General features: G+C 65.6%; 42 protein-coding genes and 2 pseudogenes (1 of these 44 running past the window's edge). 12 read left to right on the forward strand and 32 right to left on the reverse strand.

Translation table 11 applies throughout. The features are described 5' to 3' along the window. The 16 genes from LPW39_RS20095 to LPW39_RS20170 form a co-directional block, all read right to left on the reverse strand. A protein-coding gene (locus LPW39_RS20095) for a nitrate reductase (RefSeq protein ID WP_230779209.1) crosses the window boundary here: on the reverse strand, window positions 1-2,659 show its 5' portion. 203 nt of this gene lie to the left of the window's left edge; 2,659 of the gene's 2,862 nt are visible here — the first part of the coding sequence; its start codon is at window positions 2,657-2,659; its stop codon lies off the left edge, out of view. Between the two features lie 25 nt (window positions 2,660-2,684). Next, on the reverse strand, window positions 2,685-3,113 hold the full coding sequence (gene nirD / locus LPW39_RS20100; RefSeq protein WP_230779212.1) for a nitrite reductase small subunit NirD: 429 nt from the start codon (window positions 3,111-3,113) through the stop codon (window positions 2,685-2,687). A gap of 23 nt (window positions 3,114-3,136) precedes the next feature. Continuing rightward, window positions 3,137-5,662, reverse strand: coding sequence for a nitrite reductase large subunit NirB (gene nirB / locus LPW39_RS20105; RefSeq protein WP_230779216.1), 2,526 nt, complete (start codon window positions 5,660-5,662; stop codon window positions 3,137-3,139). A 294-nt stretch (window positions 5,663-5,956) separates the two neighbouring features. Continuing rightward, window positions 5,957-6,790: an ABC transporter ATP-binding protein gene (locus LPW39_RS20110; protein WP_230779219.1), complete on the reverse strand. Its 834-nt coding sequence runs from the start codon at window positions 6,788-6,790 to the stop codon at window positions 5,957-5,959. After that, entirely contained in the window at window positions 6,787-7,683 is an 897-nt protein-coding gene (gene ntrB, locus LPW39_RS20115) for a nitrate ABC transporter permease (RefSeq protein WP_230779340.1), read from the reverse strand. Before ntrB ends, LPW39_RS20110 begins: the two co-directional genes overlap by 4 nt. A gap of 103 nt (window positions 7,684-7,786) precedes the next feature. Beyond that, on the reverse strand, window positions 7,787-9,082 hold the full coding sequence (locus LPW39_RS20120) for a CmpA/NrtA family ABC transporter substrate-binding protein (RefSeq protein ID WP_230779222.1): 1,296 nt from the start codon (window positions 9,080-9,082) through the stop codon (window positions 7,787-7,789). 319 nt (window positions 9,083-9,401) lie between these two features. Then, a complete protein-coding gene (locus LPW39_RS20125) occupies window positions 9,402-10,703 on the reverse strand; it encodes a nitrate regulatory protein (RefSeq protein WP_230779225.1) in 1,302 nt (433 codons plus the stop codon). 77 nt (window positions 10,704-10,780) lie between these two features. Next, the gene (locus LPW39_RS20130; protein WP_230779228.1) at window positions 10,781-11,599 is read right to left on the reverse strand and encodes a M55 family metallopeptidase; all 819 of its coding nucleotides are present in this window, start codon (window positions 11,597-11,599) and stop codon (window positions 10,781-10,783) included. A 4-nt stretch (window positions 11,600-11,603) separates the two neighbouring features. After that, complete coding sequence (locus tag LPW39_RS20135; protein ID WP_230779231.1) at window positions 11,604-12,707, reverse strand: DmpA family aminopeptidase; 1,104 nt, start codon at window positions 12,705-12,707, stop codon at window positions 11,604-11,606. Beyond that, complete coding sequence (locus tag LPW39_RS20140) at window positions 12,700-13,719, reverse strand: tripartite tricarboxylate transporter substrate binding protein (protein WP_230779234.1); 1,020 nt, start codon at window positions 13,717-13,719, stop codon at window positions 12,700-12,702. The genes LPW39_RS20135 and LPW39_RS20140 overlap by 8 nt, the downstream gene beginning before the upstream one ends. Window positions 13,720-13,863: 144 nt before the next feature. After that, window positions 13,864-16,737: an Hsp70 family protein gene (locus tag LPW39_RS20145; RefSeq protein WP_230779237.1), complete on the reverse strand. Its 2,874-nt coding sequence runs from the start codon at window positions 16,735-16,737 to the stop codon at window positions 13,864-13,866. A 140-nt stretch (window positions 16,738-16,877) separates the two neighbouring features. Further along, window positions 16,878-19,280: a glucose/quinate/shikimate family membrane-bound PQQ-dependent dehydrogenase gene (locus LPW39_RS20150; RefSeq protein WP_230779240.1), complete on the reverse strand. Its 2,403-nt coding sequence runs from the start codon at window positions 19,278-19,280 to the stop codon at window positions 16,878-16,880. 252 nt (window positions 19,281-19,532) lie between these two features. Continuing rightward, a complete protein-coding gene (locus LPW39_RS20155) occupies window positions 19,533-20,024 on the reverse strand; it encodes a hypothetical protein (RefSeq protein ID WP_230779242.1) in 492 nt (163 codons plus the stop codon). A gap of 91 nt (window positions 20,025-20,115) precedes the next feature. Beyond that, window positions 20,116-20,700: a TetR/AcrR family transcriptional regulator gene (locus LPW39_RS20160; RefSeq protein ID WP_230779245.1), complete on the reverse strand. Its 585-nt coding sequence runs from the start codon at window positions 20,698-20,700 to the stop codon at window positions 20,116-20,118. 107 nt (window positions 20,701-20,807) lie between these two features. Further along, a complete protein-coding gene (locus LPW39_RS20165; protein WP_230779248.1) occupies window positions 20,808-21,692 on the reverse strand; it encodes a DUF2071 domain-containing protein in 885 nt (294 codons plus the stop codon). A gap of 188 nt (window positions 21,693-21,880) precedes the next feature. Then, window positions 21,881-22,759: an alpha/beta hydrolase gene (locus tag LPW39_RS20170; RefSeq protein WP_230779251.1), complete on the reverse strand. Its 879-nt coding sequence runs from the start codon at window positions 22,757-22,759 to the stop codon at window positions 21,881-21,883. A 558-nt stretch (window positions 22,760-23,317) separates the two neighbouring features. Here LPW39_RS20170 and LPW39_RS20175 point away from each other — a divergent pair. Further along, window positions 23,318-24,154: an alpha/beta fold hydrolase gene (locus LPW39_RS20175; protein ID WP_230779254.1), complete on the forward strand. Its 837-nt coding sequence runs from the start codon at window positions 23,318-23,320 to the stop codon at window positions 24,152-24,154. A gap of 151 nt (window positions 24,155-24,305) precedes the next feature. Here LPW39_RS20175 and LPW39_RS20180 read toward each other — a convergent pair whose 3' ends face one another. The 7 genes from LPW39_RS20180 to LPW39_RS20210 form a co-directional block, all read right to left on the reverse strand. Further along, window positions 24,306-25,193 (reverse strand): NAD(P)H-binding protein, encoded by an 888-nt coding sequence (locus LPW39_RS20180; protein ID WP_230779257.1) that lies wholly within the window; start codon window positions 25,191-25,193, stop codon window positions 24,306-24,308. Continuing rightward, the gene (locus LPW39_RS20185) at window positions 25,190-26,290 is read right to left on the reverse strand and encodes an ABC transporter substrate-binding protein (protein ID WP_230779260.1); all 1,101 of its coding nucleotides are present in this window, start codon (window positions 26,288-26,290) and stop codon (window positions 25,190-25,192) included. Before LPW39_RS20185 ends, LPW39_RS20180 begins: the two co-directional genes overlap by 4 nt. A 23-nt stretch (window positions 26,291-26,313) precedes the next feature. Continuing rightward, entirely contained in the window at window positions 26,314-27,936 is a 1,623-nt protein-coding gene (locus tag LPW39_RS20190; RefSeq protein ID WP_230779263.1) for an ABC transporter substrate-binding protein, read from the reverse strand. 33 nt (window positions 27,937-27,969) lie between these two features. Further along, window positions 27,970-29,199, reverse strand: coding sequence for an acyl-CoA dehydrogenase family protein (locus tag LPW39_RS20195; RefSeq protein WP_230779265.1), 1,230 nt, complete (start codon window positions 29,197-29,199; stop codon window positions 27,970-27,972). Beyond that, window positions 29,196-30,749: an amidase gene (locus tag LPW39_RS20200; RefSeq protein WP_230779268.1), complete on the reverse strand. Its 1,554-nt coding sequence runs from the start codon at window positions 30,747-30,749 to the stop codon at window positions 29,196-29,198. Before LPW39_RS20200 ends, LPW39_RS20195 begins: the two co-directional genes overlap by 4 nt. Beyond that, on the reverse strand, window positions 30,746-32,335 hold the full coding sequence (locus tag LPW39_RS20205; RefSeq protein ID WP_230779271.1) for an ABC transporter substrate-binding protein: 1,590 nt from the start codon (window positions 32,333-32,335) through the stop codon (window positions 30,746-30,748). The genes LPW39_RS20200 and LPW39_RS20205 overlap by 4 nt, the downstream gene beginning before the upstream one ends. A 126-nt stretch (window positions 32,336-32,461) precedes the next feature. After that, window positions 32,462-33,646, reverse strand: a complete 1,185-nt coding sequence (locus LPW39_RS20210) for an LLM class flavin-dependent oxidoreductase (RefSeq protein ID WP_230779273.1) — start codon at window positions 33,644-33,646, stop codon at window positions 32,462-32,464. A 417-nt stretch (window positions 33,647-34,063) separates the two neighbouring features. On the opposite strand from LPW39_RS20210, the gene LPW39_RS20215 reads away from it, so the two are divergent. The 7 genes from LPW39_RS20215 (at window position 34,064) to LPW39_RS20245 (ending at window position 42,473) form a co-directional block, all read left to right on the forward strand. Further along, window positions 34,064-35,050 carry an ABC transporter permease gene (locus LPW39_RS20215; RefSeq protein WP_230779277.1) on the forward strand — a complete coding sequence of 329 codons (987 nt, stop codon included), beginning with the start codon at window positions 34,064-34,066 and terminating at the stop codon, window positions 35,048-35,050. Next, entirely contained in the window at window positions 35,050-36,075 is a 1,026-nt protein-coding gene (locus LPW39_RS20220; protein ID WP_230779282.1) for an ABC transporter permease, read from the forward strand. The genes LPW39_RS20215 and LPW39_RS20220 overlap by 1 nt, the downstream gene beginning before the upstream one ends. Then, complete coding sequence (locus LPW39_RS20225; protein WP_230779284.1) at window positions 36,076-37,071, forward strand: ABC transporter ATP-binding protein; 996 nt, start codon at window positions 36,076-36,078, stop codon at window positions 37,069-37,071. A 7-nt stretch (window positions 37,072-37,078) separates the two neighbouring features. Beyond that, window positions 37,079-38,062 carry an ABC transporter ATP-binding protein gene (locus LPW39_RS20230; protein WP_230779287.1) on the forward strand — a complete coding sequence of 328 codons (984 nt, stop codon included), beginning with the start codon at window positions 37,079-37,081 and terminating at the stop codon, window positions 38,060-38,062. Window positions 38,063-38,080: 18 nt separating this feature from the next. After that, on the forward strand, window positions 38,081-39,115 hold the full coding sequence (locus tag LPW39_RS20235) for an aldo/keto reductase (RefSeq protein ID WP_230779291.1): 1,035 nt from the start codon (window positions 38,081-38,083) through the stop codon (window positions 39,113-39,115). 21 nt (window positions 39,116-39,136) lie between these two features. Next, a complete protein-coding gene (locus LPW39_RS20240) occupies window positions 39,137-40,363 on the forward strand; it encodes an acyl-CoA dehydrogenase family protein (protein ID WP_230779294.1) in 1,227 nt (408 codons plus the stop codon). 121 nt (window positions 40,364-40,484) lie between these two features. Beyond that, complete coding sequence (locus LPW39_RS20245) at window positions 40,485-42,473, forward strand: IPTL-CTERM sorting domain-containing protein (RefSeq protein WP_230779297.1); 1,989 nt, start codon at window positions 40,485-40,487, stop codon at window positions 42,471-42,473. Between the two features lie 92 nt (window positions 42,474-42,565). Here the strand turns inward: LPW39_RS20245 and LPW39_RS20250 are convergent. From LPW39_RS20250 to LPW39_RS20285, 8 genes and pseudogenes are all read right to left on the reverse strand, one after another. Next, window positions 42,566-43,039 (reverse strand): annotated as a pseudogene (locus LPW39_RS20250) (Hsp70 family protein); the annotation flags it as partial. Window positions 43,040-43,083: 44 nt separating this feature from the next. Continuing rightward, window positions 43,084-44,448 carry a type II toxin-antitoxin system HipA family toxin gene (locus LPW39_RS20255; RefSeq protein ID WP_230779300.1) on the reverse strand — a complete coding sequence of 455 codons (1,365 nt, stop codon included), beginning with the start codon at window positions 44,446-44,448 and terminating at the stop codon, window positions 43,084-43,086. Between the two features lie 2 nt (window positions 44,449-44,450). Continuing rightward, the gene (locus LPW39_RS20260; protein WP_230779303.1) at window positions 44,451-44,774 is read right to left on the reverse strand and encodes a helix-turn-helix domain-containing protein; all 324 of its coding nucleotides are present in this window, start codon (window positions 44,772-44,774) and stop codon (window positions 44,451-44,453) included. A 273-nt stretch (window positions 44,775-45,047) separates the two neighbouring features. Beyond that, entirely contained in the window at window positions 45,048-46,904 is a 1,857-nt protein-coding gene (locus tag LPW39_RS20265) for an Hsp70 family protein (RefSeq protein WP_230779306.1), read from the reverse strand. 3 nt (window positions 46,905-46,907) lie between these two features. Next, window positions 46,908-47,582, reverse strand: a complete 675-nt coding sequence (locus LPW39_RS20270) for a DUF2760 domain-containing protein (RefSeq protein WP_133857494.1) — start codon at window positions 47,580-47,582, stop codon at window positions 46,908-46,910. Window positions 47,583-47,821: 239 nt separating this feature from the next. After that, a complete protein-coding gene (locus LPW39_RS20275; protein ID WP_230779309.1) occupies window positions 47,822-49,975 on the reverse strand; it encodes a TonB-dependent receptor family protein in 2,154 nt (717 codons plus the stop codon). Between the two features lie 84 nt (window positions 49,976-50,059). Continuing rightward, window positions 50,060-52,378 (reverse strand): annotated as a pseudogene (locus LPW39_RS20280) (ATP-dependent DNA helicase). Next, window positions 52,375-54,183 carry a VRR-NUC domain-containing protein gene (locus tag LPW39_RS20285; RefSeq protein WP_230779312.1) on the reverse strand — a complete coding sequence of 603 codons (1,809 nt, stop codon included), beginning with the start codon at window positions 54,181-54,183 and terminating at the stop codon, window positions 52,375-52,377. The pseudogene LPW39_RS20280 and the gene LPW39_RS20285 overlap by 4 nt, the downstream one beginning before the upstream one ends. Before the next feature lie 299 nt (window positions 54,184-54,482). Between LPW39_RS20285 and LPW39_RS20290 the strand changes: the two genes are divergently transcribed. From LPW39_RS20290 to LPW39_RS20305, 4 genes are read left to right on the forward strand one after another with little or no spacing between them, the layout of a single operon-like run. Next, a complete protein-coding gene (locus tag LPW39_RS20290) occupies window positions 54,483-54,968 on the forward strand; it encodes a hypothetical protein (RefSeq protein ID WP_407928886.1) in 486 nt (161 codons plus the stop codon). Further along, on the forward strand, window positions 54,965-55,459 hold the full coding sequence (locus LPW39_RS20295; RefSeq protein ID WP_230779315.1) for a hypothetical protein: 495 nt from the start codon (window positions 54,965-54,967) through the stop codon (window positions 55,457-55,459). The genes LPW39_RS20290 and LPW39_RS20295 overlap by 4 nt, the downstream gene beginning before the upstream one ends. 55 nt (window positions 55,460-55,514) lie before the next feature. Further along, entirely contained in the window at window positions 55,515-56,141 is a 627-nt protein-coding gene (locus tag LPW39_RS20300) for a superoxide dismutase (RefSeq protein ID WP_230779318.1), read from the forward strand. 32 nt (window positions 56,142-56,173) lie between these two features. After that, window positions 56,174-57,139, forward strand: a complete 966-nt coding sequence (locus LPW39_RS20305; RefSeq protein ID WP_407928884.1) for a ZIP family metal transporter — start codon at window positions 56,174-56,176, stop codon at window positions 57,137-57,139. Window positions 57,140-57,223: 84 nt separating this feature from the next. Here the strand turns inward: LPW39_RS20305 and LPW39_RS20310 are convergent, their stop codons facing one another. Beyond that, the gene (locus tag LPW39_RS20310) at window positions 57,224-57,460 is read right to left on the reverse strand and encodes a hypothetical protein (protein ID WP_230779321.1); all 237 of its coding nucleotides are present in this window, start codon (window positions 57,458-57,460) and stop codon (window positions 57,224-57,226) included. Window positions 57,461-57,561 lie beyond the last annotated feature (101 nt).

Consider the following 57,561-nt stretch of genomic DNA (forward strand, 5'->3'; position numbering starts at 1 on the left):
GGGTGGGCAACGCAGCAGGCGCCTGGCTGCCCGAGGACAGCAGCAGGCGGCCAAAGCTGCGTGTTGATTGCTCATCGCGCAGCACCGGCGCCAGCCACTGGCCAGCGCTGGCATCGCCGCAGAGCAAGAAGGCCTGCAGCACCGGCTCGCCCGCTTGCTCGCCCATGGCCATGGCGCGGCTGCACTGGCGCTGCGCATCGGCATAGCGCAGGGTCTGCGGGCCATCGAGCTGCAGCAGCTGCTGCAAACGCGCCAGCAAGGCCGCCGGCGGCGCCTGGCGTGCGGCAGCGCGGAACTGCACGCCATTGCGGCCCTGGCCGGCAGCGCCATCCAGCGGCACGGCCCGGCCAAACAGCACGCAGCTGCCAAAGTCGAACTCGCCCAGCAAGGTGGCCAGCGCCTGGCGCGTGGCCAGCACCTGGTGGTCGTCGAGCCAGGCCATGCCCAGGCATTGCCAGGGCAGGCTGGCTTTCTCCAGCTGCACCGCCACATGCTTCAGCTCCGGCTGCTTGGAGCGGGGGCAGCGCTCCGGTGTGGTCAGCGCGTTCACGCCTGCCAGTCGCTGGCCGTCCACGGTGCTGCCGCTCAGGTGCATGCTGCCCCAGTGCATCGGCAGGTTCAGCTGCGTGGGCTGCAGGCCGGCATCGGCCAGTACCGGCAGTACCACGCTGCCGTAGCGGCTGTGCAGCTGCACCAGGTCGCCATCCTGCAGCTGCAGGCGGCGCATGTCCTGCGGGTGGGCCTGCACGCTGGGCTCGCTGGCATGGGCAAACAGGCGGCCCAGCTGGCCAGTGCGGCTCATGCCATGCCACTGGTCGCGCAGCCGGCTGGTGTTCAGGCTGAAGGGGTAGTGCGCATCGCGCGGCACGGCCACCGGCTTCCAGGCCTGGGCATCAAAACGGGCACGGCCATCGTCGGTGGCAAACCGGCCATCGCTGTACAGGCGCTGGCGCCCTTGGGCCGCGCCGCTGGGCAGCGGCCACTGCTGCGGGCCTTGCGCCTCCAGCAGCGCCCAGCTCAGGCCCGTGATGTCCAGGTCGCGCCCGCGCGTGCTGTCGCGGTGCTCCATCCAGATGGCTTCGCAGCCGCGCTCGGCCAGCACGGTGTCATAGGCAAACAGGCTGGGGCGGCCGGGCCGCAGATGGCGCTCCAGCCGCTGGGCCAGTTGCACGCCAATCTGCCAGTCATGGCGGGCCTGGCCGGGCGCTGCCACGGCCGCGCGCACCCGCGATATGCGGCGTTCGCTGTTGGTCACCGTGCCCAGCTTCTCGCCCCAGGTGGTGGCGGGCAGCAGCCAATCGGCATAGGCGGTCGTCTCGGTCTGGGCAAAGGCCTCCTGCACCACCACCAGCTCGGCCCGCTCCAGCGCGCGGCGCACCATGGCCTGCTCAGGCATGCTCTGCGCCGGGTTGGTGCAGGCAATCCACAAGGCCTTGATCTGGCCATCGGCCGCCGCCTCGAACATCTCCAGCGCCGACTTGCCGGGCAGCGCTGGCACCGCGTCCACGCCCCAATGTTGGGCCACCTCGGCCCGGTGCTGCGGGTTGGCCATGTCGCGGTGGGCGCTGAGCAGGTTGGACAGGCCACCCACCTCGCGCCCGCCCATCGCATTGGGCTGGCCGGTCAAGGACAGGGGACCGGCGCCCGGCTTGCCGATCTGGCCGGTGGCCAGGTGCAGGTTGATCAGCGCCGCATTGTTGGCGGTGCCGCTGCTGCTTTGGTTGAGCCCCTGGCAGTACAGGCTGAGCGTGGGCAGGCGCTCGCTGTTCGTGCCCGCTGCATCGGCCCCGCCCCAGGCCAGCCATTGGGCCGCCAGGTAGAGGTCGGCCAGCGCCAGGCCGCAGACCTGGGCCACCCGCTCCGGCGTCGCCTCGCGCACGATCGCATGCAGCTGCGCAAAGCCGCTGGTGTGCGCATCGATAAAGGCCGCATCGGCCCAGCCCTGGGCCAGCATGATGTGCAACAGGCCATGGCAAAGCATCACATCGCTGCCCGGCTGCAGGGCCAGGTGCAGATCGGCCAGCTCGGCGGTCTCGGTGCGGCGCGGGTCCACAACGATGATCTTGCGCTCGGGGTGGCGTGCCTTGGCCTCTTCCACCCGGCGGAACAGGATGGGGTGCGCCCAGGCCATATTGCTGCCGCTGATGAACAGGCAGCCAGCCAGGTCGATGTCCTCATAGCAGGCCGGTGGTGCATCCGCCCCCAGGGTGGCCTTGTAGCCGGACACCGCGCTGCTCATGCACAGGCGCGAGTTGGTATCCAGGTTGTTGGTGCCCAGCAGGCCTTTGACCAGCTTGTTGAACACGTAGTAGTCCTCGGTCAGCAGCTGGCCGCTCAGGTAAAAGCCCAGCGCATCGGGCCCGTGGTCAGCATGGATCTGCAGCAGCTGGCGGGCCAGCTGGTCCAGCGCCGTGTCCCAGCTGCGGGCCTCGGGCGCGGCGCCGCGCCGCAGGCGCTGCATCGGCTGCAGCAAGCGGCTGTGCTGCGCCAGCGCGGGCGCTGCCGTCAGGTGCAGGCTGCTGCCCTTGGTGCAGAGCTTGCCCTGGTTGGCCGGGTGCGCTGGGTCGCCGCGCACGGCCGTTATCTGCTGGCCGTCCGACGTGATGATCACGCCGCAGCCCACGCCGCAATAGGGGCAGGTGGATCGGGTCTCGGGCATGGGCGGCTCCGTGCGGTGGGCGGTCTCAGGCAGCCACGGTAGTCTGCGACGTGCTGCAGCTGGCGGCCGCAGAGCCACAGCGCCCCAGGCCTAGCGGCCCGGCCAGTGGCCGGGTCTGCTCCAGCGCATGCTGGGCCAGCTCATCGGCGCGTAGCTGCACCGCGCTGCCCTCCAACCGCACCGCAAAGCGCGGGGTGCAGCCCTCATCGGGGGCAGCGGCCTGGCCGGTGGCCAGCGCAATCGTCCAGTTGTGCAAGGGGCAGGCCACGCTGCTGCCAAACACCAGGCCTTGGGACAAGGGCCCGCCCTTGTGCGGGCAGCGGTCGAGCAGCGCAAACACCTCGCCGCTGGCGGTGCGGAACACGGCCACATCCAGCCCCTGGGCGCGGGCCACGCGGCGGGCGCCCAGCACCGGAATCTCATCGATGGCGCAGATGGTGATCCATTCATTCATATCGGTCTCCTGGCGGCGCGGCATCATGCGCCGGCGGTGGTGGTGGCGGGTACGGGTACGGGAGCGGAAAGGGCTGTCAACACAGGCGCAGCCTGCAGCGCGGGCAGCACCGGCAGCGGCTGGAACTGGCGCAAGTCCACGGCCGCCTTGTCGGTTTCAAACCAGGGGTCGGGTTCGCCCTCCAGCGCCTGCTGCAGCTGCGCCCAGAGCGCCTGGCGGCCGGCGGCATCGTCCAGAATGCGGCGCTTGACATAGTCCAGCCCCACCCGGTTCACGTAGTGCACCGTGCGCTCCAGGTACCAGCCCTCCAGCCGGTAGAGCTGCATGAAGGCGCCGGTGTACTCCAGCACCTCCTCGGCGGTCTTGAGCTTGGTGAGAAAGTGCGCCACCTCGGTCTTGATGCCGCCGTTGCCGGCGATGTACATCTCCCAGCCCGAATCCACGCCAATGATGCCGACATCCTTGATGCCCGATTCAGCGCAGTTGCGTGGGCAGCCGCTGACGGCAAACTTCACCTTGTGCGGCGCATACATGCGCCACATCGCGCGCTCCAGGTCCTTGCCCATCTGCGTGCTGTCCTGCGTGCCCATGCGGCACCATTCGCTGCCCACACAGGTCTTGACGGTGCGCAGCGCCTTGGCATAGGCGTGGCCGCAGGGCATGCCTATGTCGTTCCACACGCCCTGCAGGTCTTCCTTTTTCACGCCCAGCAGGTCAATGCGCTGGCCGCCAGTCACCTTCACGGTGGGGATCTGGTACTTGTCCACCACATCGGCAATGCGGCGCAGTTCGGCGGCCGTGGTCTCTCCGCCCCACATACGCGGGATCACGCTGTAGGTGCCATCCTTTTGGATGTTGGCATGGCTGCGCTCGTTGATGAAGCGGCTTTGCGGGTCGTCGCGCGCCTCCTTGGGCCAGGTGCTGATCAGGTAGTAGTTGATGGCCGGGCGGCAGCTGGCGCAGCCATTGGGCGTCTTCCACTCCATGAAGCGGAAGACGCTGTCCGTCGTCAGCAGCCGGTGCTCGCGGATGGCATCGCGCACCGCCTGGTGGCCATGCTCGCTGCAGCCGCACATGGGCTTGGTCTTGGGCGATGCCGAATAGTCACCGCCGACGGTGAACATGATGATCTGCTCGACCAGGCCGGTGCAGGAGCCGCAGCTGGCACTGGCCTTGGTGTGCTTGCGCACCTCGTCCAAGGTGAACAGGCCCTTGTCCTTGATGGCCTTGCAGATGGCGCCCTTGCTCACGCCATTGCAGCCGCAGACCTCATCGGCATCGGCCAGCGCGGCGGCCTTGTTCTGGCCCTGGTGGCCAGCATCGCCGAGGTTGGATTCGCCAAACATCAGCTTGTCGCGGATATCGGCCACGCTGCGGCCTTCGCGCAGCAGCTTGAAGTACCAGCTGCCATCGACCGTATCGCCATACAGGCAGGCGCCCACCAGCCGGTCTTCCTTGATCACCAGCTTTTTGTAGACGCCCGAGTAGGGATCGCTCAGCACGATCTGCTCGGTGCCCTCCCCGCCCTGGAAATCCCCGGCCGAGAACAGATCGATGCCGGTCACCTTGAGCTTGGTCGAGGTGAGCGAGCCTTGGTAGCGGCCAATGCCCAGCTCGGCCAGGTGGTTGGCCAGCACCTTGCCCTGCTCAAACAGCGGCGCCACCAAGCCGTAGGCAATGCCCCGGTGCGCCGCGCACTCGCCCACCGCATAGATGCGCGGGTCGGTGATGGTCTGCATAGTGTCGCTGACGACGATGCCCTGGTTCACATGCAGGTGCATGGCCTCGGCCAGTGCCGTGTTGGGGCGGATGCCGACAGCCATCACCACCAGGTCGGCTGCGATCTCGCGGCCATCGGCAAAGCGCAGCGCACGCACCCGGCCTTCGGCATTGCCCAGCAGCTCCTGGGTCTGCGCCTGCATGAAGAACTGCATGCCCCGCTCGATCAGCGATTTCTTCAGCAGCTGGCCGGCCTGGTCGTCCAGCTGGCGCTCCATCAGCCATTCGCCGGCATGCACCACCGCTACCTGCATGCCGCGCTTCATCAGGCCATTGGCCGCCTCCAGCCCCAGCAGGCCGCCGCCAATCACCACCGCATGGCGCCAGCTGCTGGCCGCATCGATCATCGCCTGGGTATCGGCAATGTCGCGGTAGGCCAGCACACCTTGCAGCTCCTTGCCGGCAATCGGCAGCATGAAAGGGTTGGAGCCGGTCGCCAGAATGAGCCGGTCGTAGTCGGCCGTCACCGCCTCGCCCTGGGCATTGCGGGCATGTACCACGCGGCGGGCGCGGTCCACCGCATGCACCGTGCAGCCGGCATGCAGGCGCACGCCATGCGTCTCGTACCAGCTCCAGTCGTTGAGGACGATGTCCTCCAAGGTCTGCTCGCCCGCCAGCACCGGCGACAGCAGGATGCGGTTGTAGTTGGGGTGCGGCTCCGCGCCAAATACCGTTATCTCGTACAAATCCGGGGCCAGGGCCAGCAGCTCTTCGAGCGCACGCACACCCGCCATACCGTTGCCAACCATGACCAACTTGATTTTTTTCATAGCATTTCCCGTGGGCAGCACAAAAAAAAGACGTCTAGGCGCCGCATGCCAGGCATGCGCGCTTAGACGTCTTTGTCTTTGGACGGCAGCGCCACTTTGCACCACCATCCGGTGGCCGCCATGGCCACGCCAACAACTATGCAAGTTCCATACCAAGTTGGCTGTCGACGCGCGCCCGCAGCCGCGCATCGTCTGTGCACATTTTTTGTGCTGCTTGCGTGCCGCGCTGCCTCATTTGCGTGCATAAAAAAGGCGCTCCGTGGGGAGCGCCTGGGGCGGCATCAATGGCAGCGCTCAGGCCACCTTCTCCACATGCACCTGGCGGGTGTAGAGAAAGTCGATCACCGCCTTGCGGCAGGCCTGGTACTGCGCATCCTCGGCCAAGGCCACCCGGTTGCGCGGGCGGGCCAGGGGCACCGGCAGCACCTCGCCGATCGTCGCGGCCGGCCCATTGGTCATCATCACGATCTTGTCGGACAGCAGCACGGCTTCATCCACATCATGGGTCACCATCACCACGGTGCTGCGCGTACGCGCAACGATCTCCAGCAGCTCATCCTGCAGCTTGGCGCGGGTGAGAGCATCCAGCGCGCCAAAGGGCTCGTCCATCAGCAGCACCTGGGGCTCCATCGACAAGGCCCGGGCAATGCCCACGCGCTGCTTCATGCCACCCGATATCTCGCCGGGGCGCTTTTGCGCCGCGTGGGTCAAGCCCACCAGCGCCAGCGCGGCATCGGTGCGGGCGACGAGCTGGGCCTTGCGCTCGCGCCCGCCAAACACCCGCTCGACTGCCAGGTGCACATTGGCCCAGCAGGTCAGCCAGGGCAGCAGCGAATGGTTCTGGAACACCACAGCCCGCTGCGGCCCGGGGCCCTTGATCTCGCGGTTGGCGCAGAGCAAAGTGCCTTCGCTGGGGCTGGTCAGGCCGGCAATCAGGTTCAGCAAGGTGGATTTGCCGCAGCCCGAGTGGCCGATCAGGCTGACAAACTCGCCCTGGGCAATCTCCAGGTTGATGCCCTGCAGCGCCTGGAACAGGCCCTTGGCAGTCTTGAAGCTTTGCGCCACCTGCTGGATCTCGATGTACTTGTCCTGGGGCGTAGCGGGGATGTTGAGCGTATTGGGCGTCATGCCTTGACCTCCTCAAAAGTGAAAGCCGAGGCCAGGCGGATCAGCGCCCATTCCAGCAGCAGGCCGACCAGGCCGATGACAAAGATCGCAATGATGATGTTCTTGACATTGAGGTTGTTCCACTCGTCCCAGACCCAGAAGCCAATGCCCACGCCACCGGTCAGCATCTCGGCAGCGACGATCACCAGCCAGGCGGTGCCCACGGCCAGGCGCACACCGGTCAGCATGTAGGGCAGCACGGCGGGGAAGAGAATGGTGGTGGCGATCTTCCACTCGCTCAAGTTCAGCACCCGCGCCACATTCATATAGTCCTGCGGCACGCGCTGCACACCCACGGCCGTGTTGATCACCATCGGCCAGATCGAGCAGATGAAGATGGTCCAGATCGCCGCCGGGTTCGCGCCCTTGAACACCAGCAGGCCAATCGGCAGCCAGGCCAGCGGAGACACCGGGCGCAGCAGGCTGATCACCGGGTTGAACATGCGCGAGAGAAACTCGAAGCGGCCGATGACAAAGCCCAGCGGAATGCCGACCAGCGCCGCCAGGCCAAAGCCGATGCTCACCCGCTGCAGCGAGGCCAGCACATTCCAGCCCACGCCCTGGTCATTGGGGCCGTTGCGGTAGAAGGGATCGCGAAAGATCTCCTGCGCCTGCAGCCAGGTCTCCTGCGGTCCGGGAATGCCGGGGTTGCCCTGGGCGATGATGGACCACAGCACCAGCAACAGGCCAAAGCCCAGCACCGGTGGCAGCAGGTTTTGCACCAGGCTGCCAAAGCGCTGCTGCCAGGCGGCAGCCAGATCGCGTGGGGCCGCAGCAGCAGGCGCTGATGGCACTGTTGGCGCTGAGGGCTCGGCCGCCGCAGCCAGCCCGGCGGTAGGCAGGCTGCGCGCCATGTGCTCATGGATGGACAAGACCTTGCGCTCGGCCGGGGCCGGGCCCGATGTCGGCAAGGGCGACAGACTCTCTCGCAGTGCAGCTGGCATGGGGTGCTCCTTATCAGGCTTTGATCGCAAAGCTGTCGGCGTACTTGGCGGGGTCCGAACCATCCCAGACCTTGCCGTCGATCAGCTGGCTGCTGCGCATGTCCGACTTGGGCACGGCCATCTTCAGCTGCGTGGCCGCTTCCTTGTACAGCGCGGTCTGGTTGATCTTTTTCGCGACGGCCAAGTAGTCGGGGTGGTTCTTCAGCAAACCCCAGCGCTTGTGCTGGGTGAGGAACCACATGCCATCGGACAGGTAGGGGTAGCTGGCATCGCCGTCGGCAAAGAACTTCATGTGGTTGGGGTCGTCCCAGGTCTTGCCCATGCCATTCTGGTAGCGGCCCAGAATGCGCTGGTTGATCGCATCCACGCTGGTGTTCACATAGGCCTTGCCGGCAATGGTCTCGGCCATCTTCTGCTTGTTCTGCAGGCTGGCATCGATCCAGCGGCCCGCCTCCAGGATGGCCATGGTCACGGCGCGCGCGGTGTTGGGGTGGCGGCTGACAAAGTCCTGCGTGCAGCCCAGCACCTTTTCCGGGTGGTCGCGCCAGATGTCCTGGGTGGTGACGGCCGTGATGCCGATGCTATCCATGATCGCGCGGTGGCCCCAGGGCTCGCCCACGCAAAAGCCATCCATATTGCCCACGCGCATATTGGCCACCATCTGCGGCGGCGGCACGGTGATCACCTTGGCATCCTTGAGCGGGTGGATGCCCGCGCTGGCCAGCCAGTAGTAGAGCCACATCGCATGGGTGCCTGTGGGGAAGGTCTGTGCAAAGGTGTATTCGCGCTTCTCGGCAGCCATCAGCTTGGCGAGCGAGGCGGCATCCACCGCGCCTTTGTCCGCCAGCTTTTTGGACAGGGTGATCGCCTGGCCATTGCGGTTGAGCGTCATCAGCACCGCCATGTCCTTTTGCGGGCTGCCCACGCCCAGCTGCACGCCATAGACCAGGCCGTAGAGCACATGGGCCATGTCCAGGTCGCCATTGGTCAGCTTGTCGCGCACACCGGCCCAGCTGGCTTCCTTGGTCGGCGTGATCTTGACGCCGTACTTCTGGTCCAGGCCCAGCACCGAGGCCATCACGACGCTGGCGCAGTCGGTCAGCGGGATAAAGCCGATGTTGACCTCTTTTTTCTCGGGCGCATCCGAGCCAGCGGCCCAAACACCCTGGTGGCCCAGCGCGCTGTAGACAAAGGTGGCCGCTGCGGCCTGGGCGCCATGGCGCAGAAACTGGCGGCGGCCGGCCTGGGCCGACGGAGCGGGCGAGGCCTCGGCCGCCGGGGCGGTATCAGTGGTGGGGCGTGTCGTCATTCTGGTCGGACTCCATCGAAAGCGTTGCATGTTCCAAAAACAAAAAACGGCGTCCTTCCGCTGATGGCTTGCACCATCAGGAAAGGGACGCCGTTGTCCCGAAATAACTCGCGATTACCGGAAACAGGCCGCCTTTGGCCTGGTTGAGGAGATCAATGCATATTCCATGCCAATTTAGAAAATGCGGTGCTGCTCTCTGGCGTGCAGACCGCTGCCAGCACCGATTGCCCTCTACCGTCCCTGCAATGGTGCATTGCAGCAGCTGGCTGCAGGATGGCTGCCATGCTTTGGTGCGCAGGCGCGTTGGTAGCGGCCCGGATCAGCGGCGCTCGGGGGCGGCAGGCGTGGCAGGCGCTCCAGGCACGGTGGGCACCAAGGCCGCCATCGCCAGCACCGCCTCGGCCACCTCCTGCATGCGCTTGTTCTGGTTCATCGCCGTCTGGCGCAGCAGCTGGTAGGCATCGCTCTCGCTGAGCTGGTGCTGGGCCATCAGCAGGCCCTTGGCGCGCTCCAGGGTCTTGCGCTCATGCAGGGCAGTGCGGGCTTCGTGGATCTGGCTCTGCATGGTCTGCAGCCGCTGCGCTTGCTGCTGCACCAGCGACAAGATATCGCGCCCCAGCGCCGGCGCGCCCACGGCATCCGGCGACCAGGCATCGGGCGGCGCCGAGGCTTCAAAAAAAGCCATGCCGCCCTCTATGGCCCCAGCAACCCCTTCGGCGCCCGGCGGCAGCGCCTGCAAGGCCGCCAGCGCTTGCTCCTGGGCCTGCAGCTTGTGCAGGCACAGCACCTGCAGTTCCTGCGCCACCAGAGTCTCCACGCCATGCAAGGCATCGAGCCGGTGGCTGCAGGCGGCAAACCAATCGGCGCTCCAGCTGCGGTTCAGGCTGGCGCCGGTGGCGGTGTGGGCCACGCGGCGCATGCGCTCCACCGCCGCCATATCGGTATCTCCCGCCACATGGGCCTGCCACAGCAGCAGCACGCGGGCGCTGGCCAAGCTGGCAAACACCTCAAAACAGCGCTCCTGCGATTCGATCAGGTGCAGCCACTGCGCCCGGGCGCCAGGCTGCAGTTGGCCTGAGGCAAAGGCGCTGGTGCCGCAGGCGCGCTCCTGCCCGGCCAGCTCCTTGCCCTGCATCAGGTGGAACAGGGCCACCAGCATGCGCGATATCTCGGGCTCGTTGGCGCTGTCGGCCGCCTCAAACACCACCGCCAGGCAGCCGGCAATCAGGCGCGCAAAGGCATCGGTACAGACCGCCGGTGTCAGCCCGCCGGCCTGCACCTGGGCGCGCAGCGCAGGCAGGGCCGCCACGCCTTGCAAGGTATAGGCAATCGCATTGCACAGCCGTGCGCCGCTGCCGCCCGAGGGGTGCGGGCCCAGGCGATCGAGCTCATCGCGCACGTTGGCGATCTGTGCATCCGCCAGCAGCCGCTGGGGCGCCAGCAGCTCGGCGCCCTGCGCGCCGCCGCTGGCCAGCACCATATTAGACAGCCCGCGCTCCTTTTGCAGCGCATGCACCAGCGAGGACATGGCCACCACCAGCGAGCAGGCCTTGCCCAGCTGTTCCAGCGCAGCCATCTCATGCTGGCGGGCAGCGACCAGAAAATGCAGGGAAGACTTCATAAACGCGCACCAACGATGTTGAGCGCTCTACCCAGCAGGTTTCATGCCATGCCCGCCGGGGCATGGCCGCAGGCCGCTCAGCGCAGCATGCTGGACATGGCCGACAGGCAGTTGGTCATGCGCACGGCCGATTCGATGTCCGGCGCGCTGAAGCGCACTGTGCGGCCATCGACCCGCTCCAGCGTCGGCCACTGGCAGAACAGATCGGCCATGCCGGGCGAGGTGGCGGCAATCTGCACCTGCACCGGGCTCGCCGTTGGCAGCGGCTGGCAGCGCGCGCGGCCGGCCAGGCCCTGCGCCACCCCGGCGCGGATGGCCTGTTGCGCCTGCTCGGGCGAGAGGCTGATGCCACTGCCCTGGCCGGTGGCGCGCTTGGTCTGCACAAACACCGCATGCGGGAAAATCGCCTGGTTCTCCTCGCGCAGCACATCGTCGCCGGCCAGCATCACCACCGGCGCGCCATAGGCGCCTGCCAAGGCGCCATAAATGCTGGCCTCGCTGGCCTCCTGCCCGTTGATGTGGATGCTGGCAAAGGCAAAGCTGTTGATGGTGTGGGCCAGAATGCCCCGGCCCTGCGCGCGCGAGTGGTAGCCGACCATGCAGACCGCATCCACCCCCAGCTCCACACCGGCCACCATGCTCAGGTAGCGCGGCTTGCCCTGGATGACCTGGGCACGCGCATCGAGCAGATCGGGCGGCATATTGCGAAAGCCGCCATGCGAGTCGTTGACATAGACCTCCAGCGCGCCAGCGGCAAAAGCGCCTTCGACGGCGGCATTGGCCTCCTGGGCCATCAGGCGGCGCGCGCGCTCGTACTCGGGGTTGCCCGCGCGCACCTGCTCGGGGTGGTAGACACCGGCCACGCCTTCGATATCGACAGAAATCAGTACTTTCATCGCTTCAGTCCTTGCAGAGTTCTTGCAGCCCCCAGCGCTGGTGGCCGTCGCGCCCTTGCACGCTCTGGGCATGCCACAGCGCATTCAAAATGGATTGTTCCACCGCATCGGCCGCCGCGCGGAACAGCGGGTCCAGCTGCGCCTCATGCAGCATCGCCAGCGCCGGCATGGGTGCGGCCGCATCGGCCGGCAAGGTGTAAGCGGTCGAGAACGCCAGCGCAATATCGCCGCTGCCATGGCCGTAGCAGGAGCCGGTATTGGCCAGGCCGGCCGCCGCACGCCGCGCCACACGGCTGAGCTGGCGGCTGTCCAGCGGTGCATCGGTGGCCAGCAGCATGATGATGCTGCCCTTGTCCACACCGTCGCCTGCTGCGGCAGCCGTAGCTGCGGCAGCCGTAGCTGCGGCCAGCTTGGCCTGCAGCCGCCGCTCCAGCGCTGCGCCCGGTGCCTGGCCGCCCCAGCGCAGATCGGACAGCTTGCCCATATTGGCCAGCACCAGCGCGCCGACGGTGTAGCGCTGCTCGCCCACCACCACCTGGCGCGATGCGCTGCCGATGCCACCCTTGAGCTGGAAGGCCGACATGCCCCGGCCCGCGCCCACTGCGCCTTGCTGCACTTCGGTCGAGGCGCTGTCCAGCGCTGCCTGGTAGTGCGCCGGGCCAATGGCCATGCGCTGGATATCGCTCAGGTAGCCGTCATTGCATTCCAGCACCAGCGCATTCACGGTGGGCAGGCTGCGGCCGCATTCGGGGTTGGCGGCAATGCAGTGCGCAATCTGCGCCTGCACCACGGCAGAGACGCCAAAGGTATTGGTCAGCGCAATCGGGGTTTCAATCTGGCCCAGCTCGGCCAGCTGCACCAGGCCGGCGCTCTTGCCAAAGCCATTGATCACCGCCAGGCCCGCAGGCAGCTTGTGCATAAAGGGGTTGCCCTGCGGAGGGATCAGCACCGTGACCCCGGTCTGCAGATCGCCATCGGCCACCGTGCAATGCCCCAGGCGCAGGCCAGCCACATCGGTGATGGCATTGCGCGGGCCCGCCGGCAGCAGGCCGACGACCGGCAATTGCCTGCAGGCGGCCAGCAGTGCGGCGTCTTGGGGCTCAGTCAATGTGCGCTCCCGAGTCCTGCACCACCTGCTTCCAGTAGGCCAGCTCGGCCGGCAGGCTGGCCTTGAAGCTCTGCGGGGTCGACACCACCGATTCGGCGCCCAAGGTCTTCAGGCGCTCGGCCATCACCGGCGTGGCCAGCACCTTGGTGATGGCGGCATGCAGGCGCACGACGACGGTATCGGGCGTGCCGGCCGGTGCAAACAGGCCGTACCAGCTGGTAACAGCCAGGCCCTTGCCCAACGGCGGGATCTCGGGCGCCAGCTGGGTTGGCTTGTCCGAGGCCACGCCCAGCACCCGCAGCTTGCCGCTGGTCACAAAGGGCATCACGCCGGGAAAGCTGCCAAAGGTCATCGGCAGCTGGCCGGCCACCACATCGGTGGCAGCGGCCGAGGCGCCCTTGTACGGCACATGCAGCAGGTCCACGCCCTTTTGCTTTTTCAGCATCTCGCCCAGCAAATGGTTCAGGGTGCCATTGCCGGCCGAGGCGTACTCGACCTTGCCCGGGTGCTGCTTGGCATAGGCCACCAGCTCGTCCAGGTTCTTGGCCGGAAAGTTCGGGTTCACCACCAGCAGGTAAGGTGCCACGGCCAGCTGCATCACCGGCGTGAAGTCCTTGATCGGGTCAAACGGCACCGAGCTGTAGAGCGCCGGGTTGATCGTGTAGGCGCTCTGCGCCGTCACCAAAAAGGTGTAGCCATCGGCCGCGCTGCGCGCCACCTGGCTGGTGCCCACATTGCCATTGGCCCCTGCCCGGTTCTCCACAATCACCGGCTGCCCGAGCGACTGGCCCAGGCCCTGCGCCACGGCACGGGCAATCACGTCATTGGCACCGCCGGGTGCCTGGGGCACGACAAAGGTGATGGGTTTGCTCGGCCAATTGGCGCTACTGGCAGCACTGCCTTGGGCCCAGGCCTGGGGTAGCACGCCGCCCGCCAGCACGGTGGCCAGTGCCGCAGCCAGCGCGGCACGGCGCGGCAAGCAAGCTGAAGAGGGGGTCGTGTCAAACATCATTGCAATATCTCCTGGAAAAAGGCACAGCGCCGGCAGTCCCGCGCGGCGCAGCCGCCATTGTTGCACTGGCCGGGAGGCAGAATGCCGCGCCGGGCCCTGGCCACACATCGCGATTGCAGCAGAGGCCAGCGCCCAAATACGGGGCTATAAAAGTACCAAACCCGGCGGCAGGCTGTCGCCCAGGCTGCGTTGCTGGTCTTCGGCATCCATGGCCACCACCTGGCTCACCATCGCGATCCAGCGCTCGGGTGCGCCGCTGCTGCGCATCTTGTCCAGCACCTCCGTGCGCAGCGCATCGGGCAGGTCGCGGGCGCGGTCGCCGGTCATGCGGGCCATCTGCAGCGCGGCAAACATGGCGGTCTCGTTGCGGCGCCAGTCCTGGGCCAGCGTGGCCTGCACAAACTCCTGGGCGGCGTTGGGTGGCATGACCAGGTGGGCATTGGCGGCCATCGGCTGGCGGGCAGCCAGGCGGCCTATGGCCCACCAGGTCTGCACGGTTTCGCCCTCGCGCTTCAGGCGCTGCAGCATCCACTGGCCCATCTCCTGGCGGTACTGCCAAGGGACGGCCTCCATCGCGGCAAACAGGCGCAGCATGTCGTCATAGCTGCCATGGCTGCTTTTGCCGCCGCTGCCATCGGCGCGCTTGCGGGTGGTTTGCTGCACCGCCTTTTGCATGTGGCCGGCCACATCTTCGAGCAGCTCCATCTGCTGCGCTTCGTTCAAGCCGGCCGCTACGCGGCGCCAGAACACCCACCATTCGGTCCAGTTGCCCGGCTCCTTGCCATGGCCCAGGCCTTGCGGGTACAGCGCCCAGACCTGCTCCACCCGCCAGGCATCGAGCTGCGCGCCTAGGCCCGGGCGCAGGCACCAGCCGGCCAGGTTCAGCCAGGCGCGCTCATGCTCGGGCGTGCGGCGGCGGCGCTTGGCACGCGCCAGCAGCGCATCAAACATGGCGCGCAGCAGGGCCAGGTCCCAGCTGTTGCGCGGGCCCAGCAGCCGCTCCAGCACCTGGCGCAGCTGGCGCACTTCCTTGGCGTCCACCGCCTGCGCCTGGTTGCCAAAAATACGGTCGATCTGCGCAATCGCCTGCTCGCGGCGCGCGCTGGCCCGCGCCTCGTCGGCGCTGTCCTCGGTGGCCGCGCTGTCATCGGCTGCCTGCACGGCGCCGCGCAGGCTGAGCGGCAGCAGCCAGGATTGGCTGGGGTCGTCGACCGCCAGGCAGCGCACTTCCAGGGTGCCGACTTCGGTCATGCTGGCCTGCAGCTGCACCTCGATCTGGCTCTTGTGCTGGCCCTCGGGTGCCGGCAGCACGGTGGCCAGCGGCGGCAGCTCCACCCAACCTTCCCCCTGCAGCGGGGCCAGTTGCCCGGCCTGGGCCGGCTGGCTGGGCAAGCTGTTGGCCAGCAGGTCAAAGCGCACCGCCTGGCCCAGCTTGAGCGCAAAGCGCCGGCCCGATAAAACCATGCGCACGCCTTCCTGGGTGCCGCGTGGCACCAGGCACAGGCCCTGGGGTGCTGCGCCTTTGGCTCCGCGCAGCAGCAGCCAGTAGCTGCGGGCCGATCCGCCACCAATCTGCGGCAAACGGCTGCGCAAGCTGGCCACAGGTGGCGCTGCTGCATCGGCCGCTGCGGTTAGCGCTGCAGCGGGCTCAGCCTCAGGCGCAAAACGGGTCAGGCCATAGGCGGCCGCGCCCCGGGCCACCGCCCAATCGGGGTGCGGGTTGTGCAGCATGCGCACTGGCGCGCCACGCCAGGCGCTGAGCTGCTGCGTCAGCCGCTCCACCACCGCATGCGCATGGAACACGCCGCCATTGAGCAAGACGGTATCGGGCAGCGCCTGCGCCCCGCCACTGCCCGCATGCTGCGCCAAAAACTGCGCCAGGTGCCGGGTGATGGCCGCATCGGCCGGGTATGGCAAGCCAAAGCCGCGCAAGGCACCCTGGCGTTTGCTGGGCACCGCGCTGCGATCGGCCAGCGGCAAAAATCCTTCAACCACCCATTGCTGCACCTGGGCACGGCTCAGGCTGGCGGTCTTGCTTTGGGCCAGCAGCCGGCTGCCGCCGCCCAGCATGGTCACGGCGACCTGCTCAGGTGCATCGGCTGCCAGCAACTGCTCCTTGGCGATGCGGCAGCGCTGCACCAGTTGCGCAAAACGGGCTGCCGGCAGGCGCTGGCCTTCGGGTGCAAACTGGGGCTCCAGCTGGTGGGCCAGCGCCAGGTCCATGTTGTCACCGCCCAGCATCAAATGCTCGCCCACGGCAGTGCGCGTCAGGCTGGGCAGGCCGCCATCGGCAGCGGGTTCGACCTGGATCAAGGTCAGGTCGGTGGTGCCACCGCCCACATCCACCACCAGCACCAGGCGGCTATCGGCCAGCCGCGCAGCCAGCTGCTCGCCCTGCAGCACCAGCCAGTCATGGAAAGCGGCCTTGGGCTCTTCGAGCAAATGCACCTGGGGCAGGCTCGCCAGTTGGGCGGCCTCCAGGGTCAGCGCGCGTGCGCCCTCGTCAAACGAGGCCGGCACCGTCAGCACAACGATCTGCGCGCCGAGCGGCGCCTGCGGATGGGCCTGCTCCCAGGCGGCCTTGACATGGGCCAGGTACGAAGCCGATGCCGCGAGGGGCGATATCTTGGCGACCTCGTCACCGGCGCCCCAGGGCAGGATGGCCGCGCTGCGGTCCACCCCGGGGTGCGACAGCCAGCTTTTGGCGCTGGCCACCAGGCGGCTGGGCACGGCGGCGCCCAAGTCACGGGCCCAGCGGCCGATGACTGCAGGTGCTTCGTCGCTCGCGCCTTGCGGCGGCCAGGGCCGCTGCCAGGCATCGCCCAGCTCGCCCGCTGCGGCCTGGTAGCGCACGGAGGGCAGCAGGGTCTGCGCCTGAACTTCCGCCGCGCTGCTGCGTTGGGGAATGGTCAGCAGTGCAATCTCGTCCCCCGCCGCCGTCAGTGCTGCATAGGCCACCACCGTGTGGCTGGTGCCCAGATCGATACCAATGACATAGGAGGGAGACGAGGAATTCATAAACGGCCAAGCGAGACGGCAAAAACCCGGCCAAGGATGGCCGGGTAGGCGAATCGTAACAATTCTTGCAAAGACCCAGGGGGCCTCTGCGAAAGCGGTGCCCCTGGGGCGGCAGCGCCCGCTATGTCCGCGTCTTCAGCTCAATCCGGCAATGCATAGGCCATCAGCGAGTCGCCCATCTTGGTGCCGAACGAGCCATGCCCGCCGGCCATGATGACCACATACTGCTTGCCGCCGATGTCATAAGTCATGGGAGTAGCCTGGCCGCCCGCAGGCAGGCGCGCCTGCCAGAGCAGCTCGCCATTGCTGGCGTTGAAGGCGCGCAGGTAGTCGTCTTGCGTTGCGCCGATGAACATCAGATTGCCACCGGTGGAGATCAGGCCGCCCAGGCCCGGCACGCCGGCCTTGATAGGAGGCAGCTGCATCAGCTTGGGCAGGCTGTCGCGGATGGTGCCCACGCGCTTGCGCCACACGACTTCATGCGTCGCGAGATCCACTCCGGCGACGGTCATCCATGCAGGTTCCTTGCAAGGCAGGCCCAGCGGCGACAGGAAGGCATTGAGCTCTACGCCATACGGCGTACCATACATGGGCTGCACGCCCTGCTCGGTGCCAGCGCCTTTTTCGGTGCGCGGGCGGTTCGGGTCCGCCGGGATCAGGCGCGAGACAAAGGGCAGGCCCAGCGGATTCATGAACGCCACCTGGCGGTCGCTGTCCACCGACATGCCACCCCATTCAAAGATGCCGAGGTTGCCGGGGAACACCAAGGTGCCATTCTCCGACGGCGGCGTGTAGATGCCCTCGTAGTTCAGGCGGTGGAAGATCACCCGGCACATCAGCTGGTCGAACATGGTGGCGCCCCACATGTTCTTGTCCGTCAGGTTCTCATGCGGCCCCATGTTCAACGGCGAGAACGGCTGCGTTGGCGAATAGTGCTCGCCCTTGGTTTGCGGGCCGCGCTTGACGCTTTGCGGCACCGGCTTTTCGGTCACCGGCAGGATCGCTTCGCCATTCGTCCGGTTGAGCACAAACAGCTGACCGGTCTTGGTCAACACATAAATCGCAGGCACCGTGGTGCCATCGGGCCGTTTGAGGTCGACCAGCGAAGGCTGCGAGGGCACATCCATGTCCCAGAGGTCATGGTGGGTGGTCTGGAAGTTCCAGACCAGCTTGCCGGTGCTGGCATCCAGGGCCAGCATCGAGTTGGCATAGCGCTCCTTCAATTCGGTACGGTCACCGCCCCAGATATCGGGCGTTCCGACGCCCGTCGGCACGTAGACGATGTCGGTCTGGGCGTCATAGGCCAGTGGCGCCCAGGCGTTGGGGGAGTTGTGCACAAACTCGCCTTTTTCGCCGGGCATCTGGTTCGGGTCTTCGGCACCGGTATCGAACACCCAGCGCAGCGCGCCGGTGTTGACGTCATAACCGCGAATCACGCCAGAAGGTTCCGCGTTGGACAGGTTGTCGGTGATCGAGCCACCAATCACAATCGTCGAGCCCGTCACCACCGGGGGCGATGTGGGGTTGTAGCCGCCACGGTAAGGAAACGGCATATTCGCCTGCAGATCCACCTGGCCCTGGCTGCCAAAGTCGCTGCAAGGCTTGCCGGTGTCCGGGTTCACCGCGAACAGGCGCCCATCGTTCACCGGCAGAATCACCTTGCGGGGGCACTCGGCCGAGGCCTGGGTCAGGTTCTTATGCACGCTGGCGCTGTTGGCCTCGACGTTGGCGCTGTCGTAGTAAGACACGCCTCGGCAGGTCAGATGCTGGAAGGTCCGGTCGGCCTTCAGCTGCGGATCAAAGCGCCAGAGGCGCTTGCCGGTTGCGGGGTCGAGGGCATCGAGGAACTGGTGCGTCGTGCAGATGAACATGCGGTTGCCCACCTTGATGGGGGTCAGCTCCGCCGTGGTTTCGCCCGAGTCGTCATCGCCCTTGAAGTCGCCGGTCTGGTACTTCCAGGCCAGCTGGAGCTTGTTCACATTGCCATCGTTGATCTGCGCCAGCGGCGAGTAGCGCACACCCGCCTGGGTGCGGCCATAGGCCGGCCAGTCGGCATCTGCTACCCCTGCTACCGGCGTTTTCTGCGCCGATGGCGCGCGCGCCAGGCTGCCATTGACTTCTTGCGGATCGTTGAACCAGCTCAGGCCCAGCACCGCGAGCACCGCCACCAGGCCCAGCGACAGCAGCGATTTCGCGCCCGCGCTGGGCAGCAGCCGCCGGCTGGCCCAAGGCAACACCAGCCACAGCCCCAGCACAAACCAGATATCCAATCGCGGCGTCAGCGCCCAGAAATCGGTCCCCGACTCCCAGATGCCCCATGCGATCGTCGCGAACAGCAGCACGGCATACAGCCACAGGCTTGCGACGCGGTCACGCGCATACAACCAGGTGATGACGGCCAGCACCACGCCTGCCACCAGGTAGTAGGCCGAGCCACCGAGCGCTATCAGCCATCCCCCGCCCCCCACTAAAAACAAGGTCACCAGGACCAGGATCGCTACCGTTATGTTTCTAGCGATGGGTTTGCCATGCGATTGCGTCATTGCTTCCACTTTCAGGCCCTCGGGCCCCAGGTTGAACGGAAGACTTCTACCCATTGGAGCAGTCGCTGAACGTTCATAGGGCCGCTGAATTGGATGAGTCGGCAACTATTGCAGCACTAGGCGGGGGCGTTGTCTGTCAGCCAAAGGCGGTGTTTACCGGCTGGTTCCCGAGAAGCGCGGTAATTCCAAACGCACTGTTGCGGACCCTCTGCACCACCTCTTGTCAGCCGGAAGACAACCGGTTTTGCCTATTCAGCGCTTGCGCTGCGAGCGCATCCACCACATTTGCCAGCCGGCTCCCACCAGAAAGATGACCAACCACACGAGCACCGTGCCACGTACCAACGGTGATTCTGGCCCTGTAGCCAGGGGATGGCCGACCGGCAGACGCGTCAAGGTCTCGCCAATGGCAGGGACCAATAGCAGAAAGAAGCTGAAAGAAAAGCCAAACTGCGACAGGTAGGGAACCAGGCGTGGGAACAGCGGCAGCTGCCGGATGAGCAATGACCCGCCGATGACCAACAGCGCCAGAATGCCCAACGCATGGCCGGCGTTGAAGCCTCCGGTGCTGGACAGGCCGAAAGCGGTCAGCACCGACAGCAACAACCCCACCAGGTACAGCTGACCCGAGCGCTTGGCCGGCTCAATGGCGCGGTAGCGGACAAAGCTGTACAAGCCGGCAGCGAGCGGCAGCAAACTGATGGCGGTATGGAAGGCGCCAAGCGTGGAGATGGGATGTGGCATGGGAACGTCTTTCCAAAAACAACCGACTAGTTGGTCGAGTACCAGGGTAAAAAATAGAGGGCCCGACGACCTGGGATGATCGGGCCATTCTTCAAGCTGCCAGCCGATGTACCGCCGCGCGCACGATCGTCTGGAAAGCATCGGGATCGCCCAGCGCGCGGGCGGTCAGCATCGCGCCGTGCACGGTGGACATCAAGGCGAGTGCTTCTACCGGCGCATTCGCTTCTGGCTTGAACTGTGCCTTGGCCTGGCCTTGCGTGATCACCGCTGCCAGCCACTGTGTCAGGTCCTGGAAATAGCCGCGCACTTCGGCTGCTATCTCAACCGGGATCATCGGCGCTTCAGCGGCCAGCATCGCGCAGATGCACATCGTCGATGAACCGTCGCGTATGCAGCGCGCCCAGTAATCGACATAAGCGCTTAATTGGGCTTGTGGATCGTCGCCCAGATGCTGCTGCATCGCTGCCAAGCCTTCCACAGATTGCTGACGGTGCCGTTGCACCACCGTCAACACCAAGTCCGCCTTGCTGGGGAAATGGTGGTGGATGCTGGCCTTGCCGATCCCCACCTTTTCAGAGAGATCCGCATAGCTGAAGCCGTTGTAGCCGCCAGCGGCCAGCAATTGCCGGGCATGTTCTGCCAATTCAGTGGCGCGGGGGGAGAGGTCAACAGTCATCGGGTGGGCAGGTAGCGCTTTCAGAGATGAGCCATTCTACTAGTTGGTTGGTTTGCGTCAAGCCCCCATTTTTGCTGGGCTAACAACGCTGTTGCAGCCGGCCCGCCTCAGGCAGGAGCACGCAAAAGCCGTTCGGACAAGGCAGAGAAGCGCACGCTGGGCAGCAGAAAAGAGAGGGCCTCGGGGTCCGCATCCAGCCTCTGCAGCAACGGACATTCAAGGGTGTGCGTATCCAGCACCAAGGGTTCCACCGAGGCGACATCCACCGGCAATGCAATCGTCGCCAAGGCCGACCTGCCAGCGGCGCCCTCCACTGTCGGCACCTCCACCACCGCCGCGTCCTGGGAGGCCAGGCGCACGATCGCATCCGACCAGCCGTTGAACATCCCGGACCAGGGGGGCGGCAAGACGGCGTCCCCCGCCCCGGCCGCCCTGACAGCCCTGGCCGCCAATCTTGGCGCGCTGCCCTCGCCGGGCGCGATGTCGACGATGGCCTCATCGGGAGTCACGCGGAAATCGAAGCCTGCCGGCCAATGGGAGGGCAAGGCATCACTGAACAAGCGCGTCCCGGCCACGTAGGCGAGGCTGTCCATCATGTTGTAGACAAAGGCGACCGTGGGAATGGGCGGCGCATCGGCCAGCGGCTCTGCCAGGTACAAACGCCAGTTGCTCTGCAACGGCGAAGGCATCAAGCGCCTCAAGGGCCCCATCCACCGAGGGCCAAAATGCCCATGGCGATAGGTCAGCACCGTGAAAGGGGTGCGGCCCTGGTAAGACCAGAGCCGCGCGCCCGGTGGGGCAAACGGCGCTGCCAGGGCTTCGTCCACCAGCCAGTTCATATAGACCACATCCACGACATCGCTGTCCAAGGTCATGAAGGGCAGACGAGACATGAGGGCGCGCCGATACGTGGCAAAGCGAAGCGAGTTGAGCAACTTGGCCAGGCCATTGCCAAAGCTGCCCTGGTAGGGGTGGGTGTAGAGGTGATGCATGGAAGCGGTGGACAGCAGCGCTGGCCGGCACCGTGGCAAAGTGATAGCGGCAGGCCGTTTATGGCCCAAAACGCCATCTTAGCGCCAGCAGCCAGTCAATATGCGACTCCCGCCGCGATGGATAAACCTCGGGGCCATCAGCGAAGCAAGCCTGTTACGCCACACATCCGGCGACAGCTCGGACCACCTTATTTCACAGGTCTCTGATCCCCGCGTACAAAGTCCAGCACGGTCGGCAAAACCGGGGCTAGCCAGTCCAGCGGCCGGGCCAGCGCGGCAACCGTGGTCACATGGCTGAGGCGGTCAAAGATCCGCATATCCACGTCGGTACCGGCAGCCCGCAAACGGTTTGCCAGGCCGACGGTGTTGCGCTGCGTATCCACGATCTTGTCATTGCGTGCGGCCAGCAGCAGGGTGCGGGGGGCCTTGGCGTCGGCGTAGAAGATCGGCTGGGAATCGGCGGGGGTGTGCGGCCAGTTGAAAGCCACCTGCACCTGGGGGTCCACAATCGGCAAAAAGTCGTAGGGCCCGGCCAGCCCCATCCAGCCCGCAAGCCGATCGGGTGCCAAGCCCAAAGGCGCCAGCCAGCGCGGGTCCAGCGCCAGCATCGCTGCGTTGTAAGCCCCGGCCGAATGGCCCATTACCATCACCCGCGCAGGGTCACCACCCAGGCTGGCGGCATTTGCCAAAGTCCACTGCAGGGCCAAGGCGCAATCTGCCAGAAAGCCGTCGTACTGCACCTGGGGGCTCAGCCGGTAGTCGGCTACCACCGCGATGATGCCGTTGGCTGCCAGCGCTTCGCCGACGAAGCGGTACTCGGCCCGCTCGCCGCTGGTCCAGTTGCCGCCATAAAAAAACAGCACCACCGGTGCAGGGCCGGGCACCGTGCTGGTCTTTGGCTGGTACACATCCAGCAGATGCCGGGGATCGGGCCCATAGGGCACGCCCGTGGGGCCGTGGTAGGTGTCATGGGCCACCAGGTGGTCCAGTACCTGGGCACCAGAACAGCCGGACAGCAGCGCTGCGACGGCGGAACCGATGCCCATGAGGCTTAGGCGGCGGGTCATGGGGGTGGAGAGTGTAGAAGAAATGGGCATGTGCGCTATACGCTACTCAACGCCTTTTGGATTCATGAGCGTGTTCCATGCTGGGGCTACCGCCAAAACCGAAGCACACAATGGCCGGAAAGCGCCATATCGTCTTCGGGCAAATCCGGAAAGCGAATCTTGCTGGACCCAAAAAGCATTCATGTTCACCAGTGTCCATTCAAGGATGGTTTTGCGCCTCTCGGCTATCACCGGAAACTTGCGTAGGCCGAATGACCGCACTGGCATGCGAGGGGTAGCACTAACGCGCTATCGCCCTATATCGGACTTTCGCCATCCAGCTACGCCTAGGCGCATCAGCGTGATGGAGCTGCTCGGTTGTGCAGAACGCCCCGTGAACGTGTTTTCGACCTGAGATGAGGGGCTGGGCTACCGGCGAGAAATGCGGCAACCTAATGCAACTCAGCCATGCCCGCACGCTAGCCCCTGGAATCGTCTTACACCGTTGTGCCATGAAATTGCTCTACCTTTCGCAATGCCATGCACCACTCCACCTCTCCAACCCCTTAGGAGCTTTTTATGTCCTTTGCCACCACCAAAGACGGCGTCCAGATTTTCTATAAAGACTGGGGGCCTAAAGAGGCACAACCCATTGTCTTTCACCATGGTTGGCCACTGAGCGCTGACGACTGGGACAACCAAATGCTGTTCTTCGTTGCCAAGGGCTTCCGGGTCATCGCGCATGACCGCCGTGGCCATGGGCGATCTAGCCAGGTCAGCGAAGGCCATGACATGGACCATTACGCCGCCGACGCCTCGGCGGTAGCCGAGCATCTCAACCTGAAGAATGCGATCCACGTGGGTCACTCCACGGGCGGTGGTGAAGTCGCACGCTATGTAGCGCAGTTCGGCCAGACCCAGGGAAGAGTCGCAAAGGCAGCACTTATCAGTTCGGTGCCACCGTTAATGGTCAAGACCCCGACTAACCCCGGAGGCACACCCGTTGAAGTGTTTGATGGCTTCCGCACTGCACTGGCCGCCAATCGAGCGCAGTTTTATATCGACGTGCCCAGTGGACCCTTTTACGGCTACAACCGCCCCGGTGCAAAACCCGTGCAAGGCACTATTCAAAACTGGTGGCGCCAGGGCATGATGGGGAGCGCCAAAGCGCATTATGAAGGCATCAAGGCCTTTTCTGAGACCGACCAAACAGCCGATTTGAAAGCCATCACCGTCCCCACCTTGGTGCTGCAAGGTGATGATGATCAGGTTGTCCCCTATGAAAATGCTGCGGTCCTGCAAGACAAACTGCTGGCACACAGTGAGCTGAAAATCTACAAGGGCTATTCGCACGGCATGCATACCGAGAACGCCGATGCTATCAATGCTGACTTGTTGGCATTTATCCAAAAGTAGCCTCAGGCAGCAACAATGCCTGACTCCTCCCTGGCCATGGCTTAAGCACAAGGCTCGTGGTACGGGGGGTGCTATGCATCGTTGTTTTGCGCCTGAACCAACGTCCTGACGTAGGTTGTCCATCCGGCACTGCCAGCCCAATCTCTCCCCCTCAAACCACCAGCGCCAAAGCCCCCAGTTCCTCCGCCAAAAACCCCTCCACCGTCCGCGGCTCGCGCCCCAACACCCGCCGCACCGTGGCAGTCACCGCAGCCGCATGCCCCGCGCGCATCAGCGCAAAAAACTCGCCATGCACCTGCGCAATAAACGGGTCGGCGGCGGCGGCAGTCACTGGCGCGGCGGCGGTGATGGGCCGGCCCAGCAGGCGCGATGCGATCTCGGCCAGTTTTTGCGGGCGCAGTGCCTGGTTGCCGGTCAGTACCCAGGGGCCGGGTGCGCCCAGGCGTTGCTGGGCGGGCTCGGGGTTCAGCAGCGCCTCCACGGCGACATCGGCGATGTCGCGCGCATCAATGTAGGAGACACCAGCGCCCAGGTGCGGGGAGCGGAGCACATCGCCGCTGGGCAGATCAGCCGCAATGCGCGACAGGCCCACCTGCATCCAGGCGTTGGGCCGCAGCACAACATGGGAGATGCCACTGGCCTGCAGGCCCTCCTCGATGCGACCATGGGCATCGCCGGACAGCGAATGGCCAGGCGGGTCAATGGTCCAGTCCGAGCCGGAGAGCTTGACAATGTGCTGCACACCGGCAGCACGCGCGGCTTCGACCACACGCAGTTGCTGCTCGGCCAGCGTCGGGGTGATTGGAGAGAGCAGAAAGAGGCGCTCAATGCCAACGAGGGCCTGGCCCAAGGCGGCAGCGTCCTCAAAACTGCCCTGCGCTACCTCGACGGTTTCGCCCCATAGCGCATGGGCGGTAGCGGCCTGGCGCACGAACACCCTTGGCCGTGCCTGCCGGGCCAGCAGGCGCGGCACCAGCAACTGGCCCAGGCGACCGCTGGCGCCGCAGACCAGCACGCGGGGATGCTGGTTCGCACTCATGCCCGCAGCGCCTCAGGCTCGGCAGCGGTTTGCGGCGCTGCATTCTCGGCCAGCAGGCGGTTAAGCGGCCTGGCGTCCACCCAGTCAGCGACCGAGAAATCGGCCGGCAAAAAGCCCCACTCCAGCAAGAAGTCCTTGAAGTAGCCGATCGCATCGACCAGCTCCGGATCCAGGCTGATGCCCAGGTGCTCGTGCAAATCGGCGCCGTTGGAGGCCAGGATGGCCTCTTCGCTGGTGGCGATCTCGCGGGCGACAAAGCGCAGCGTCTCGTCGGGATGGGCCTGGGCCCAACGGCCGGCGCGCTGCACCACGCGCAGCAGCTCCAGCACCAGGTCCGGGCGCTGTTCGGCCAGTGCGGCATCTACCGTCAGGGTGCGCGGTGTGCCATTGTTGATGCGCACACGCGGGTCGGGGTGGCGGCCAAACTCGCTGACCAGCTGCGCGCCAATCAGGTTGGCCACCAGGAGGCCCTCGGCGCCTTTGACAAAGATCGCATCGACCTCGCCGCGCACGAGGGCATCGGCCTCGCGGAAATACGGGTGGCGGCGGCGCAGGCCAAACAGGCTGGGCGTGCCATGCTGCTGGATCACCGATTCCTCAATCACCAGATCGACCAGCTGCACATCGCTGTGCTGCAGACCCACCAGCGACAGCCCCGAGACCAGGCCCTTGAGGGCAGTCGCGCGGTGGAAGTCGATCAGGTCATTGACCCGGCTGGGCACGCCAAAACGCTTGCCGGCCAGGTCCTCGGGCTTGTCGATGCCCCGGCCCGGCAGGGTCACCAGCGCCTGGAACTCGTCCGTCCAGGTGATGGCGACCAGGCGCGTATCGCGGCCCTTGGCCCGCGCCCAGATCGGCGGAATATTGCCGCCCTGGCGGAAGGACCAGGGCAGGCTGTGGTCGAAATGGCTCTCGCGCACCTTGCGGTCCTTGGAGTCAAAGATGGACTCCACGCCAATGCCCAGCGCCGCAAAGGCCTCTTGCAGCCAGCCTTGCTGCGCGGCAATGCCCAGTGGCGACGGCACCGGGCAGCGGGTGTACCAGAGGGAGCTGGGTGGTTGACCTGGTACGTTCGATGTATCGGAAGGGCTTGTCATCGGTTTCTCCTAGGCAAAAAGGATCAGGACGCGGCCAGCCAGACGCCGGCCAGGTTGCCGGCCACGCCATCCGCACCCACGGTGTGGTTGCGCACGCGCTTGTCGGCAATGGTGTAGATGTCGGGGGCGACCAGGGTGATGTCGGGCAGGTCGGTGGCGATGTGCTTCTGGAACGCGGCCACCTCGCGGATGCGCTGGGTCTCGTTCATCTCGACGGCGGCGGATTCCAGCAGGCGGTCCACCTCGGGGCTGGCATAGTGCGAGCCGTTGGAGAACGGCAGCCCGCGCTGAAAACTCTTGGACCAGTAGAGCCGCTGGATGCCTACCGTCGGGTCAAAGGTGTTGCTCATCGCGCTCACATGCAGGTCAAAGGCGCGATCGGTGTAGATGCGCTTGATGTAGGTGGCAAAGTCCTGGCTGTTGATCTGCACATCGATGCCGATGCGGCCCAGCGCCTGCTTGAGGAAGTCGCCAGTGCGCTGACCGCCCTCGTTGGGGATGGGGGTCAGGTTCAGCCGCGCACGCCACTGGCCGCCGGCCTTGCCGCGCGTCAGGCCAGCCTCATCCAGCAGCTTCTCGGCGCGCTTCAGGTCATAGGGCAGCACCGGCAGATCAGGCACATAGAACTTCTTCAGCGCCGGGTGTACTGGCCCGGTGGTCAGCTTGCCCTGGCCGTACCAGGCGACCTTGAGCAGGTTCTCGCGCTGCAGCGCATGGGCAATGGCCTGCCGCACGCGCAAGTCCTTGAGCGGCTCGCTCTCCAGGTTGAACTCTAGCCGGTAGACGCTGTTGATGTACTCATAGCCCCGGGTCTCAAACTGCAGGCCCGGCTTGGCGCGCAGGCGCTCCACCTCGGCAAAGGGCACCGGCGAGCTGGGCGCAATCTGCACCTGGCCGCTTTCGATGGCTGCCGTACGCGCAGCGGCATCGGGGATAAAGCGCACCACCAGCCGGTCGATATAGGGCTTGTCGCCATCCCAATAATTTGGGTTGCGCTCGTAAATCACATGGCTGCCGCGCACCCATTCCTTGAACACAAAGGGGCCCGTGCCCACCGGCGCATTGTTGGCCGGGTTGGTATCTGCCCGGCCGCTGGAATACAGGTGCTTGGGCACAATGGGCGACTCCGAGGCCGCCAGCGCCGTGATCAGGTACGGGATGGGGCGGCTCAGTTGCAGCACCACGGTGTGCGCATCGGGGGCCTGCACCTCGGCCACGCCGGCAAAGGTGGCGCGGCCCCGGGGGTGGAACTCCTTGAGCAAGGCAATCGAGTGCACCACATCGGCCGAAGTGAAGGGCTTGCCGTCATGCCATTTGACGCCCTGGCGCAGCTGGAAGCGGTAGACCAGGCCATCGGGGCTGATGGACCAGGCCACAGCCAGCTGCGGCTGCGGGTTGAGGTTGAAGTCATAGGTCAGCAGCCCCTCGGTGACTTTGCCCGAGATCGTCACCGACGAGCCCGCCGTGTGCGCAATCGTCGTCAGGGTCGGCGGCTCGGGGAAGAGCAACAGGTTCAAGGTGCCGCCTTTTTGCGGCTTGTCCTGCGCCCAGGCCAGGCTGGGGACTGCCGTGCCCAGGCCGGAGGCCGCAGCGGCCAGCATGAAGTGGCGGCGCGTGGCGAGCGAGAAATCGGAATCAGTAGACATGCGAGGTACCAAGGGTAAAAACAGGGGCTGCGCTCAGGCAGCGGCCTGGCGCTTTTGCAGGGCCGCTCGGCCGGTGTTGCTGCGGATCAGGCTGTTGGACGGCGAATGGATCTGGCTGCACAACACATTGCGCAGATGGCGCTCCAGCGGATTGCGCCGCGCCAGGCCGTGGTTGCCGGCCAGCTCCAGCGCCAGCTGTGCCACGCGCAAAGCGTTGTCCACCGCCACATGCTTGGCCACAGCCACCAGGCCATCGGGCGCGGTGCCGCTGTCGTAGGCGCGGGCATGGCTGTCCAGCAGCCAGTCGCTGGTCTGCAGCAGCAGCTCGATCTCGCCAAACTTTTCCTGCACGGTAGAAAGCGACGCCAGGTTGGCACCACCCAACGCACTGGGGCGGCGCTGGTTCAAAAACGCGCCCAGCCAATCACGCGCCGAGCGCGCCGCGCCGTCATACACCGTCGCCACCAGGCTGAAGTACCAGGCAATGCCATGGGCCTCGCGCTGCAGGCCCAGGCTGGCCGGGCGCAGGCCCACCGCATGGTGGTCGGGCACCCAGGCGCCGTCGAGCACCAGGTCCTGGCTGACGGTGGCGCGCATGCCCATGGGGTCCCAGGTGTCCAGCAGGCGGGCACCGGGCGTATCCCGGGGCAGCACAAAGCTGCCCAGGCGCGGCTCGGGCTCGTCGGTCACCGCCAGCACGCTGATCCAGGCCAGCAGCGGCCCGCCGGTCACATAGACCTTGTGGCCGCTCAGCTGCCAGCCACAGGCCACGCGCCTGGCCCGCGCCGCTGGCAGGCCCCCGTGCGAGGGCGAGCCCAGCTCCGGCTCCACCTGGGCGGCGTTGAGCAAGGCGGGGCCTTGCAGGCTGGCCGCTATCAGCTCATCCGCCAGCGCTGCCGGCCACTCGCCCTGCGCTGCGCGCTGCGAGCGGGCAATGGCCGCATGGTTGCTGTAGTGCATCGCCAAAATCAGGGCCACCGCCGGGTCGCCCTGGGCAATGGCCCCGACCACCGCACGGGCGCTGGCCAGGCCCGCGCCATGGCCACCGGCCTCGCGGGCAATGGTCAGCCGCAGCAGATCGGCCTGGTGCAGCAGCGCAAACTGCGGCGCCGGCGCAGCGCCACTGGCGTCATGTACCTCGGCCAGTGCCGCCAGCTCGCCGATCAGCGCCTGGGCGCGGGCCAGCAAGCTGGCCTCGTCCAAGGCCGGGCCCGGGTTGGCTGCCTCCCGTGGCTGCTGCAGCACTTGCAGCACGGCACTCATGCATCCCCCTGCGCATAGCGGGGCGGCACCACATAGCCGCCCTGGGCCTGCTCCCAGGCATGGGCAAAGGCAATCGTGGTGCGGTCTTCCAGATAAGGACCCACCACCTGGGCGCTGACCGGCAGGCCGTCATCGTCCAGCCCGACCGGGAAACTGGTCGCAGGCAGGCCTGGCAGCACCGGCAAGCCGGCCCAGTAAAACAGCTCGCGAAAGCCGATATGGCGCACCCCATCGGCATAGGCCACGGGGAAGCGGCGCTCCTCCTTGTGGCCTTGCTGCTGGTGCGCAAAGGCGGGCGTGGGCGCCACGGGGGTCAGCACCACGTCATAGTCCTTGAACAGCTGCTCCCACTGGTGGCTCAGCGCATGGCGGTGCTCGTTGTCCTGCAGCCAGGTGGCATGGGGCAGGCTGGGCGCGCGCAGCAAGGCGGCCTCGGCGCTGCGGTCGTCCGGTTCCAGCTCGGCCAGGCGCTGCTGCTGCGCTTCGGTCAGCGGTGCCCCATTGGCGACGGACGAGCCCAGCAGGCTGCGGTAGGTGCGGTGCTGCTCGCTCAGGTCAGGGCGCTGCGCGGGCGGCAGATCGCGCCACTGCGTGGTCTTCACGCCCTGGGCCTGCAAGGCGCTGACGACCCGCGCGATCACCAGCTGCTCGGACAGGCTCGCCTCCTGGCCCGGCCAGGCATCGAGCACCAGCACCCGAAAATCCTGCAGCCGCTGCTGGCGCGGCGCTGGCAGGCTCGCCTGCCAGCCCTTGGCCTGCAGCGGATCGAGGTTGAGCAGTTGCGCCAGCGCCAGCTCCAGGTCCAGCGCGCTGCGCGCCAGCGGCCCGGCCACCGACAGATCCCGCGCGGCAAAGCGCCCTTGCGGCGCGCCGGTGCCGCGCATCGAGATCAGCCCATAGCTGGTCTTGTGGCCAAACACGCCGTTGAAGTGGGCGGGAATGCGCACCGAGCCACCAATGTCCGTGCCCAGCTCCAGCGCCACAAAGCCCGCCGCCACGGCTGCCGCGCTGCCGCCGGATGAGCCACCGGGCGTGCGCTGCAGATCCCAGGGGTTGTTGCTGCTGCCGTACACCGCGTTGTAGCTTTGCAGATCGCTCAGCGCCAGCGGCACATTGCTCTTGCCGATGAGCACCGCGCCGGCCGCCCGCAACGCCGCCACCGCAGGCGCATCCTGCCGGGCGATATTGCTGCGGTAGTCCGGGTTGCCCACAGTGGTGGGCAGGCCCGCAACATCAAAGTTCTCCTTCACGGTGATCGGCAGGCCCAGCAGCGGCTTGCGCTCGCCCCGCTGCAAGGCTGCATCGGCCGCCTGGGCATCGCGCCGGGCTTGTTCGATCGCCCGCACGGGGATCGCATTGAGCGCGCCATCATGGCGCTCGATGCGGGCCAGCGCCTGCTCCAGCAGCTCCACTGCGCTGACGCGGCCATCGGCCAGCGCTTGCAGCTGCGCACGGGCGCTGGCAAAGGCCAGGCTGGCGGCAATGCTGGGCGCCGCCACAGCGTCGCCGCTCAGGGCGGTTTCGTTGGGAAAGTCGATGGTGGTCGTCATTTGCTAGCCTCCAGCCACAGGTCAGAAAAGTCTCCAGACGTCAGGTCAATGCTGTTGTTGAGCCCATGCACCCGCGTGCTGTGTACCCGCAGTGCAGAGGGCACGGTGGCGATCGGGTAGACCGGCAGATCACGGCCCACGATCTGCTGGATCTCGCGGAACTGCGCGGCACGCTTGGCCTCCTCCACCTCGACAGCAGCCTGGCGGAACAGGTTGTCCACCTGCGGGTTGTTGTAGTGCGAGGCATTGATCCAGATCAGCGGGTTCCTGATGCCGTCGGACCAGTAGATGCGCTGCACACCCACCGATGGATCAAACAAGCGGCCCAGGCCGTTGAGGTTCAGGTCAAACTCGCGCGCGGTATAGGCACGCTTGAGGAAGGTGGGCAGGTCGCCGTCGAGAATGTCCACCTTGATGCCGACGCGGTTCAGCGCCGAGCGCAGGTACTCAGCCGTCTGCTTGAACTGCGCGCCGGGGATGTAGGTGAGCTTGAGCGCAAAGCGCTGGCCATTGGCCTGGCGCGGGTAGCCAGCGCTGTCGAGCAGCTGGTTGGCGCGGGCCACATCAAAGCCGTAGTTGAACTGGCTGTCGTCGTAGTAGGCGCCCAGCACCTTGGGGACGGGCGAGTTCACCAGCTCGGCCTGCTTGTAGTAGACGTTGTTGACGATGAAGTTGCGGTCGACCGCATGGGCAATCGCATGGCGCACCTCGGGCTTGGCCAGCACCGGGTTCTCGACGTTGAACTCCAGGAACGACGCATTGTTCAAGAACGCGTCATAGCTGGCGTCGAGCTTGAGGTTGGGCTTTTGCAGCAAGCGGCCCAGGTCGGCCAAGGCCAGGTTCTGCGCCACATCGGCCTCGCCCGTTTCGATGGCCGCCGAGATCGCGGCCGGGTCACGCACAAAGCGGATCACCACCCGGTCCACATGCGGCACACCCGGGCGCCAGTAATTGGGGTTGCGCTTGAGGATCACATGGCTGCCGCGCACCCACTGCTCAAAAATGAAGGGACCCGTGCCCACTGGCGCATTGGCGTTGGGGCTGCCCAGCGGGTCGCCATCGCCATAGCGGTGCGCCGGCACAATGGGCAGCTCCGCCGACGACAGCGACTTGAGCAAAAACGGCGCGGGCTTGGACAGCACCAGCACCGCCGTGTGCGCATCGGGCGTATCGACCCGCTCCAGGTTCTGCAAGGTGATGCGGCCACGCGGGCCCAGCTTTTTCTGGGTCAGGAAGGAGTAGCGCACATCGGCCGAGCTGAAGTCGCGCCCATCATGGAACTTGACGCCCTCGCGCAGCTTGAAGCGGTACTGCAGACCATCGGGGCTGACCGTCCAGGACGTGGCCAGCAGCGGCTGGGGCTGGAACTTGGCGTCATAGCGCAGCAGGCCTTCGGTGATCTTGGCGCTGACGTCGCGGTTGTCGGTCTTGGTATCGAGAAAGGACACCAGCGAGGTCGGCTCCTGCGCGACGACGGAGGTCACCGTGCCGCCCTTGACGGGCGTGGCGGGTGCCTGGGCATAGGCCGCGCCGAATGTGCTGGCGGTCAGCAGGCCCCAGGCCAGGTTTTTGTAGAGAGTTCGCATGGGCAATGGTCCAGGAGAGAAGGCGCAGACAAGGCGCCGATAGCACGCAAAAAGCGCAAAGAAAAACGGGAGAGACGGAGAAAGTCTGTGGATAAAGCTGTGCGCAGTGCAGCGCAGGTGCTGTCGCTAGAAACGCAAGCCGGCCTGCTTCATCAGCGGCAGAATGCGGTCGCCAAAAAATTCCAGATCGGGCTTGAAGTCGAAAAAGCTCAGTTGCAGCCCATCGATGCCGGCGCGCTTGAGCTGCACAAACTGCTCGACCACCTGCTCGGGCGTACCGATCACTTCGATATTTCCGCCGATGGCGCGGCGCTTGGGGGCATCAAGCGCCGTGCGGCCGCGCCAGGCATGGGCATCGCTCTTCAAGCTGCTGAAGCCGTCCGGGGTGCGCTGGTCCTGGTGGGCCACGATGGCATCGTGGTAGGCCCAGGTCTCGGCCTCGGTATCGCGACTGATGACCATCGGGTTGAGCAAGGTGCGCACGGTGCGGCCGGCATTGCGCGCCTCTTGTTTGACGCGGGCCGCATGGGCGGGCAGCACCTCGATGGCGCGGGCAAAGTCGGAGGCGCCGGGGCTGGTGATAAAGACCAGGTCCGAGTGCCGGGCCGCAAAGGCAATGCCAGCGTCCGAGCCGGTGGCATTGACCAGCGCGGGCCGGCCAAAGCGCGGCTTGGGGCTGACAAAGCCGCCCCCCAGCTTCCACGGCGAGATGCCTTCGAACGAGTAGTTCTCGTCATAGGACCACAGGCGCTGCACCACCTCGATGAACTCCGAGGCCAGGTCATAGCGCCGGTCATGCTCGATCTGGTCCCAGCCAAACATCTTGTGCTCCACCTCGCGGTGGCCGGTGACGATATTGATGCCCCAGCGCCCGCCCGAGATATGGTCCAAGGTGGCACCCCACTTGGCCAGGTGCAGCGGGTGCAGCGGGCCGTAGAGCACATGGATGGTCGAGATCAGCATGATGCGCCGGGTGACCGAGGTCAGCGCCGCCGTGGTGGCAAACGAATCCAGCGCATCCCCATTGAACACCCCGCCATAGCCGCCCTTGGGCAGCCACTGCGACAGCGCAAACACCAGATCAAACCCGAGGCTCTCGGCCTTCAGCACCAGGTCCTTGTTGTAGTCAAAGCGCCAGTCGGTGCTGCGCGGCAGGGTCGAGGCACTCCAGCCCCCTGCCTGGATCGGCAGAAACAGGCCCAGCAGAATTGGCTGCGCAAAAGCCTGCGACAGGGGGCTGTCCGGAAAAGCCAGCGGCGAGGCGAATGTCTCTCGATCAGCGAGCGTATCCAGGGGTATTGCAGAGTTCATGGAGCGGCCAAGGGTTTTCAATACAAAGGATGGGTAAGCGGTCTAGAGATAAACCGGTTATTTCAGCATCCGCATTGGCTTGAATAATCCCATGAATCACCGCCCTACTCTTGCGCCGATTTTGCATTTGCATATTTAAAAATCAGCCATCGGTGATGGCATGCCAATCCCAATGCCAGCACAGCACCAGAGCTTATAGCTTGCAGGCATGTGCAACCAAGCAAACAATATATGCGGTTTTGGCTGCACATCCGCTCAAAAAACTTTGGTGAGCGGCCACCAACCGATAAAAATCAGATACCGATATTTGTTATTTAATTTGCGCCTTTTGATATATGAAATGGCATGCTGCAAATAACAGAGATAAGGCAGTAACGCTCCTATCATGCACAGGGTCACCCGCTATCCATAATGCGCATGAATACCACCCCACGTTTATTACGCTCGCTCTGGTTCAATGCCAAATACGCAGTGCCCACGGTGCTGGGCGTAGCGATCTTGAACTTTCTGCTGCTGCAGCTCACGCCCGGTGATGCGGCCGATGTGATGGCCGGCGAATCCGGCGCGGCCACGGCCGAGACCCTGGCGGCGCTGCGCTCGCGCTTTGGGCTGGATCTGAGCGTGCTGGAGCAGCTGCAGGCCTACCTGGGCAACCTGGCGCATTTCAGCCTGGGCTTCTCCCCGCGCTACAACATGCCGGTGATGGAGCTGATCGGCCAGCGCCTGCCCAGCACCTTGCTGCTGATGGGCCTGGCGCTGGCGATTGCCCTGAGCCTGGGCATTGCGCTGGGCACGGCGATGGCCTACTTTGCCGGCCGCCTGCCGGACCGCCTGCTGTCCGTGCTGTCGCTGCTGTTCTATTCGGTGCCCGGCTTCTGGACCGGGCTGATGCTGATCGTGCTGTTCTCGGTCAAGCTCGGCTGGCTGCCCAGTGGTGGCTCGGCCAGCATTGGCTCCGAGCTGAGCGGCCTGGCCGCCGTGCTCGACCAGCTGCGCTACATGGTGCTGCCGGCCACGTCGCTCGCGCTCTTCTATGTGGCGATCTATGCCCGCCTCACCCGCGCGGCGATGCTGGAGGTGCAGTCGCAGGACTTTGTGCGCACCGCCGCCGCCAAAGGCCTCTCGCCCTGGCGCATCACCCTGCGCCATGTGCTGCGCAATGCGCTGCTGCCAGTCACCACGATGGCCGGCATGCACCTGGGCGGCATGCTCGGCGGCGCGGTCGTGGTCGAGACCGTCTACAGCTGGCCCGGCCTGGGGCGCCTGGCCTTTGAGGCCGTGCTGAGCCGCGATTTCAGCGTGCTGATGGGCGTGCTCTTTCTCTCTTCCCTGCTGGTGATCGCCGCCAATGTGCTGGTCGATCTGCTGCATGCCTGGCTGGATCCCCGAATCGAGGTGCGCTGATGTCTTTGTCTTCCTCTTCCCAAGCGCTGCCGATTCCCCCGGCCGCCGCCCATCCGCTGGCTGCCGCGCAAGCGGCCCACAGCAGCACCAGCAGCGCCGAGCCCGATGCTGCGCCCTGGCCCAATCTGCATGCGCCCGATGCGGTGCGCACCAGCACCAGTGCCGCCAACGCCGGCAGTGGCAGCCAGGGCTACCGCGCGCTGCGCGTCTTTCTGCGCAACCCCACGGCCATGCTGGGCTGCAGCTTTTTGCTGGCCGTGCTGCTGCTGGCGGTGACGGCGCCCTGGCTCTTTCCCGGTGACCCGCTGGACATGGTGGCCCAGCCCTTTCTCTGGCCCGGCCAGGATGCCGCCTACCTGCTGGGTACCGATTCGATGGGCCGCGATGTGGCCGCCGGCATTGCGCACGGCGCGCGCGTGTCGCTGCTGGTGGGCGTGTCCGCCACCTTGATCGGGCTGAGCCTGGGCATTGGCATTGGCGCCGTCAGCGGCTACTTTGGTGGCTGGGTTGATGACCTGCTGCAGCGCGTGGTGGTGCTGTTCCAGACGATACCCAGCTTTATCTTGCTGGTGGTGCTGGTGGCGATTGCCCAGCCGGCAATCAGCACCATCGTCGTGGCCATTGGCCTGGTGACCTGGCCCACGGTGGCGCGCCTGGTGCGGGCCGAGTTCCGCGCGCTGCGCCACAAGGAGTTTGTGCTGGCCGCCCGCGCGCTGGGCTACTCGCACAGCCGCATCATCCTGCGCGAGATGCTGCCCAATGCGCTGCCGCCCATCATCGTCACCTCGTCGGTCATGGTGGCCTCGGCCATCCTGCTGGAATCGGCGCTGTCCTTCATGGGCATGGGCGACCCGAACGTGGTCAGCTGGGGCAGCATGATCGGCATGGGCCGTGACCTGCTGCGCACCGCCTGGTACCTGACGGCCGCACCGGGCCTGGCCATCGTGTTTGCCGTGCTGGCCTTTAACCTGATTGGCGATGGCTTGAACGATGCCCTCAACCCCCGTCTGTCGCAGGAGCGCTGAATGTCCGAAACCTCTTTGTTGGATGTGCGCGGCCTGAGCATCCGTTTTCCGCAACTCGATCCGGTGCGTGGGCTGAGCTTCAGCGTGCAGGCGGGCGAGACCTTGGCCATCGTCGGCGAATCGGGCTCGGGCAAATCACTCACCGCGCTTGCGCTGATGCGCCTGCTGCCGCGCGCGGCCCGCATTGCGCAGGGCGAGATCCGCTTCAACGGCCAGGACCTGCTGGCGCTCGATGAGCGCGCGATGCGCCAGCTGCGCGGGCGCGAGATCGGCATGATCTTCCAGGAGCCGATGACCTCGCTGAACCCGGTCTACACCATCGGTTGGCAGATTGCCGAGGTGCTGCGCCAGCACGAGGGCTTGAGCGCCAAGGCCGCACGGCTGCGCGCCATCGAGCTGCTCGATACCGTGCGCATCCCCGATCCGCAGCGCCGGGTCGATGACTTTCCGCACCAGCTCTCGGGCGGAATGCGCCAGCGCGTGATGATTGCGATGGCGATTGCCTGCCGCCCGCGCCTGCTGATCGCCGACGAGCCCACCACCGCGCTGGATGTGACCATCCAGGCCCAGGTGCTGGACCTGCTCGACCGGCTGCGCAAGGAGCTGTCGATGGGCCTGATCCTGATCACCCACGACCTGGGCGTGGTGTCCCAATGGGCCGACCGCGTGGTGGTGATGTATGCCGGCCGCGAGGTGGAGCAGGCCCGCCCCGGCCCGCTGTTTGACGAGCCCCTGCACCCCTACACCCAGGGCCTGCTGGCGGCATCGCCCCGGCTGCAGCCCGGCGCGCACTACCTCGATGGCCCGCTGACCGAGATTCGCGGCAGCATCACCTCGGCCATCGGCCAGGCCGGTTGCGCCTTTGCGCCGCGCTGCCCGCGCGCCCAGGCCTATTGCCACAGCGTTGTGCCGCCACTGCAAGCAGCAGGCCCGCAACGCCTCAGTGCCTGCCCCATCACCCTGCCTGCGTCTGCACGCAGCGCCCACCTTGCCTAGGACTGCCATGAGCCTGCTGACTGTCAGCGATCTTCAGACCCATTTCAAACTGCCCAAGGGCGTGCTGCGCGCCGTCGATGGGGTGTCGTTCAGCATTGCCAAGGGCGAGACCGTCGGCCTGGTCGGCGAATCGGGCTGCGGCAAATCCACCCTGGGCCGCAGCCTGCTGCGGCTGGAGACACCGACGGCCGGCCAGGTGGCGCTGGACGGCGAGGACATTCTGCCCTTGCAAGGCGCGCGCTTGCGCAGCCTGCGCAAGCGCATGCAGATGATCTTTCAGGACCCGTTTGCCTCGCTCAACCCGCGCCACAGCATCGGCAGCATTTTGGAGACGCCGCTGCAGGTGCATGGCCTGGGCGACCGCACCCAGCGCCGCCGCCAGGTGGAGCGCCTGCTCGACCGCGTGGGCCTGCCGCGCAGTGCGCTGGGCCGTTACCCGCATGAGTTTTCGGGCGGCCAGCGCCAGCGCCTGGGCATTGCCCGCGCGCTGATGCTGCAGCCCGACTTGGTGGTCTGCGACGAGCCGGTCTCGGCGCTGGACCTGTCGATCCAGGCGCAGATCCTGAACCTGCTGGTCGAGATGAAGCGCGAGTTCGGCCTGTCCTATTTGTTCATCTCGCATGACCTGTCGGTCGTGCAGTACTTTGCCGACCGGGTGCTGGTGATGTACCTGGGCCGCATCGTCGAGAGTGCCGACCGCCGCAGCTTGTGGAGCGCTCCGCGCCACCCCTACACCCAGGCGCTGCTCGATGCGGTACCGGACCCGAGCCGGCACCGCCAGGCTGCCCCCTTGGGCGGCGACCTGCCCAGCCCGCAGAACCTGCCCAGTGGCTGCCGCTTTCATCCGCGCTGCCCGCGCGCCACCGCGCTGTGCACCACGCAGGAGCCGCTGCTCAGCGACAGCGGCAACGGCCACCTGGTGGCCTGCCACCATCCGCAGCTGCCACAGACCGCTGGCACGCAGACCTCCGTCATTTCTTTTGTCCACTAACCCTTTTGCTTTGTTCACATGACCTACCGTTATCTCGGCCGCAGCGGCCTCAAAGTCTCCCGCCTCGCCCTGGGCACCATGATGTTTGGCGGCCCCACCGATGAGCAGACCGCGCACGCCATCATCGCCAAGGCCAAGTCTCAGGGCATCAACTTCATCGACACGGCCGACGTCTACCAAAAGGGTGTGACCGAGCAGGTGGTGGGCCGCGCGCTGGCCAAAGACCGCCATGACTGGGTGCTGGCCACCAAGTTCGGCAACCCGCTGGGCGAGGGCCCGAACCGGCGCGGCACCTCGCGCAAATGGATCATCGAGTCGGTCGACAACAGCCTGCGCCGCCTGGGCACCGACTACATCGACCTGCTCTACTTTCACCGCGCCGATTTTGATGCGCCGCTGGGCGAGGCCGTGCGCGCCATTGGCGACCTGGTGCGCGCGGGCAAGCTGCGCTACTTTGGGCTGTCCAACTTTCGTGGTTGGCGCATTGCCGAAGTGGCCCACCTGGCTGATGCCGAAGGCATTGACCGCCCCATCGCCAGCCAGCCGCTCTACAACATCGTCAACCGCACGGCCGAGGCCGAGCAGCTGCCCGCTGCTGCCGCCTACGGCCTGGGCGTGGTCTCGTACAGCCCGCTGGCCCGGGGCGTGCTGACCGCCAAGTACCCGAATGTGGAGGCGGCCGAGCCCGGCTCGCGCGCCGCGCGGCTGGACAAGCGCATGCTGGAGACCGAATGGCGCCCCGAGTCCATCGACATCGCCGCCGAGATCAAGAAGCACACCGACGAGCGCGGCATCAGCCCGGTGGACTTTGCGCTGGCCTGGGTGCTGAACAACCGCCTGGTGACCTCCGCCATCGCCGGCCCGCGCACGCCTGAGCAGTGGGATGGCTATATCCGTGCGCTGGACTACCAATTCACCGCCGATGACGAGGCCCTGGTCAACCGCCTGGTGGCTGCCGGCCACCCCTCCACCCTGGGCTTTACCGACCCCGGCCACCCGGTCGAAGGCCGTGTGCCCTATGTCGCGGCTACCCCCACGCCGGCAGCCGCTTAAAAACCCCAAAAGGCCACCGCCATGAATGCCTCTGTTCCTCCCTTGCGCACCAGCCACCCCAGCCGCGATGACCTGCTGGCCCGCCTGCCCCAGCTGGCTGCCGATATCGGCCAAGGCGCTGCACAGCGCGAGCTGCTGCGCGAGCCGCCCTGGGCGGCGTTTGACCTGCTGCGCGCATCGGGCCTGGGGGGCCTGCGCATTGGGCGCGAACAGGGCGGGCCGGGCGGATCGGTGGCCGATGTGGTCGAGGTGGTCAGCACCCTGGCTGCGGCTGACTCCAACGTGGCCCATGCGCTGCGCACCCACTTCAACACCACCGAGCTGCTGCGGCTGGACACCAAGCCCTCGCCCCTGGCCCAGCGCCAGAACGCCTGGGCCTTGCAGGGCAAGCTGTTTGGTGGCGCCTTTACCGAGCTGGGCACGGCACGCGCCGGCATCAGCACCTCCACCCTGCTGCGCGATGGCGTCCATCACCGCTTGAATGGCAAGAAGTACTACGCCACCGGTACGGCCTATGCGGATTATTTCAACGTCTTTGCCGTCAATGACGAGGGCCAGGGCGTCAATGCCGTGATCCCCGTGCAGCGCGAAGGCGTGCGGGTGCTCGACGACTGGGACGGCATGGGCCAGCGGCTGACCGCCAGCGGCAGCCTGGAGCTGAACAACGTGCTGGTCTATGACGACGAAATCAGCCCCGGCGCGCGCGACAACCTGGCGGGCCGCCATGCGTCTGCGCTGCGCCAGCTGATCCTGGTCGCCACTGCCGCCGGCATTGTGCGCAATATCCTGGCCGATGCGCGCCACTATGTGCTGCAGCTGGGCAGGCCTGCGATGCACAGCCCGGCCGAGCGCTCACGCGACGACCACTTTGTGCAGGCCGTCGTCGGCGAGCTGGCCGCTGCCAGCTATGCGATCGATGCGCTCATCACCGCCAACGCCCGCCAGCTCGACCAAGGTGCCTATGCCATCGTGCACGCCCCGCAGAGTGCGGACGACGCCGTGCTGCAAGGCGCGCTGGCCACCGCCCAGACCCAGCTGGTCGTCAGCCGGCTGGCGCTGAATGCCGGCGAACGCCTGTTTGAAGTGGGCGGCGCCTCCGCCACCTCGCGCCAGCTGAACCTGGACCGCCACTGGCGCAACCTGCGCACCATCTTCAGCCACAACCCGCTGCTGCATAAGACGCGGGTGGTGGGGGACTATGTGCTCAATGGCACGCGCACGCATCTGGAGGAGGGGCGGGTGTTTTGAGCGGGTATGGCGGAGGTGTTGCAGCGATGGTTAATTTTTGCAAATAAATTTACAAAATGTGGCTATTTTAACTAAATCAATTACATTCGCGCAGGTCAGTGAAAGATTTCTCAGGAACACCATGATCTGCAAAAGCCATTCCCGTATTCCCGTCACCCCGCACCGTGTTTTGTTTGCTGCCTTGGTCGCCAGCTTTGCCTCGGGCAGCTGGGCCGCCTGCTTGGATACGCCTTCCGGCAACGCCGCACTGACGGCCTCTGCGGGCAGCATCTGCAACGCCAGCCGCACGGACTACAGTGGCAACAACGTTGCAGGTGCATATGGTGATGGATCGGTGCTGAATCTCTTGGCGGGCACCAGCCTGGTCACCACGGGCGGCAGCACCTATACCTTGAGTTCAGGAGGGCTGAACGTTGGTGGTACGCCTACAGAAGCCGCCTCCTTGGTACATGCGCTGGGGGACCTCAGCCTCACCTCGCGGGGCAACAACAGCCGCGCCCTCTATATCTACTCCGGTGCCAATGCAGGCAATGTGCTCAACAAAGTACAGATTGATGGGAACCTGGTAGCCATGCGCGCCGGCAGCTCGGGCGGCGCCGTGGTTCAGAACACCGGCGGCGTAATCGAGGTCACAGGCAGCACCCGCCTGGGCGCCGATGCCTCGACCACGGCACCCGCACCGGTGGACGGCATCCGCAACGGTGCCTCCGGCGGCACCACAGGGAGCAACTTCTTCCGCAATGGGCTGACCATTTACTCCGCAGCCACCGGCATTTCCAACAGCGCCGGTCTGGTGCAGGTACTGGGCGCTGCCGCCAGCATCAACAGCACGGCAGGCGCCGCCATCAATATCTCGGCCGGCACGGTCGATATGCCTGTGCCAGCCACCATTACCAGCGGCACAGGCACAGCGATTCTCGCCAGCGGTGGGCAAGTGGCGTTGGGCAACAGCACCCCCTCATCAGCCACACCCGCAGCGGGCACCAGCCTGGTCAGCCTCGGCACCCAAGCCGTAACGGTACAGGGCGCCAACGGCATTCTGGCCAGCGCACCAGGCGGCAACACCGTGCAGATGCAAGGCGGCAGCGTGGTCGCCAACACGGGCGATGCGATCTCGGTGAACGCTCCAGCTGCTGCAAACAGCATCCATATCCAGGCCGGCCAGCTGACTGCCAGCGCAGGCCGCGCGATTGTCGATGGCCCTGGCAATGGCAACACCAGCGTCATCTTGGAAAGCACTGCCCAGGTCAGCGGCAGCATTGTGCTGGGTGATGGCTCGGACAGCCTGACAATCCATGGCACGGACATCAGCCAGATCACCTTGATCGACGGCGGAGACGATGTCTCGACGGCAGACGGCTTTGTAGACCGCCTGACCCTGGCGGGCATCAACGGCCCGCAGCCGGCAGCCAAGTTTCTGAACTGGGAGCGCATCAGCCTGACAGGCAACAGCGACCTGACTTTAACCGGCAGCAGCCTGGTCACCGGCAGCGGCGCGCTGGCCGGCGAAGCGATGGGCTTGGTCGTCAACGGAGGCAATACGCTGCGCTTCCAGGATGCGACGTTTTCGGTCAATGGCGATCTGGGCAACCAGGGCCAGGTGGCGCTGGCCAACAGCCATGCGGGCGATGTGCTGACTGTCACGGGCAACTACGCCGGCGGTGGCAGCCTGGCGCTGGATGTGGTTTTGGGCGACAGCAGCTCGGCCGCCGACCACTTGGTGGTGCAAGGCAATACCGATGCAACGCCCACCACCTTGGCCATCAGCAACCTGGCCGGCGCCGGCGCCGCCACCAGCGGCGATGGCATCTTGCTGGTGCAGGTGGCTGGCAGCTCTGCCGCCAATGCCTTCACACTGCCTGCGCCCGGCTATATCGATGTGGGTGGTTTCCGCTACCAGCTGGTCCAGGTCGGCAACAACTGGTACCTGCAGTCAAAGGCCATCGTCGTGGCCGACCCTGATACGCCAACCAACCCTGAGGAGCCTCCGGTTCCTGGCACCACCACCCATCTGGCACCGGTGCCTACCCTGAGTGGATGGGCGCTGATGCTGCTGTCATCCATCGCAGCGATGTTCGGCATGGGCCAGCTCCGCAGGCGCCAGCGCTGATCCTGCCCCAACGGAAAATGGCCAGTCAGCGCAACACTGACTGGCCATTTTTTTATGGGCGAAGTGGCCGCCGCATCACAACGGCCCGTAGCTTACTGCTCAGCCGCCGTCTGCGCCCGCACATCAAACTCCACCTTCCAGCGCTCGTCGCCGCCCACAGGCACGGCGTTGAGTTCCAGCGTGCCGATATCGGTCACGCGGGCATGCAGGGTGACGGGGACGACCTCGCCACTGGCGCGGCCTTCGGCGGGCAGGTTCAGCTCGATCTCCTGCAGCTCCAGCAGCTCCTCAGGGCCCCAGAAGTCGAGCATGGTGCCAACGCTATCGCTGCGGCGCACGCTGGAGCCAAAGAAGCGCATGCGCACCGGCTCGCCAACGACCAGGCCGAACTCCTGCGTATCGAGGGCCGCCTCACTGCCCTCTTCCATGCCAAACGGTGCCAGGCACAGTGCGGACATGGGGGGCTCCATGCCGGGAATCGCAGGCATGTTGGACTCGACGCCGACATAGTAGGACTGCGCGGTGCCGCCACGGATGCGCACACCCCGGCCTTCGCGCACATGGCCGGGCGTCGTCATCCCCCACTGAGTCTGCATGTTCAGAACGAGGGTTATGGCGTGTCAGGGGCTTTCTCTTTCGGTGCTGCGCCAGCCTGCGCCCCTTTCCCCACTCGACGCTTCAGAGACGCAATGACTGGCGAAGAAAGGAAGTGGGCTAAGAGCTTTTCCTTTTGCTCCGGCAGTAAATCTGAGGCCTCAATCAGGCCCGGCCAAGCGGCAAACGCGCGCATGGCCGTCTCTTTGACAATGGCACGTGCCTTCGTCTCAAGAAGACCATCCACCGCATTGCATAGCGCGCGAATGGTCCCAGGTGTAACGCGCGCTCGGGGCTCGGAGTCAGGGGTGAACCTGAGAGCGTGGCCGCGTCCACCGACAAATACGGAGTAGGCGACAACGTCATATGCGGGGGACAGTACCGGCGTACGGCCATCGAGATAGAGCAGGCCGTAGTTTTTGAGATGCCCGTCGTAGTTGCCCAGCATGTCGTTGACCACTAAGCGCCTCAGCAGCTCATGGGCACTATCCAAGCCAAGCCCAGGGGTGGTCATCACGAGATTCAAAAGCGTCGCATAGTTGGCCCTGTCAGCGGTGTACTTGAGACTGGGCGGAACATCCAGAATCTGGGCGAAATCCTCACAGTGAATATGCACCTTTCCCTGACGGTCAAAGCGTGTCACGGCTAAGAAATTTCGCCCTTCTCCCAAGGTGAAAGGTGATTCTGTCTCCATCTGGGTCATAGGTACGAGCCGCACATCACACACATTGACGCCTGCTACGCTTGCCAGCTGCATAGACAATGCTTCGACCTCTGGCAACTGCGGATAGTTCGAGGCAGGAAGCTTGGCAATGATGTGCACCCCCTCCACGTCCTTGGTCCTTGCGACATACCGGCCACTCTTTTCCACCAGAGATAGCTTGGGCTGAACACCCGAGAGGGATGTTGCTTCTGGCACCGGCGTTGGCACCACGCTCATCTCCAATGCATCTTGGTTTTGGGTGACGATGGCCGCAATGTCTGTGCTTTCGATGGAACCAGGCTCGACGTACACGGCGCCCGGCAAGTCGGTACCGCAAACGCTTAGCAGCCCAAAGTCATCGTTCGGCTGGAGTCCAGCAAGCGATTCCAGATGCAGTCTTAGAGGTCCCTCTGGCAGCAGGTTTTGAAAGAAGTTGGGAAGGCGATCGCCAACCCCGTTGAAGAAACCCTGGAAGACGTACTGAGCGAGGAAAACCTCGCGTCGCGCCTTGTCATCCACCGATGCCGCAAGCGATAGCCGAGGTGCACTATCGTCGCGCCAGTAATCTGTAGCCGGGATCAGGCGGGTGGTTGCGTCCGGACCAGCGCCGTACTGGAAGAGCAGACCAACTTTGTGGCGACTCTCGCCAATGAAAACATCCAGTGATCGATACCTCATGCTCACCCCAAGCCCTGAAATTTACCCTCGACTTGGCTCTCCAGCCGCTCCAACCGCCTTTCAACATCGCTGAGCATGCGGTTTGGTGGACGCTCCTGTGAAGCTCGCATGCTCTGTGCAGCTGCCTTAGGGACCAGCACAAACTCCAGCCCCAGCGCATCAGCAAGCGCAACAGCGTTCGTAAACCGAGGGGCAGCCTCGCCATGCAGCATCGACCTCACCGACTGATCCGACAGCCCTGTGCGTTTGGCCAGCTCAACGGCCGACAGCTTTGAGGCCTGTTGGGCTTTGGTAAGTTCGACCGACAGGTCTTTGAGTGATCTCACGATAGAAAACCATCGAATTATTTAAAAACATTGGTTTTATACCACTTTGCATAGATTGAAATCAATAGTTTTACATCGTTTTTCACAAAACCAATGATTAACCAACGAAACATAGCATCGAGCATCTACGATGTTTTATCATTGTTTCTTGCTGAAACGATGGTTTTACATCGTCGTATTCCTCGGACCTGTTGATGCCTCAATGTGGAGACGCAAAAATGCCATCTCGCGGTGGCATTTTTCTGGGGGCTGCGCTGGACAGAAGAGCGCCGCTTATTGCTCCGCCGCCGTCTGCGCCCGCACATCAAACTCCACCTTCCAGCGCTCATTACCGCCCACAGGCACGGCATTGAGTTCCAGCGTGCCGATATCGGTGACGCGGGCATGCAGGGTGACGGGGACGACCTCGCCATTGGCGCGGCCTTCGGCGGGCAGGTTCAGCTCGATCTCCTGCAGCTCCAGCAGCTCCTCGGGGCCCCAGAAATCGAGCATGGTGCCAACGCTATCGCTGCGGCGCACGCTGGAGCCGAAGAAGCGCATGCGCACCGGCTCGCCCACGACCAGGCCAAACTCCTGCGTATCCAGGGCTGCCTCGCTGCCCTCTTCCATGCCAAACGGTGCCAGGCACAGCGCGGACAGGGGGGGCTCCATGCCGGGGATCGCGGGCATGTTGGACTCGACGCCGACGTAGTAGGACTGCGCGGTGCCGCCACGGATGCGCACACCCCGGCCTTCGCGCACATGGCCGTAGTAGGCAGCGCCACGGGCCACAGCCAGGTCCAGGTTGGCACCGTCCAGCAGGCGTGCGGGGGCAGCGCCTTCGGCGGCCAGCCAGCTGTTCAGCACCTGGGTGATGCGCTGCTCGATCTGCGGGGCCTTGAGCACGCCGCCGTTGAACAGGATCGCGGTGGGGTGCAGAAAGCTGGCGCCTTCGGGCTGCGTGCCCTGCAGACCGTCGATCTGCTCGGTCACGCCGGCTTGGCGCGACAGGAAGGCGGCCAGGTGGCGGGTCACCGCAGCATCTTGCGCATAGGGCAGACCCAGCTGGGTCAGCGCACCACGCGCGCGGCTGATGGGCTTGTCGCTCACCGCCACTTGGGGGAAGAAGCCTTCGACCAGGGTGGCCAGCACTTCGCTGCGCGTCACCTCGGTGCGGATGCTGCCGCCGATCAGCTTGCTGCCCCGGCTGGGCACCACCACGGGTACGGATTGCAGTGCCTCATCGGACAGCAGTTGCTCCTTGGCAGCGCGGCAGCCATGGGCCAGCGCGCGGGTTTGCCAGGCGTCGAGCTGCTTGCCCTCTTGCGCCAGTTTGCGCGCCACGGCATAGGCCAGGGCCAGGTCCATGTTGTCGCCACCCAGCAGGATGTGCTCGCCCACAGCCACGCGCTGCAAGGCCAGGTTGCCATCGCGCTCCAGCACGGCGATCAGCGACAGGTCGGTGGTGCCACCGCCTACGTCGACGACGAGGATCACATCGCCGCTTTGCACTTGCTTGCGCCAGTCGCCACCGCTGGCCTGGATCCAGCTGTAGAGCGCGGCTTGCGGCTCTTCGAGGAGGCTCAGCTTCTGGAAGCCGGCGGCCTTGCAGGCCTCGGCCGTCAGCTCGCGTGCGGCCGGGTCAAAGGATGCGGGGATGGTGACGGTGATGTCCTGCGCATCAAACGGCGCCTCGGGGTGGGCCTGCTCCCAGGCCCAGCGCAGGTGCGACAGGTAGCGGATGGAGGCCGTCAGCGGCGATACGCGGTGCACCTCGGCCGGGGCATCGGCCGGCAGCAGCGGGCTGCGGCGGTCCACACCGGGGTGGCAGAGCCAGCTCTTGGCGCTGGAGACCAGGCGTATCGGCGTAGCCGCACCGCGCGAGCGGGCAAACTCGCCCACGACAAAATCCTGCTGCGCGCCCCAGGGCAGCGCCATGTCGGCGGCGCTCAGCTCGCTCTCATGGGGCAGGTACAAAAAGGATGGCAGCAGCGGGCGCGCTTCAATGCTGGCGGGCGCCGTGAGCTGGGGGATGGCCAGCACATGCTGGACCAGGTGGTCACCATCGCTGGCGCTCTTGTCCACATAGGACAGCGCGCAGTGCGTGGTCCCCAGGTCGATACCGATGCTGAATTGGGCAGGTGCTGTCATGGCTTAGAGCTCCACTTCGGCCTGGGCCAGCACCTTGGCGGCGGCGGTGTCGGTCAGCTGGGGCAGCTTGACCTCGGTCACCTGCCAACCCCGGTGGCCCAGGGTGCCGGTGAACGGGGCCTGGCCCACCACATTGCCGGTCAGGCGCACGGCAGCGGCATCAAAGCCGGCCTGCAAGGTGATGCGGCTGCCTTCGGCCTCGGCACGCACAGGGGCCAGCGCGAAGTGCTCGCGCAGCACCTTGCGGCAGCCTTCATGCACCACGCGGGCGGCGGCGCCAATCTCGGCATCGGTGTAGGGCGCCACGTCTTCCTGGATAAAGTCGACAAAGCGGGCCTCGCGCTGGAGCAAACCCAGCAGCTGCAGCGCAGCGGTCTCGGTGGGCAGTTGCACGGTCTTTTCAACGAGCTTCTCGACCAGCTTTTCCACCGGTACTTCGACCCGCTTTTCTACCGTCTTCTCGACGATTTTCTCGACCGGCACTTCAATGCGGACTTCGACGATCTTCTCGACCGGGACTTCGACACGCACTTCCTGGGGGGGCACATCAGCCGCCAGGCGTTCACCGCCACGCACGCGCTGCACATCAGCGGCGAGGCGGCCATTGCCCAGAATGGCGAAGAAGCTGCCGATCGCTATGGCGATGCGGCTGAAAAAAGATGGGGGGGTGTTGTTCATGGAGGCACCAACAGACACCCGCCAGGGCGCTATGGCGCTGCGCGGTCAGGGCCGGGGCAGCTGCGCAGCGCAGGCGGGTGGTTTTAAAAACGGGGCTTGCGGCAAGCGCTGGGCCAGGACTCTACAGCCGGCGGCCAGCCCGCAAAACCGGGGATTTTACCGGCTGGCCCTATGCCCCCGCGCTATGCACCAGCAAGCTGTGGATAAGCATCCCGGGGGGCGATAGCTGCGGTAAGCGCTTAAAACTGGTAGGTCACGTTGACGCCACTGGCCCAGTTGCGCCCCATTGCGCTTTCAAAATAGCGCTGGTTGCCGTCATTGACGATGACCGAGCCGATGTAGTTCTTGTCGAACACATTGTTGACCCTTGCAAACGCGGCCAGGGTCCAGCGCGGGGCAATCTGTGCGCGGTAGCCCAGGCTGAGGGCGGTGGTGGCATAGCCGGGGGCAGCCTGCGTATTGGCATCGTTGGCCTGCACATTGGAGCTGGCCTGCACACCCATGCCGACCGTCCAGGCCGGCGCAAAGTGCCAGTCAGCGCCCAGGTAGGCGTTGTGGCGTGCCAGGCCGGGCAGGCGCTGGCCAGCGATGCCACTGCCCGAATCCTCGCGGAAGCGTGCATCCAGCCAGGTGTAGGCGGCGCGCAGCTGCCAGTCGCGCATGAGGTCCAGCTGGGCCGACAGCTCCAGGCCCTGGCGCCGGGTTTTGCCGGCATTGCGGTAGGTGGTGCGGCCGCCAGCGCTCTGGTCGGTCACGATCTCGTCACTGCTGTGCGACTGGAACAGCGCCGCGCTCCAGAGCCCGCGCAGCGCATCGCCGCGCAGCTGCTGGCGGTAGCCCAGCTCCCACTGCGTGCTGCTGGTGGGCCGCAGATCGGTGTTCAGGCCCGAGCCGCTGTTGCGGTAGGACATCTCGGTGATGCTCGGCGTCTCAAAGCCGCGCCCCACGCTGGCGTAAACCGTCTGCTGCGGGCTGAGCTGGTAAGAGAGCGAGGCGACAGGCAGCAGCTTGCTGTGGCGGCTGCTGCCGCTGTCGTCGCCATTGCCGGGGGTGATGTAGTAGTCGTCCGATCTGAAGCGCACGCGGCTGTAGCGCAGGCCGGTGTCCAGGCTCCAGCGGGGCGCCAGCTGCCAGCGCGCCTGCACAAAGGGGTCGGTACTGCTGACCTTGTTTTTCTCATCCCGGCGCAGCTGGCCGCGCACCCCATACGTATCGCCGACAAAATTCTCGTAGCCCTGGCGGTTCTCGGTCATCTGCTGCAGATCCAGCCCCGCGCTCAGCTGCAGCGGCACGATGGTATCGAACTCACCCACCCAGACCAGGCGGGCACCGGCATAGTCGCGCGCCATGTCGATCACGCCGCCGGCATGGCCCGGCGACAGCTGTGGCGCCTTGGGGATGGACTGGTACTGCAGCATGCTGCGGTGGCCGTAGTAGGCCGACAGGCTCAGGCTTTGCTGGGCGTTGATGTGCAGGTCATAGGTGGCGCCCAGCTGCTGCTGCTCCAGCGATTTGCGCGTGTTGTACTGGTCGGCCACGCTGCTGGCCTGGCGCGGATCGGCCTGCCACTGCGCCATGGTCAGGCCCTGCGGGTCCTGCGCATCGCCCTGGGTGTGGTTGGCCACCAGGGTCAGCTTGTCGCCATGCGCCAGCGGAATCACCAGCTTGGCGTTGAGCAGGTTGCGGTCGGCGGCGCTGTGCTCGCGGTAGCCATCGGTCATGAAGCGGCTGGTGCTCAGCACATAACCCATGCCGCCATCGGTCTGGCCGCTGGCCTTCAGGCTGTAGCGCTGCTGGCCATCGCTGCCCACGCTCACGCCGGTTTCCAGCTTCAGGGGGCCTTGCGGGTCTTCGGTGTAAAAGCTCAGCACACCGCCCGAGGCATTGCCGTACAGCGCCGAGTACGGGCCGCGCAGCACCTCCACCCGCTCCAGGCTGGAGATATCGACATTCGAGGTCTGGCCCTGGCCATCGGGCATGGTGGCAGGTATGCCATCGACATACAGGCGCACGCCACGCACACCAAAGGTGGAACGCGCGCCATAGCCGCGCACGCTCAGCTGCAGATCCTGGGCATAGTTGTTGCGGTTGTTCAGGGTCAGGCCGGGCACGCTGCCCAGCGCTTCGGACAGGTTGACCTGCATCTGCCGATCCTGCAGCTCGCTGCCTTCCACCACATTGGCCGAGGCCGGCAGGCGCAGCAGATCGGCCGTGCCGACGGCCGAGCGCACCGACACGGTGGGCAAGGTGGCTTCGGCAGCGGGTGCCTGTGTGGCTTCAGGGGTGGAAGGTGTTGCTGGTGCAGTTTGCGCAGCGGCGGACAGGGCGCACAGCAGCGCAGCGGCCCCGGCCACAGGGCGCAGGGGCGAGAAAGAAAAGGCTTGGATCGGCATAGAGGCCCGTATTTTCTTACAGCGCCCTAAGGCATGGGAAATTTGGTACAGAAACCCCTAACAGCCTCTGAGACAAACGCTGCGCTACAGTTTTTGCGGCTCCCACCAGCTTGGCAGCAGCGCGCGCACCTGGGCGCGGTGAAAGCGGTCGTCGATCAGCACCACCACGCCCCGGTCGTCCTCACTGCGAATCACCCGCCCGGCAGCCTGCACCACCTTGCGCAGCCCCGGGTAGAGGTAGGTGTAGTCATAGGCCTTGGCGGCGCCAAAGCGCTGGGCCATGGCCTGCTGCATATGCGTGTTGATGGGGTTGATCTGCGGCAGGCCCAGGGTGGCAATAAAGGCGCCAATCAGCCGGTTGCCGGGCAAATCCACCCCTTCTGAAAACGCCCCGCCCAGCACCGCCAGGCCAATGCCCTGCCCCGCCTCATCAAAGCGCGCCAAAAACGCGGCGCGCCCGGCATCGTCCATCGCCGAGGTCTGGCAGAACAGCGGCAGTTGCGGATGCAGGCGCTGAATGCATTCGGCCGCGCGCTGCAAATAATCAAAGCTGCTGAAAAAGCAGAGGTAGTTGCCCGGCTGACGGGCAAACTGCGCCGCCACCAGCTCGGCAATCGGCACCAGCGACTGCGCCCGGTCCTGGTAGCGGGTGGAGATATGGCCCGCAATCTGCACCTGCAGCTGCGCGGCCTGGAAGGGTGACGGTACATCCACCCAATGCGTGGCGGGCGGCAGGCCTAGCAGATCCTGGTAGAAGGCCTGCGGCCCCAGGGTGCCGGAGAAGAGCACGGTAGCGCAGGCGGCGGTATGGCGCGCGGCCAGGTGCGGTGCGGGCACCACATTGCGGATGCAGAGCGTGGACATGGGCCCCCGGCGGCCGGACGCCGCGCTGCTCCACAAACTGGTATCAAACAGCGCATGCGGCCCCAGCTGCTCGGCCAGGTTCAGCCAGGAAAGCGCCTCCAGATAAAAGCCCAGCACCGCATCGCCGGGCAGCATGGGGCTGTCGCCCTGGGCCTGGGCAATGGCGGCCACGGCGCGCTGCACGCTGCCCAGCAGGCCGGGCGGCAGCTCGGGGTAGACCTGGTAGTCCTGCCCGCCCTCTTGCTGGGCCTTGTTCAGGGCCGTCCATTGGCGGTTCAAGGCATCCAGCGATTTCTTGACCGGGCCGGTTGCCGCCTTGCGCGCTGCAGCCAGGGTGTGCTGCGGCAGCTCGGCCGTGTACATGCGGCGCGCGCGTTCGAGCAGGTTGTGGGCCTCATCCACCAACACGCCCACCTTCCACTGGTGCGCCTGGGTCAGCGCATACAGCATGGCGGCGCTGTCGTAAAAGTAGTGGTAGTCACCAACCACCACATCGCTCCAGCGCGCCAGCTCCTGGGTCAGGTAATAGGGGCAGACCTGGTGCTGCAGCGCCAGGCTGCGTACCTTGTCGGGCGTCAGCATCGGCTCCTGCGCCAGGGCCTGGGCGCGGGCGGCAGGCAGGCGGTCGTAAAAGCCCCGGGCCAGCGGGCAGGATTCGCCATGGCAGGCCTTGTCCGGGTGCTCGCAGCTTTTGTCGCGCGCCTACAGATCGACTACGCGCAGTGGCACGGCCCCTGTCTGGCCCTGCAGCGCCGTCTGCAACAGGCCCAGCGCATGCAGGGCCAGCCGGTGGCCGGTGGTCTTGGCGGTCAGAAAAAACAGCTTGTCCAGCCCCTGCGCCGCACTGGCCTTGAGCATCGGAAAAATCGTGGCCACGGTCTTGCCAATGCCGGTGGGCGCCTGCGCCATCAGGCAGCTGCCGCCGCCCGCCTGCAAGCCTGCCTGCGCGGTGCGGTACACCGCCACCGACAGCGCCCGCTGCCCGCTGCGGAACTGCGCAAACGGAAAGCGCAGCGCCGTGAGCGCCGCATCCCGCGCGCTGCGGTGCGCGGCCTCGCTGCGCGCCCAGTCCAAAAACAGGCGGCATTGCTGCTCAAAAAACGCCTGCAGCTCGGCGGCGCTGTATTGCTCGGCCAGCACGGTCTCCTGCTGCGTGCCCACATTAAAGTAGACCAGCGCCACCTTCAGGTTGGGCAGGCCCCGCTCCAGGCACAGCAGGTGGCCGTAGACCTTGGCCTGCGCCCAGTGCAAGGCGCGGTGGTTGTCGCGCACGCTGTCGATCTGGCCCCGGTAGGTTTTAATTTCTTCGAGCTGACCCAGGGTCGGGTCAAAGCCATCGGCGCGGCCGCGCACCTGCAGGTCTTCAAAGCTGCCAGCCAGGCGCAGTTCCGCCTCATAGCCCGCACCCCGGCGGGCGCGTACCAGGCCATGGCCTTCGATGCCCTCCAGTGCCGATGGCGCCGGCGTAAAGCGCAAATCCAGGTCACCCGCGCGGGCGGTGAACTCGCACAAGGCGCGCACCGCCACGGTGTAGCTCATGCGCCCGCCTCGCGCCACTGCACATGGCAGACGCCCACCGGTATGCCATGGGCGGCGCAGTACTCCAGCCAGCGGATCTGGTTGTCCTGTAGCTTATCGCCCGGGCCTTTGACCTCCACCAGCTGGTAGCGCCGCTCCAGCGGCCAGAAGCGCACCAGGTCCGGAAAGCCGGTGCGGTTGGCCTGCAGATTGCCGAGGAGGCGCTGGAACAGCAGCTTGAGGTGGGCCGCCGGTATGCAGGCCAGCGCATGCTCCAGCAGGGCATCGGTCAACGTGCCCCAAAACACAAAGGGCGACTGCAGGCCGGCCTTGTCGGCAAAGCGCTGGCGGATCACCTCGGCGTAGCTGCCGTCATCCAGCATGGCCAGACAAGCGCCAAACAGCGCCGCACGCCGCGCAACAAAATCGGGCGCATACACATCGGCCGGCCCCGCCTGGAACGGATGAAAAAACGCCCCCGGCAATGGCGCAAAAATCGCCGGCCAGCACAGCAGGCCAAACAGCGAATTGACCAGCGCGTTCTCGACATAAAACACCGGCGCATCGTCGCGGTGCCAGTGGTCGCGCAAGGCGTATTCCACCGGCATCAGGCGCAGGCCTTCGGGGGCCTCGGCGGTGTTCATGGCCTCGCCAGCGCGCAAGGCCGCTTCCAACGCTGCGGCATCGCTCAGCGCATCCATCGCCGCCAGATCGGGTGCCATGCGTGGCATGCGCAGCACCCGGTCCAGCGCCACATCCTCGCGCAGCTGCGCCACCTCGGGTTTGAGCGCGCGGCGGCTGGCGCTGCGCTGGCCCAGGTGGCGGCGCAGGCGCGGCAGCATGCGGGCCAGGCGCTGGCTTTCTTCATCGCTCTCGGGCTGCTGCGCAGCGGCGCTGGCCAGGGCCAGGGCCTCGTCAAAGCGCTCCATGCGCTCCAGCACGCGCATGCGGCGGTGGCGCGCACCCGGGTAGGGGCTGGCGGCATAGGCCTGCTCGGCCAGCGCCCAGCTTTGGCTGCGCTCGCAGGCCTGGCCCAGGCGCAGCAGCACCTTGGCATGGCGCTGCTGCAGCCAGGGGTTGGCGCTGCGCCAGGCGGCCAGCGCGTCCATCAAGGCCTGGCGGTCCTCATCCTCATCCACCGCCTGGCGCCACTGCTGCAGCTGGCGGTAGCCCTGCACATCGGCACGGGTCTGGAAGGCGCGCGACTGCGCATCAAAGGCCACCGTCTCGTATTTGAAGATGCCCAGGTCGGCCAGCACAAACTCCGACCAGTCCTGGTGCAGATTGCCAAAGAACATCAGCCGCAGGCCTTCGGCCAGCTCGCCGACCGTCACGCGCCAGGCGGCATGCTCGGCCTGCGGGTGCCAGCGGTGGTAGGGCTGCAGTTGCTCTTCGGCTTCTTGCTCGGCACCTGGATCAGACTGCTGAACCCATTGCGCAAGCTGGGCCAGCATGTCTGCCTTGCGCAGCGAGCGCGCCAAACCGGCATTGGCAAAGATCTGCAGCAGCTCGGGCTTGGTGTGCAGCGCAAACAGCTCGGCCAGGGCCATGTCGGCATCGGCATCGATCCAGCCCAGCGCCAGCAGGGGCTGCGCGGCGGCATGCACATCGGGGATTTCGTCGTAGACCAGCTTGTCCGCGCGGAACCAGGGCCCGCGCCGCATCAGCATGCGCACCATCAGCGCCTGCGACTGCATGGGGGCTTGGGCAAAGTCCGCCAGAAACTGCTGCTCCTGCGCATCCAGCACATCGCCATAGCGCTGCCCCAACCACTGCAGCGCGCGCTCGAAGTTGTGCAGGTAGTAGTAGCGATGGGGGGCCAGCATGGGGTTGGATGCGGTGGGTGTGAGTGATAGCTTATCTGTATTTTTATACAGCTATTTTAACTTCGCAGCCATGTCCCCTTCCGGCCGTATGGCTCGCTCAACTGATAGCGCTATTCCACTGCTAACTGGCAGGCCATATACAAATGAGTTTGCGAATAGAAACGATTCTCATTTATTATGTTTTTATTTGACGCTGCCTTGATGCCGAGCAAAGTGTTTTCCGTTTATCCCGTGGAGGCGAGCCAACCGTGCCAAACCCAGACAGTGACATCCATCCGTTGGTGCAGGAGCACGGTGTGATGCTGCGCCACTATGCTGCTCTGCAAGCGCGCTGCACGGCCCAAGTCGATGCTCTGCGTGCGGAAGTCGAGGCGCTGCGCGCCCAGGTCACCCAGCTGCGGGCCCAGGTCATCATGCGCGACAGCGCCCTCATCTGGGAGCGCGAAGACCGCCTGGTGCACCTGTCGACCATCGCCAACCGCGCGGCCGTCACGGCCGTGCGCCGCTGCGTGGACCCGGCCGCGACGATGGAAGTGGCCGCCGTGCCCCAGCCCCCACCCGATGCCTATCTGCAAGAGCTGGGCCAGCATGCCACCAACCTGGTGATCTGCCAGACCGGCTGCATCAGCCACGGCGGTTACTGGCGCGACCACGACCAGTGCAAGCGCCTGGGCACCACCTGCCTGCTGGAAGACCCCAAGGCCTTTGTCCCCACAGAAACCGCCAAGGCCTCGCACGCCTGGGTGATGACGGCGGCCAGCGTGCCCGCCAAGGAGCTGCCATGAGCTCGCGTTTTCCGTCCTCCGTATCGGGCCCGCTGCTGCTGCGCGAATGGGAGCGCCTGACCCAGACCGGCGTGGAAGCCAGCCGCGACAACCGCCCCGAGCAAGCGCTGGCCTGGCATGAGCATGCGCTGCGCGTGGCGCACCAGCTGTTCCACGATGCGCCGGCCGGCGTCTGCGCCGATGACCGCCTGGCCGCCTTTGTGGTCGCGCACCTGAACCTGGCCGACTGCTTCAACACCTTGAGCCAGCCCATATCGGCCGGCGAGTGCATCAACTGCGCCCACCACCAGCTGCTGGCCTTGACGCGCGACGACCATGCCTGCGCCGATCTGCGATCGGCCGCCTGCAAGCACCTGCACCACACCTTTGCCGCATTGACCGAGCACCACAACCGCTGCGCCGCCCGCGAGCGCGAGGATGCGATGGAGCGGCAGGCCCACAGCGTTCCCATGCCTTCGGGCAACCCGCCGCCGGGCACGCTGCTGCACTGACAGCCGCCGCACCGGCATTGACCCACTGTTCTCCACTCAACGACTAACACACGATATGTCCTATACCCTGCCCAAGCTGGCCTATGCCTACGATGCCCTGGAGCCCAACATTGACGCCCAGACGATGGAGATCCACTACAGCAAGCACCACCAGACCTATGTGAACAACCTCAATGCAGCGGTTGAAGGCACGGAGTTCGCCAACCTGTCGATCGAAGCGCTGGTGGCCCAGGTGGAATCGCTGCCCGAGAAGCTGCGCCTGCCCGTGCGCAACAACGGCGGCGGCCATGCCAACCACAGCCTGTTCTGGGAAGTGATGTCGCCCAGCGGCGGCGGCCTGCCCCAAGGCGATGTGGCCAAGGCCATCGATGCCGATCTGGGTGGTTTTGACGCCTTCAAGGATGCCTTCACCAAGGCCGCACTGAGCCGTTTTGGCAGCGGCTGGGCCTGGCTGACCGTGACCCCTGAAGGCAAGCTGGCGGTGGAGAGCAGCGCCAACCAGGACTCGCCACTGATGAAGGGCATTGGCTCGGGCAACACCCCGATCCTGGGCCTGGATGTGTGGGAGCACGCTTACTACCTGAAGTACCAAAACCGCCGCCCTGAATACATTGCCGCTTTCTACAATGTGGTGGACTGGGGCGTCGTTGCCCGCAAGTACGCCGCAGCGCTGGGCCAATAAGCCATTCCCCCACTGAGCACGCGAGCACGCACATGACCCCAGGCAACCAACCGATGGAAATGGACAACCAGCCCGATCCGCGCGATGACACATCGCGCAGCACCGCCAGCCCTGTGCCTAAAACGGCGCTCAAGCTGCGAACCCGCATCGGTCTGTTGATCTGTGGCCTGGGGGTATTTGCGCTCGGCGCGCTCATCTGGGATGGCCTCAAGAACGAGCCATCGGTGCGCAGTGCCCTATTGGGTGGCTGCATGGCCGCCCTGGCCACTGCGCTGGGCACCCTGCCCGTGCTGCTGGCCCAGCGTCCGTCTGAACGCACACGAGACACCCTTTTTGGATTTGGCGCCGGCGTGATGCTGGCCGCCTGCGCGTTCTCGCTGGTCATCCCTGCACTGGATGCCGCACGCGCCTCGAATATCTTTGGCGGCAGCGCCTGGGCCGCTGGCGGTGTCGTCGGCACCTCCATCCTGCTGGGCGGCATGGCCCTCTTGGTGATGGACCGCCTGCTGCCTCATGAACATTTCATCAAAGGCCGCGAAGGCGCCAGCGCCCAACAGCTGCGCCGCACCTGGCTCTTTGTGTTTGCCATCATCCTGCACAACCTGCCCGAAGGCCTGGCCATTGGCGTGGGCTACGCCGGCAATGAAGGCATGCGCGCCAACGCGCTGGCCATCGGCATCTCTATCCAGGATGTCCCCGAAGGCTTTGTCGTAGCCGCCGCGCTGCTGGCCGTCGGCTACAGCCGAGGCTTCTCCGTCCTGCTGGGCATCGCCTCCGGCCTGGTCGAGCCCCTGGGCGCCGTCGCCGGCGCCGCCATCATCGGCAGCTCCGCCCTGCTCCTGCCCTGGGGCCTGGGCTTCGCCGCCGGCGCCATGCTCTTCGTCATCAGCCACGAAATCATCCCGGAATCGCACCGCAAGGGGCATGAGTTTTTTGCGACTACGGGGTTGATGGTGGGGTTTGTTTTGATGATGGTGTTGGATACGGCGTTGGGGTGAGGGGCTGGGTTGCGGGCGCGTTAGAGACACATGCCAATACTGCACGCGGCGTGCTAAATGGCCCAGCGGATTCAGGGAAGATTGCTAACTCGCTGCGGTTGCAGCTACGCCCGTCTGATATTTGAAGAGGCGCAACTCATGCTTAGCCCTAGATCGCTTATGCAGCAGTTCCTCAATGTCCAACATCCCAATATCGACACCATAGATGTCGTTCAGGTTGGCTGAAAGATCGTCAGCGACGAACACTTCGTCGAGATCGAAGATCCCAACCGCTTCGAAATGTGTTCGATCGCCGGGCCCTTCGTGGTTCGCATCGCTCAAGCCAGGGAGCATGTCCAAAGCGCGGCTGTATGGGCTTCCCCCGGTTTTCCGGACACATCGAATGACATGATGCGTTTAGGAGGCGAATATGCCAAGGACGA

Source organism: Comamonas koreensis (assembly GCF_021026195.1).
GTDB classification, from domain to species: domain Bacteria; phylum Pseudomonadota; class Gammaproteobacteria; order Burkholderiales; family Burkholderiaceae_C; genus Comamonas; species Comamonas koreensis.

Bases quoted from the DNA above. Each gene is read 5' to 3' on its own strand.
- nirD (WP_230779212.1), bottom strand. From the start codon at position 3,113: ATGAATGAATGGATCACCATCTGCGCCATCGATGAGATTCCGGTGCTG.
- nirB (WP_230779216.1), bottom strand. From the start codon at position 5,662: ATGAAAAAAATCAAGTTGGTCATGGTTGGCAACGGTATGGCGGGTGTG.
- LPW39_RS20110 (WP_230779219.1), bottom strand. From the start codon at position 6,790: ATGACGCCCAATACGCTCAACATCCCCGCTACGCCCCAGGACAAGTAC.
- ntrB (WP_230779340.1), bottom strand. From the start codon at position 7,683: ATGGCGCGCAGCCTGCCTACCGCCGGGCTGGCTGCGGCGGCCGAGCCC.
- LPW39_RS20120 (WP_230779222.1), bottom strand. From the start codon at position 9,082: ATGACGACACGCCCCACCACTGATACCGCCCCGGCGGCCGAGGCCTCG.
- LPW39_RS20125 (WP_230779225.1), bottom strand. From the start codon at position 10,703: ATGAAGTCTTCCCTGCATTTTCTGGTCGCTGCCCGCCAGCATGAGATG.
- LPW39_RS20130 (WP_230779228.1), bottom strand. From the start codon at position 11,599: ATGAAAGTACTGATTTCTGTCGATATCGAAGGCGTGGCCGGTGTCTAC.
- LPW39_RS20140 (WP_230779234.1), bottom strand. From the start codon at position 13,719: ATGATGTTTGACACGACCCCCTCTTCAGCTTGCTTGCCGCGCCGTGCC.
- LPW39_RS20145 (WP_230779237.1), bottom strand. From the start codon at position 16,737: ATGAATTCCTCGTCTCCCTCCTATGTCATTGGTATCGATCTGGGCACC.
- LPW39_RS20150 (WP_230779240.1), bottom strand. From the start codon at position 19,280: ATGACGCAATCGCATGGCAAACCCATCGCTAGAAACATAACGGTAGCG.
- LPW39_RS20155 (WP_230779242.1), bottom strand. From the start codon at position 20,024: ATGCCACATCCCATCTCCACGCTTGGCGCCTTCCATACCGCCATCAGT.
- LPW39_RS20160 (WP_230779245.1), bottom strand. From the start codon at position 20,700: ATGACTGTTGACCTCTCCCCCCGCGCCACTGAATTGGCAGAACATGCC.
- LPW39_RS20165 (WP_230779248.1), bottom strand. From the start codon at position 21,692: ATGCATCACCTCTACACCCACCCCTACCAGGGCAGCTTTGGCAATGGC.
- LPW39_RS20170 (WP_230779251.1), bottom strand. From the start codon at position 22,759: ATGACCCGCCGCCTAAGCCTCATGGGCATCGGTTCCGCCGTCGCAGCG.
- LPW39_RS20175 (WP_230779254.1), top strand. From the start codon at position 23,318: ATGTCCTTTGCCACCACCAAAGACGGCGTCCAGATTTTCTATAAAGAC.
- LPW39_RS20180 (WP_230779257.1), bottom strand. From the start codon at position 25,193: ATGAGTGCGAACCAGCATCCCCGCGTGCTGGTCTGCGGCGCCAGCGGT.
- LPW39_RS20185 (WP_230779260.1), bottom strand. From the start codon at position 26,290: ATGACAAGCCCTTCCGATACATCGAACGTACCAGGTCAACCACCCAGC.
- LPW39_RS20190 (WP_230779263.1), bottom strand. From the start codon at position 27,936: ATGTCTACTGATTCCGATTTCTCGCTCGCCACGCGCCGCCACTTCATG.
- LPW39_RS20195 (WP_230779265.1), bottom strand. From the start codon at position 29,199: ATGAGTGCCGTGCTGCAAGTGCTGCAGCAGCCACGGGAGGCAGCCAAC.
- LPW39_RS20200 (WP_230779268.1), bottom strand. From the start codon at position 30,749: ATGACGACCACCATCGACTTTCCCAACGAAACCGCCCTGAGCGGCGAC.
- LPW39_RS20205 (WP_230779271.1), bottom strand. From the start codon at position 32,335: ATGCGAACTCTCTACAAAAACCTGGCCTGGGGCCTGCTGACCGCCAGC.
- LPW39_RS20210 (WP_230779273.1), bottom strand. From the start codon at position 33,646: ATGAACTCTGCAATACCCCTGGATACGCTCGCTGATCGAGAGACATTC.
- LPW39_RS20215 (WP_230779277.1), top strand. From the start codon at position 34,064: ATGAATACCACCCCACGTTTATTACGCTCGCTCTGGTTCAATGCCAAA.
- LPW39_RS20220 (WP_230779282.1), top strand. From the start codon at position 35,050: ATGTCTTTGTCTTCCTCTTCCCAAGCGCTGCCGATTCCCCCGGCCGCC.
- LPW39_RS20225 (WP_230779284.1), top strand. From the start codon at position 36,076: ATGTCCGAAACCTCTTTGTTGGATGTGCGCGGCCTGAGCATCCGTTTT.
- LPW39_RS20230 (WP_230779287.1), top strand. From the start codon at position 37,079: ATGAGCCTGCTGACTGTCAGCGATCTTCAGACCCATTTCAAACTGCCC.
- LPW39_RS20235 (WP_230779291.1), top strand. From the start codon at position 38,081: ATGACCTACCGTTATCTCGGCCGCAGCGGCCTCAAAGTCTCCCGCCTC.
- LPW39_RS20240 (WP_230779294.1), top strand. From the start codon at position 39,137: ATGAATGCCTCTGTTCCTCCCTTGCGCACCAGCCACCCCAGCCGCGAT.
- LPW39_RS20245 (WP_230779297.1), top strand. From the start codon at position 40,485: ATGATCTGCAAAAGCCATTCCCGTATTCCCGTCACCCCGCACCGTGTT.
- LPW39_RS20255 (WP_230779300.1), bottom strand. From the start codon at position 44,448: ATGAGGTATCGATCACTGGATGTTTTCATTGGCGAGAGTCGCCACAAA.
- LPW39_RS20265 (WP_230779306.1), bottom strand. From the start codon at position 46,904: ATGACAGCACCTGCCCAATTCAGCATCGGTATCGACCTGGGGACCACG.
- LPW39_RS20270 (WP_133857494.1), bottom strand. From the start codon at position 47,582: ATGAACAACACCCCCCCATCTTTTTTCAGCCGCATCGCCATAGCGATC.
- LPW39_RS20275 (WP_230779309.1), bottom strand. From the start codon at position 49,975: ATGCCGATCCAAGCCTTTTCTTTCTCGCCCCTGCGCCCTGTGGCCGGG.
- LPW39_RS20285 (WP_230779312.1), bottom strand. From the start codon at position 54,183: ATGCTGGCCCCCCATCGCTACTACTACCTGCACAACTTCGAGCGCGCG.
- LPW39_RS20290 (WP_407928886.1), top strand. From the start codon at position 54,483: ATGCTGCGCCACTATGCTGCTCTGCAAGCGCGCTGCACGGCCCAAGTC.
- LPW39_RS20295 (WP_230779315.1), top strand. From the start codon at position 54,965: ATGAGCTCGCGTTTTCCGTCCTCCGTATCGGGCCCGCTGCTGCTGCGC.
- LPW39_RS20300 (WP_230779318.1), top strand. From the start codon at position 55,515: ATGTCCTATACCCTGCCCAAGCTGGCCTATGCCTACGATGCCCTGGAG.
- LPW39_RS20305 (WP_407928884.1), top strand. From the start codon at position 56,174: ATGACCCCAGGCAACCAACCGATGGAAATGGACAACCAGCCCGATCCG.